This is a genomic window from Brevibacillus borstelensis (assembly GCF_003710865.1).
In the GTDB taxonomy this organism is placed as follows: domain Bacteria; phylum Bacillota; class Bacilli; order Brevibacillales; family Brevibacillaceae; genus Brevibacillus; species Brevibacillus borstelensis.
This window is the reverse complement of sequence record NZ_RHHO01000052.1, coordinates 1-57671: the sequence shown is the minus strand read 5'-3', so window position 1 is coordinate 57671 and position 57671 is coordinate 1. Positions and strand designations below refer to the sequence as shown.

General features: G+C 51.6%; 50 protein-coding genes and 1 riboswitch (1 of these 51 running past the window's edge). Of the genes, 27 read left to right on the top strand and 23 right to left on the bottom strand.

What is annotated here, in order from left to right:
- Positions 1-719, bottom strand: the 5' portion of a protein-coding gene (locus EDM54_RS22550) for an NADPH-dependent oxidoreductase (protein ID WP_122958818.1). It extends 43 nt beyond the left edge of the window; only the first 719 of its 762 coding nucleotides appear in the window; its start codon is at positions 717-719; its stop codon lies off the left edge, out of view.
- 159 nt (positions 720-878) lie between these two features.
- On the opposite strand from EDM54_RS22550, the gene EDM54_RS22545 reads away from it, so the two are divergent.
- From EDM54_RS22545 to EDM54_RS22525, 5 genes are all read left to right on the top strand, one after another.
- Positions 879-1406 carry a helix-turn-helix domain-containing protein gene (locus EDM54_RS22545; RefSeq protein WP_122958817.1) on the top strand — a complete coding sequence of 176 codons (528 nt, stop codon included), beginning with the start codon at positions 879-881 and terminating at the stop codon, positions 1404-1406.
- Positions 1403-1705 (top strand): VOC family protein, encoded by a 303-nt coding sequence (locus EDM54_RS22540; protein ID WP_081924337.1) that lies wholly within the window; start codon positions 1403-1405, stop codon positions 1703-1705. Before EDM54_RS22545 ends, EDM54_RS22540 begins: the two co-directional genes overlap by 4 nt.
- Before the next feature lie 620 nt (positions 1706-2325).
- A complete protein-coding gene (locus EDM54_RS22535; protein WP_122958816.1) occupies positions 2326-4434 on the top strand; it encodes a TerD family protein in 2109 nt (702 codons plus the stop codon).
- Between the two features lie 469 nt (positions 4435-4903).
- Positions 4904-6292, top strand: coding sequence for an amino acid permease (locus tag EDM54_RS22530; protein ID WP_031932453.1), 1389 nt, complete (start codon positions 4904-4906; stop codon positions 6290-6292).
- A 192-nt stretch (positions 6293-6484) separates the two neighbouring features.
- Positions 6485-6649 (top strand): helix-turn-helix transcriptional regulator, encoded by a 165-nt coding sequence (locus tag EDM54_RS22525; protein ID WP_228006836.1) that lies wholly within the window; start codon positions 6485-6487, stop codon positions 6647-6649.
- Positions 6650-6682: 33 nt separating this feature from the next.
- Here the strand turns inward: EDM54_RS22525 and EDM54_RS22520 are convergent, their stop codons facing one another.
- Genes EDM54_RS22520 through EDM54_RS22510 form a run of 3 tightly spaced genes read right to left on the bottom strand, consistent with a single transcriptional unit; the run spans position 6683 to position 9558 of the window.
- Complete coding sequence (locus EDM54_RS22520; RefSeq protein ID WP_003388779.1) at positions 6683-7288, bottom strand: response regulator transcription factor; 606 nt, start codon at positions 7286-7288, stop codon at positions 6683-6685.
- Positions 7285-8406, bottom strand: a complete 1122-nt coding sequence (locus tag EDM54_RS22515; protein WP_003388778.1) for a sensor histidine kinase — start codon at positions 8404-8406, stop codon at positions 7285-7287. The genes EDM54_RS22520 and EDM54_RS22515 overlap by 4 nt, the downstream gene beginning before the upstream one ends.
- Before the next feature lie 18 nt (positions 8407-8424).
- Positions 8425-9558, bottom strand: coding sequence for a DUF418 domain-containing protein (locus tag EDM54_RS22510; RefSeq protein ID WP_122958815.1), 1134 nt, complete (start codon positions 9556-9558; stop codon positions 8425-8427).
- Between the two features lie 471 nt (positions 9559-10029).
- On the opposite strand from EDM54_RS22510, the gene EDM54_RS26260 reads away from it, so the two are divergent.
- The 4 genes from EDM54_RS26260 to EDM54_RS22490 all read left to right on the top strand — a co-directional run bounded on the left by EDM54_RS26260 (position 10030) and on the right by EDM54_RS22490 (position 13171).
- Positions 10030-10308 carry a hypothetical protein gene (locus EDM54_RS26260; RefSeq protein ID WP_141334234.1) on the top strand — a complete coding sequence of 93 codons (279 nt, stop codon included), beginning with the start codon at positions 10030-10032 and terminating at the stop codon, positions 10306-10308.
- Positions 10309-10448: 140 nt separating this feature from the next.
- Positions 10449-10634, top strand: a riboswitch (Lysine riboswitch).
- 113 nt (positions 10635-10747) lie between these two features.
- Positions 10748-11584 (top strand): transporter substrate-binding domain-containing protein, encoded by an 837-nt coding sequence (locus EDM54_RS22500; protein WP_003388774.1) that lies wholly within the window; start codon positions 10748-10750, stop codon positions 11582-11584.
- A gap of 85 nt (positions 11585-11669) precedes the next feature.
- Positions 11670-12410, top strand: a complete 741-nt coding sequence (locus tag EDM54_RS22495) for an amino acid ABC transporter permease (RefSeq protein ID WP_003388773.1) — start codon at positions 11670-11672, stop codon at positions 12408-12410.
- 20 nt (positions 12411-12430) lie between these two features.
- Positions 12431-13171, top strand: a complete 741-nt coding sequence (locus EDM54_RS22490; RefSeq protein WP_003388772.1) for an amino acid ABC transporter ATP-binding protein — start codon at positions 12431-12433, stop codon at positions 13169-13171.
- A gap of 255 nt (positions 13172-13426) precedes the next feature.
- On the opposite strand, the gene EDM54_RS22485 is transcribed toward EDM54_RS22490, so the two are convergent.
- Entirely contained in the window at positions 13427-14422 is a 996-nt protein-coding gene (locus EDM54_RS22485) for a DUF4367 domain-containing protein (RefSeq protein ID WP_122958813.1), read from the bottom strand.
- Positions 14423-14603: 181 nt separating this feature from the next.
- On the opposite strand from EDM54_RS22485, the gene EDM54_RS22480 reads away from it, so the two are divergent.
- From EDM54_RS22480 to EDM54_RS27275, 4 genes are read left to right on the top strand one after another with little or no spacing between them, the layout of a single operon-like run.
- On the top strand, positions 14604-15161 hold the full coding sequence (locus EDM54_RS22480; protein ID WP_122958812.1) for an RNA polymerase sigma factor: 558 nt from the start codon (positions 14604-14606) through the stop codon (positions 15159-15161).
- Positions 15158-16807: a DUF4179 domain-containing protein gene (locus EDM54_RS22475; RefSeq protein ID WP_122958811.1), complete on the top strand. Its 1650-nt coding sequence runs from the start codon at positions 15158-15160 to the stop codon at positions 16805-16807. Before EDM54_RS22480 ends, EDM54_RS22475 begins: the two co-directional genes overlap by 4 nt.
- Before the next feature lie 48 nt (positions 16808-16855).
- Entirely contained in the window at positions 16856-17134 is a 279-nt protein-coding gene (locus EDM54_RS27280) for an NAD(P)H-binding protein (protein WP_307723562.1), read from the top strand.
- Positions 17131-17499 carry an NAD(P)H-binding protein gene (locus EDM54_RS27275; RefSeq protein WP_307723563.1) on the top strand — a complete coding sequence of 123 codons (369 nt, stop codon included), beginning with the start codon at positions 17131-17133 and terminating at the stop codon, positions 17497-17499. The genes EDM54_RS27280 and EDM54_RS27275 overlap by 4 nt, the downstream gene beginning before the upstream one ends.
- 162 nt (positions 17500-17661) lie before the next feature.
- Here EDM54_RS27275 and EDM54_RS22465 read toward each other — a convergent pair whose 3' ends face one another.
- The 4 genes from EDM54_RS22465 to EDM54_RS22450 form a co-directional block, all read right to left on the bottom strand.
- Positions 17662-18669 (bottom strand): FecCD family ABC transporter permease, encoded by a 1008-nt coding sequence (locus tag EDM54_RS22465; RefSeq protein WP_024983666.1) that lies wholly within the window; start codon positions 18667-18669, stop codon positions 17662-17664.
- Complete coding sequence (locus tag EDM54_RS22460; RefSeq protein WP_003388766.1) at positions 18666-19676, bottom strand: FecCD family ABC transporter permease; 1011 nt, start codon at positions 19674-19676, stop codon at positions 18666-18668. Before EDM54_RS22460 ends, EDM54_RS22465 begins: the two co-directional genes overlap by 4 nt.
- Positions 19677-19782: 106 nt before the next feature.
- On the bottom strand, positions 19783-20706 hold the full coding sequence (locus tag EDM54_RS22455; protein ID WP_122958810.1) for an iron-hydroxamate ABC transporter substrate-binding protein: 924 nt from the start codon (positions 20704-20706) through the stop codon (positions 19783-19785).
- 4 nt (positions 20707-20710) lie between these two features.
- Positions 20711-21502, bottom strand: coding sequence for an ABC transporter ATP-binding protein (locus EDM54_RS22450; RefSeq protein WP_003388764.1), 792 nt, complete (start codon positions 21500-21502; stop codon positions 20711-20713).
- 190 nt (positions 21503-21692) lie between these two features.
- On the opposite strand from EDM54_RS22450, the gene EDM54_RS22445 reads away from it, so the two are divergent.
- Positions 21693-22745 carry an NAD(P)/FAD-dependent oxidoreductase gene (locus tag EDM54_RS22445; protein ID WP_003388762.1) on the top strand — a complete coding sequence of 351 codons (1053 nt, stop codon included), beginning with the start codon at positions 21693-21695 and terminating at the stop codon, positions 22743-22745.
- A 200-nt stretch (positions 22746-22945) separates the two neighbouring features.
- Here the strand turns inward: EDM54_RS22445 and glpT are convergent, their stop codons facing one another.
- The 3 genes from glpT to EDM54_RS27270 all read right to left on the bottom strand — a co-directional run bounded on the left by glpT (position 22946) and on the right by EDM54_RS27270 (position 27461).
- On the bottom strand, positions 22946-24310 hold the full coding sequence (gene glpT / locus EDM54_RS22440; protein WP_003388760.1) for a glycerol-3-phosphate transporter: 1365 nt from the start codon (positions 24308-24310) through the stop codon (positions 22946-22948).
- 230 nt (positions 24311-24540) lie between these two features.
- Positions 24541-27153 carry an ATP-binding protein gene (locus tag EDM54_RS22435; RefSeq protein WP_307723564.1) on the bottom strand — a complete coding sequence of 871 codons (2613 nt, stop codon included), beginning with the start codon at positions 27151-27153 and terminating at the stop codon, positions 24541-24543.
- 113 nt (positions 27154-27266) lie between these two features.
- Positions 27267-27461, bottom strand: coding sequence for a hypothetical protein (locus EDM54_RS27270; RefSeq protein WP_307723565.1), 195 nt, complete (start codon positions 27459-27461; stop codon positions 27267-27269).
- Between the two features lie 396 nt (positions 27462-27857).
- Here EDM54_RS27270 and EDM54_RS27420 point away from each other — a divergent pair, with 396 nt between their 5' ends.
- Complete coding sequence (locus EDM54_RS27420) at positions 27858-28160, top strand: hypothetical protein (RefSeq protein WP_081924339.1); 303 nt, start codon at positions 27858-27860, stop codon at positions 28158-28160.
- Here EDM54_RS27420 and EDM54_RS22425 read toward each other — a convergent pair.
- Both EDM54_RS22425 and EDM54_RS22420 read right to left on the bottom strand, forming a co-directional pair.
- Complete coding sequence (locus EDM54_RS22425) at positions 28063-28749, bottom strand: CidB/LrgB family autolysis modulator (RefSeq protein ID WP_031932463.1); 687 nt, start codon at positions 28747-28749, stop codon at positions 28063-28065. The two genes, EDM54_RS27420 and EDM54_RS22425, sit on opposite strands and share 98 nt — an antisense overlap.
- Positions 28746-29120 carry a CidA/LrgA family protein gene (locus tag EDM54_RS22420; RefSeq protein ID WP_024983668.1) on the bottom strand — a complete coding sequence of 125 codons (375 nt, stop codon included), beginning with the start codon at positions 29118-29120 and terminating at the stop codon, positions 28746-28748. The genes EDM54_RS22425 and EDM54_RS22420 overlap by 4 nt, the downstream gene beginning before the upstream one ends.
- A gap of 109 nt (positions 29121-29229) precedes the next feature.
- Here EDM54_RS22420 and cidR point away from each other — a divergent pair, with 109 nt between their 5' ends.
- Entirely contained in the window at positions 29230-30150 is a 921-nt protein-coding gene (gene cidR, locus EDM54_RS22415) for a cidABC operon transcriptional activator CidR (protein ID WP_003388756.1), read from the top strand.
- 518 nt (positions 30151-30668) lie between these two features.
- Complete coding sequence (locus EDM54_RS22410) at positions 30669-33110, top strand: bifunctional diguanylate cyclase/phosphodiesterase (RefSeq protein ID WP_122958808.1); 2442 nt, start codon at positions 30669-30671, stop codon at positions 33108-33110.
- 147 nt (positions 33111-33257) lie between these two features.
- Here EDM54_RS22410 and lhgD read toward each other — a convergent pair whose 3' ends face one another.
- On the bottom strand, positions 33258-34454 hold the full coding sequence (lhgD, locus tag EDM54_RS22405; RefSeq protein WP_039070582.1) for an L-2-hydroxyglutarate dehydrogenase: 1197 nt from the start codon (positions 34452-34454) through the stop codon (positions 33258-33260).
- Between the two features lie 488 nt (positions 34455-34942).
- On the opposite strand from lhgD, the gene EDM54_RS22400 reads away from it, so the two are divergent.
- From EDM54_RS22400 to EDM54_RS22375, 6 genes are all read left to right on the top strand, one after another.
- Positions 34943-35593, top strand: a complete 651-nt coding sequence (locus EDM54_RS22400) for an MBL fold metallo-hydrolase (RefSeq protein WP_170208390.1) — start codon at positions 34943-34945, stop codon at positions 35591-35593.
- A gap of 20 nt (positions 35594-35613) precedes the next feature.
- Positions 35614-36483 (top strand): DUF6282 family protein, encoded by an 870-nt coding sequence (locus EDM54_RS22395; RefSeq protein ID WP_003388752.1) that lies wholly within the window; start codon positions 35614-35616, stop codon positions 36481-36483.
- A 26-nt stretch (positions 36484-36509) separates the two neighbouring features.
- The gene (locus EDM54_RS22390; RefSeq protein WP_003388751.1) at positions 36510-37769 is read left to right on the top strand and encodes an MFS transporter; all 1260 of its coding nucleotides are present in this window, start codon (positions 36510-36512) and stop codon (positions 37767-37769) included.
- Between the two features lie 259 nt (positions 37770-38028).
- Positions 38029-38718 carry a FadR/GntR family transcriptional regulator gene (locus EDM54_RS22385; RefSeq protein WP_003388750.1) on the top strand — a complete coding sequence of 230 codons (690 nt, stop codon included), beginning with the start codon at positions 38029-38031 and terminating at the stop codon, positions 38716-38718.
- Between the two features lie 38 nt (positions 38719-38756).
- Complete coding sequence (locus tag EDM54_RS22380; RefSeq protein WP_031932467.1) at positions 38757-40151, top strand: FAD-binding oxidoreductase; 1395 nt, start codon at positions 38757-38759, stop codon at positions 40149-40151.
- Entirely contained in the window at positions 40148-41452 is a 1305-nt protein-coding gene (locus EDM54_RS22375; protein WP_003388748.1) for a (Fe-S)-binding protein, read from the top strand. Before EDM54_RS22380 ends, EDM54_RS22375 begins: the two co-directional genes overlap by 4 nt.
- Positions 41453-41638: 186 nt before the next feature.
- On the opposite strand, the gene EDM54_RS22370 is transcribed toward EDM54_RS22375, so the two are convergent.
- The 8 genes from EDM54_RS22370 to EDM54_RS22325 form a co-directional block, all read right to left on the bottom strand.
- Positions 41639-42403 carry a ParB N-terminal domain-containing protein gene (locus EDM54_RS22370; RefSeq protein WP_122958806.1) on the bottom strand — a complete coding sequence of 255 codons (765 nt, stop codon included), beginning with the start codon at positions 42401-42403 and terminating at the stop codon, positions 41639-41641.
- 34 nt (positions 42404-42437) lie between these two features.
- Positions 42438-43679 (bottom strand): type III PLP-dependent enzyme, encoded by a 1242-nt coding sequence (locus tag EDM54_RS22365; protein WP_122958805.1) that lies wholly within the window; start codon positions 43677-43679, stop codon positions 42438-42440.
- A complete protein-coding gene (locus EDM54_RS26255; protein ID WP_170208391.1) occupies positions 43676-45514 on the bottom strand; it encodes an IucA/IucC family protein in 1839 nt (612 codons plus the stop codon). The genes EDM54_RS22365 and EDM54_RS26255 overlap by 4 nt, the downstream gene beginning before the upstream one ends.
- 61 nt (positions 45515-45575) lie before the next feature.
- Positions 45576-47432 carry an IucA/IucC family protein gene (locus EDM54_RS22345; RefSeq protein WP_122958803.1) on the bottom strand — a complete coding sequence of 619 codons (1857 nt, stop codon included), beginning with the start codon at positions 47430-47432 and terminating at the stop codon, positions 45576-45578.
- A gap of 61 nt (positions 47433-47493) precedes the next feature.
- Complete coding sequence (sbnB, locus tag EDM54_RS22340; protein ID WP_031932471.1) at positions 47494-48492, bottom strand: 2,3-diaminopropionate biosynthesis protein SbnB; 999 nt, start codon at positions 48490-48492, stop codon at positions 47494-47496.
- 93 nt (positions 48493-48585) lie between these two features.
- Entirely contained in the window at positions 48586-49560 is a 975-nt protein-coding gene (sbnA, locus tag EDM54_RS22335; RefSeq protein WP_003388741.1) for a 2,3-diaminopropionate biosynthesis protein SbnA, read from the bottom strand.
- A gap of 346 nt (positions 49561-49906) precedes the next feature.
- On the bottom strand, positions 49907-50920 hold the full coding sequence (locus tag EDM54_RS22330) for a FecCD family ABC transporter permease (RefSeq protein ID WP_003388740.1): 1014 nt from the start codon (positions 50918-50920) through the stop codon (positions 49907-49909).
- Entirely contained in the window at positions 50917-51879 is a 963-nt protein-coding gene (locus EDM54_RS22325; protein WP_081607767.1) for a FecCD family ABC transporter permease, read from the bottom strand. Before EDM54_RS22325 ends, EDM54_RS22330 begins: the two co-directional genes overlap by 4 nt.
- Positions 51880-52057: 178 nt before the next feature.
- Here EDM54_RS22325 and EDM54_RS22320 point away from each other — a divergent pair, with 178 nt between their 5' ends.
- The 4 genes from EDM54_RS22320 (at position 52058) to EDM54_RS22305 (ending at position 57156) form a co-directional block, all read left to right on the top strand.
- A complete protein-coding gene (locus EDM54_RS22320; protein WP_003388737.1) occupies positions 52058-53062 on the top strand; it encodes an ABC transporter substrate-binding protein in 1005 nt (334 codons plus the stop codon).
- 207 nt (positions 53063-53269) lie between these two features.
- Positions 53270-55591: a M56 family metallopeptidase gene (locus EDM54_RS22315; protein WP_170208392.1), complete on the top strand. Its 2322-nt coding sequence runs from the start codon at positions 53270-53272 to the stop codon at positions 55589-55591.
- A 97-nt stretch (positions 55592-55688) separates the two neighbouring features.
- Positions 55689-56078, top strand: a complete 390-nt coding sequence (locus EDM54_RS22310; protein ID WP_003388735.1) for a BlaI/MecI/CopY family transcriptional regulator — start codon at positions 55689-55691, stop codon at positions 56076-56078.
- A gap of 250 nt (positions 56079-56328) precedes the next feature.
- On the top strand, positions 56329-57156 hold the full coding sequence (locus EDM54_RS22305) for an undecaprenyl-diphosphate phosphatase (RefSeq protein WP_024983682.1): 828 nt from the start codon (positions 56329-56331) through the stop codon (positions 57154-57156).
- Positions 57157-57671 lie beyond the last annotated feature (515 nt).

The window sequence follows — 57671 nt, the reverse complement described above, 5'->3', positions numbered from 1 at the left end:
CCGCTGAGCGGCAATTGCAATTTGAGCAGGTCGATGTGACTTCGCGACCAGCCGGCGTCGCGGTTATTCTCGCTGCGGGTTTGGTAGTAGTGTCTCATGTCATGATCGTACGCTTCGATTCGTTCCTTCAAATCGCTTTCGGATGGGTACCTATTTTCGAAGTAAACGGCTTCTAGCGGAAGGCGGGGCTTAATTTCAGGCTGCTGGTCGGGTACGCCGACAGCGATGCCGAAGAGCGGGATGACATATTCCGGCAGTGCAAGCATCTGGTCAAGCCGCCGAATATCTTTGGAGACTGATCCTATAATAACGGCGCCAAGCCCTAAAGATTCTGCAGCCAGTACGGCGTTCTGAGCGGCGAGCGCTGTGTCGGTGACAGCGATTTGATAAAAAACAGAGCTTTCCAGCATCATTCGCATATCCTGCTTCTCTTGCTCGGTACCCATAACCGTGAGTCGTTTTAAATCCGCGCAGAAAATGAACAGGTGTCCGTTCTCCTCAATATACGGCGTCTTTGTGATTTCGCTTAACTCCCGCTTCAGGGCGGGATCGGTAAGCCCGATAATCGAGTAGGCTTGCATGAATCTGGATGACGAGGCCATCTGGGCGGCCCGAACGATAGTTTCGATCTGGGATGGTGTCAGCTTTTCGTTTTTGAATTTGCGGATAGAGCGATGACTCATAATAGCTGCCAGCACTTCATTAAAGGTTTTATTCATGGCAAGGCACTCCTTATTCACTTTTGTTTCCTGGAAACAATATAACAGAAGGGATTTCGGGTGTCAATATTGTTTCCGGGAAACATTATTTACGAATCTTGATTTAATTTGTTATACTGAGGACAATGCTACGGTGAAAAGGAAAGGAACAAAGGGAACATGAATCAGCCTCACGATGAACGGTTGCTCCGGGAAGTGTTTGAGGTATTTACACGATTTGCAAAAAAAATACAGGAAGAGGACGATGAGGAAAAGGCTTGGATGTTGGCGCAAACCTCGGATGAGCAAGTACAGGCCATATTGAGCGAGATGACGTTTATGATGCTTCATGTGTTGGATGGAATCGGCAAGCTCGGCCGGACGAATGGAAGCACGCTGTCTAGCCAATTCGGCATTCCTAAGGGAACCGTTTCTAAACTAACGAAACGTCTTAAGGTGCTCGGCTTGATCGCGTTCGAGACTATTCCGGGCAATAAAAAGGAACTGTATTTTACGCTTACACCGCAGGGAGAGACGATCTATAAGCTACATGAGCGGCTGGAAGAACGCATCCAGGCCGCTGCGGCCCACTTTATGGCCGGGTATACAAGGGAACAACTGGAGTTCATCAGGGATTTCATGAACAAGCTGACGTCCCACTCTTTTCTTCAGCTTGACGAAGAACAAGCACGAGAGTCAAATTCTTGACGCTGCTTGGCGGTCCGCAATTCAAATTCACAGAGGCTATATCTTTTATTGTCCATTGTGATCATCAAGAAGAATTGGATTACTTCTGGGACAAGCTCTCCGAGGGTGGAGACGAGAAGGCGCAGGTGTGCGGGTGGTTGAAACACAAGTTCGGAGTATCGTGGCAAATTGTCCTAAGCAATTTAACCGAAATGATATGCAGCCCCGATCCGGAAAGATCAGAAGGAGTGATGAAGGCATTACTTCAAACGAAAGCGAAAATCGATATGAGATCATTAGAGCAAGCATACGAGGGGTAATGTATATCCCGTGATGAAAAGGCCGTCCCGCAAGGATGGCCTTTTCAACTGGCCGTTACGAGGCATGGCTATGAAGCGCGCTCGCGGGAGAAAGATTATGATTCCGATTTCTGTCCATGAAACGCAGCAGTCGGTTGAAGACGATGGAGTCGGAATGGACGACGTTTTCTTGCAACGAATATTGGACAGAAAAGCAGATGGCAGGTCAGGGGTTGGATTGATATATACAGATCGGCGATGAAAACGGTCACTCCGGGACGGGGCTTCTGTTTAAAAGTGCGGTAGGTACAGGGGCAACGGTAACTTTTCGTGTCCACAGCAGGATGAATAACAAGTAGTTGGGATAATGGAGGTGTCGTAATACATTCACCCTGTTCGCACCTCCAGAAGTCTGCGATGATGAATCCATCAAGGGTTCGATGTCACCGGGCTTCGCGCTTTGACCTCGGCCTTTGGCCTTCAGGCTATTGCGATCCTTCCTTCTATGACAAAATTGGAAAAGTAGGGTCGCAGCTTTCCTGAAGGATCATCAGGAGAGGAGGCATCCGGGCTTTCATATCCACCTTATCCTTCATTCTCTAACACGGAGTACGGATATAAAATTGCCTGGAGTCTTTGCGATGATCAATACCATCTATTTGCGGCGAGCAAACAAACTGATTGTGAACACGGAAAACGCGGTGCAAGGGTCTCCCCGACTTTCGGAAGCTTATTTGGCTACGGCCATGAAAAATATCGAACATCTCGGGTTTACGTTCTCGCCTCAATTCATGTACACCGTTCGTAGCTTGTCCAAAGAGCAGTTCGAAGCGTTCTATCATCAATTGGTAGTCGATCTAAAGCTGCTGGTTGGCGCTCACGTGGAGTACAAGCCGATGTACCCGGGCTTCCCGATGCAAGTGATGGAGTATCACGATGCCGAGCTTTACCTGAATGCCATCTATCACTATCTGACTCTGGATTTGCCTGAGTACGAGACGGTGCACATACAGCCTTTATTGGATAAAGGAAACCTGAAAGTGATCGATCTTGGAACCAAAGCGGAGTTTCATGCCATGATCCGCCGGCTGATTCAAGCCAAGGTGTCGATCTCCGAGACAGACAGAGAAGACATCGATGCGGCGATCGGGTGGGCGGATTCGGCTGACTTGGATGAGATTCTCCCTTCGGAGATTCCGTTCAAGGAGAATGTCGGATTCGTGGTCGGTTCCCTATTAAAGCATGACAAGGCAGATATAAAGCTTATCGGGCGTTACATAAAGACCGCAACAGATGTCCTTCGTCTGGCTGTAGCCTGGTCACAAGGCGATGTCAGTCTCGCCGAGGCTGCGCGTTTCCGCAAATTCAAGCGCTCAGAGAGACGGCTGCTGCTTGGCTTGCTGGAACAATGCCACCCGATAACAGAGGATATGCTGAGATATAAACAGCGCTGGATTCGATTGGGCGAAATCCTGCATCCATCGGAATACAAGCATCAGTTTCCGCGATGTCAGGAAGCCTTCGATATTTTGCGCAATAACAAGTCATTTGCGACCTTCAACGCAAGCGTTGAACTGGCCTTCCAATCTCGTGATGTGTGGTCACTGATCGATCTATTGATGCAGCGTCCGGGCGAGTTTGCAAGAAGATTGGATCAGTTGCTAAGATCAACCGATGAGACGCAGTATGTAGTGCTGGCATTCGGCGAGGTCGCGAGCCAAGTATCGACGCCTGTGCTCTTGCAAGTGAAGTCTCATTTTGCACATCGCCATGAGCCTCACGATCTGCGAATCTTTTTCCCAAAAGGAATTGTGGCCAAAGCGTTTGCGATCCCCAATGCTCTCCCCGAGATAGATGCAGCGGTATGCCAAGACATCGTGCAGTTGTGCGATCAGGTGCTCATCCAGCGGTTTTCGGCGCTGGCTCCGCTCGGGAAGACGTATATCGATGAACGCTTGAAGTGGTACCATGTCCCGTTCTCCCAAAGATCGGCAAGCAAAGCCTTGCGTACGATTGTCCGGGGAAGCCGTTTGCCGATGCCAGAGGGGGATACGATTCGTTTCTTCAACTGGTGGAAGGAGGGCATGGTTGACGGCAAGCCTACGGATCGTGTAGATATTGATTTGTCCGCTGTCATGTATGATCGAAACTGGGAGTATGTCGAGCATATTTCCTATACCAATCTCCGATCCTCCAAGTATCGGGCCGTGCACAGCGGTGATATCGTGGCAGCTCCCCAGGGAGCGTGCGAGTTCATTGATCTGCATATTCCGTCCATTGTCGATTATGGCGGTCGTTATATTGTGGCTGCGCTTCATTCTTTTACCGATCAGCCTTATTGCGACTTGCCGGAGTGTTTCGTGGGCTGGATGATGAGAAAGAAACCGGGGTCTGGCGAGATCTTCGAGCCAGCGACGGTGGAAAATAAAATCGATGTCGCAGCCGATACGCAGATTGCGATCCCCGTCATTTTCGATCTGGTGGAACGCACAATCATCTGGGCCGACTTGGCGCTGACGAGAAATCCCGGCTACTACAACAACGTAGAGGGGAACCAAAAAGGGATGGTCTTGATGGGGAAAGCCATGACTGCATTGCGGAAGCCAGACCTGTACGATTTATTTACGCTCCATGCCCAGGCAAGAGGGGAGCAAGTGAATACTCCGGAGCTGGCAGATTCGATTTTTTCCGTGGAAAACGGAGTAACTCCGTTTGATATTGAGCAGATTATGGCTGGGTTTCTTGTTTGAGTGAGAGTTTTATGCCTATCTCGGGTTGAGAGGAGCAGCATTGTGCTGCTCTTTTTTTCATGGGGCTGTACAGTCTTAAAGGATAAACGTAAGCGTATGACTAGGCTGACTTTTGTTAGCTTCAATCAAAAAACGATTGATCAATAACATATTTTTTACTTTATATTTACACGAGACACATTGATTTACCAAATGTTTTTCCACCGAATATAATTGTGTTCACCAAAAAAACATATTACAATAAAAGTAATTCAGCAACGAACCCAAGGGGAATAGATGTTCCAGTTTTCTTACTATTGGGAATGCTGAGTAAAAAATGCGCAATCATGGAGTAGAACGGTTTCTTTCTATTACGTACAAACTATATGTACAAACACGGATACCCGCCTCTTCACTGCGGATCGGACCCAGGGTATCGAGAGCTTTCCCGAGAATTCAGCCAGAGGCAGCAGAAAGGAAGAGAACCGGAGTGGCAAACAAAGAATTGAACAGGGGCCTGCAAGCGCGTCACATCCAGATGATCGCTTTGGGCGGGACAATTGGTGTCGGTTTGTTTATGGGGTCGGCAAGCACGATCAAATGGACTGGTCCGTCCGTTATGCTTGCGTATGCAATTGTTGGGATTTTCATCTTTTTCATCATGCGTGCGATGGGAGAAATGCTGTATCTGGAGCCAAGCACAGGTTCGTTTGCGACCTTTGGCCACAAGTACATCCATCCCTTGGCCGGATATTTGACGGCTTGGAGCAACTGGTTCCAGTGGGTCATTGTCGGGATGTCGGAGATTATCGCGGTCGGGACGTATATGAAGTACTGGTTCCCGGATTTGCCCGCCTGGATACCGGGTTTGATCGCGATGGTGATTCTCGGTGCAGCGAACTTGTTCTCGGTGAAATCATTTGGCGAATTCGAGTTTTGGTTTGCGATGATCAAAATCGTCACCATCGTCTTGATGATCGTTGCCGGGTTTGGCTTGATTTTCTTTGGTATCGGCAACGGAGGAGACGCGATCGGATTATCGAACCTGTGGGAGCACGGTGGCTTCTTTACTGGCGGTTGGACAGGCTTTTTCTTTGCGCTCTCGTTGGTGATCGGGGCCTATCAGGGTGTCGAGCTCATCGGGATTACAGCAGGGGAAGCCAAGGACCCGCGCAAAACGTTGACGAGCGCGATTCAAACTATCATTTGGCGCATTTTGATCTTCTATATTGGCGCGATCTTTGTTATTGTAACCGTTTACCCGTGGGATCAATTGGACGCGATCGGCAGTCCGTTCGTGGCAACCTTTGCGAAAGTGGGGATTACGGCTGCGGCGGGGCTTATTAACTTCGTCGTCATTACGGCTGCGATGTCTGGCTGCAACAGCGGCATTTACAGTGCGGGACGCATGCTGTATACGCTCGGTGTAAACGGACAGGCTCCCAAAATATTTACGAAGCTGTCCGGCAACGGCGTGCCTTTGCTCGGAACGATCGGCGTTCTGGTCGGCTTGCTCGTAGGCGTTGTTCTGAGCTACATTGCGCCGGAAAATCTGTTTGTGTATGTGTACAGCGCAAGCGTGCTTCCCGGTATGGTTCCATGGTTTGTCATCCTGATCAGTCAAATCCGTTTCAGAAAAGCAAAAGGAGCGGAAATGGCCAACCATCCATTCAAAATGCCGTTTGCACCGGTGACAAACTACGCGACGATCGCATTTTTGATCATGGTACTGATCGGCATGTGGATTAACGATGAAACACGCGTCTCCCTGATTGCGGGTATTGTTTTCCTGGGTATTGTCGTGATCAGCTATTACGCTTTTGGCGTTGGCAAGGCCGCTCCATTGGCTGCGGACACGGATGATGAACACACGAACTGATAGAGTATCGGGCAAAAATAGAATAATCGCGATAATCGGGACATTGCTAAGCGATGTCCCGATTTTATTTTCTCAATCGAAGGCAGAAGCGGTGCTTTTGGCGAAAAAGTATTCTCAAAAGCTTTCCAAACAAGCGCGCAGGCCGCACAAAAACAAGGGAGGAAGCGTTGGCAACCAACGTGATACATAACAATGCGGGTAGATCGATTACTTTCCATGGTCCTGATCATCTCCAAAAAAGGGACGGTTACAGGCAAAGAGCTTGCAGAGCATTTTGAGGTATCGTTGCGAACCATTTACAGAGATATTTGTCCCATTTCAGCATGGAAAAAGAACTGCGGGAGTACTTGTTTCTGATCAACAAGGCGCTTAAGTTCTCGGTATAGGGATTTAAAGCCACCCTTTCTCATCGGCAATTTGCACGGCCTGCTGTCTCGATTCGGCTTCCAGCTTTTGTATCGCGGAAGATAAATAGTTTCGCACGGTTCCTTTTGTCAAGTACAGGGCCTTGCTGATGTCATCTGTCGTCATTCCTATTTTGGTCAGGCGCAGCATTTCGATTTCCCGTTCGCTTAACGGATTTTCCTCTTTCATAAAGAGTGTTGCCGCCAAATCCGTGCTGACCACGCGTTCTCCCTTCATCACTTTGCGGATGGATTCAATCAGAAAATCAATCGGTTCATCTTTTAGCAAGTAGCCATCCACCTGGGCATCGATCGCTTTCTTTAAATAGCCGGGACGGGCAAAGGTCGTGACAATCATGATTTTACAGGGCAGGTTGGCTCTTCTTATCAGCTCGGCCAACTCAAGACCGCTGATAAGAGGCATTTCGATGTCAAGCACGCACACATCAGGCTGGTGCTTTTGTATTGCCTCCCAGGCTTGCTTCCCATCCGAAGCTTCTGCCAGCACCTCAATATCGGTTTCAAATTTTAACAAAGAGGCGAAGGCGCCGCGAAGCATTTGTTGATCTTCTGCAATGACGACGCGAATCATAGCGCAGGGTCCTCCTTTCCTTGCCGACGGAGCGGAAGCTTCATGGAAACAACGGTTCCGCCCGTAGGCGAATCAGTTACGATGAAGGTTCCGTGAAGAGCTTGCATCCGCTCGTTCATCGACTGAATTCCATTTCCGCTTTTTTGGTTTACAAGCCCGACTCCGTCATCGGTAATCGTTACCCAATAATGATTGTCCATGGTTTCCAATTGTAGCGTACACCGCTTGGCCCGGCTGTGCTTGACGATATTCGTCATGGCTTCGCGGATAGAGAGAGCGACCATCGTCTCCTCCACACTGGATAACAGCGGAGGCTTCCCCTTTTCCACGACTTCAAATTCGATACCCGCTGTGTGCAGCAGCTCTCGGGAATGCTCTATTTCATTTGCCAGAGAGGTGAATTTCATATCAGAGACCAGTTCTCTGACTTGTTTCAAAGCGATTCTCGATGTGGCCAGGATATCCTTCAGCTCTTCCTTGGCCTGCGAGGGATCTTTGTCTATCCATTTTGTAGCCAGCTCGCTTTTCAATTTGATCATGGTCAGGGTTTGCCCCAGTGTATCATGCAGATCTCTCGCGATACGCTGCCTTTCCTCCTGTTGGATAAATTTTCCGAGCTGTTTATTTGCGGCATCCAACTCACCTTGCAGGGTCTTCGCTTTTTCTTTGATATAAATCACAATCGGAAAAAACATTTGAATAATCATAAACGGGAGAAGGATCGAATTCTCATCGAGAAGGTTGCCCGTTCTCTTCCAGAAAACAGCCATAAACATGAGGGCGATGGCTGCAATCCCTACACCAATATGCCATTTGGACTTTGATCTTCCCAGAAGATCAGCAAAGATGAACCCATAAAACAGGAGATTCGGACCGACATACATACCGAGCAGAGCAAGCGTAACAAAGCCGGTGAGAACGGCCGCCAAAAGGTATAGATTCCGATACCAAAGCCCCATGTAAAATGAAACGAGGAATGCCAGCAGAAGAATGAAGCTTCCCGAGAGACCAAGCGTTGAATTCGAACGTAGAACATAATAAAACAAAAACACAACCGATATGACATCTAAGAGCAGATAGTTTTTGATTTGTTCTCTCGGGTAGAGCTTCCTTATCATTGATAGCCTCCAGAGCGGTTATCTCGTATCGAAAATCCCTATTGCACGTCTACGGAGCGTTTCCATAGGTCCAAACCTGAAACCTTGAAGCCATGCCGTTGCAAACAGTATTTGGAATACGGATATTCCGATCCAAACTACGATAATTGTCACGGAATCCAGCTTTCCGCCAAGAGCAAAACCCCAACCGTAGAAAAGAATGGAACAAATGATATTTTGCATGACATAGCAGCTTAAAGACATTTTTCCGGCATTTTCAAGAAGGCCCCAAAGCCAATTCAACTTCGTATATTGTATCATTCTTCCAATAATCGCCAAATACCCTACGGAAAGAAGGGGCGCGAATAAATAGCGAACAGGGAGATCAAAAACGCCTCCAGGGATAAAAATCAACAGGTTTAAAGGCAAGCCGATAAACATTCCCAGTATGAAAAGCTTGTCGCGCTGTTTTTTGCCGTTCTCATCTTGAGAAAAGACCCCCGCACGCATAAAGCGAACACCAAGCAAAAATAAAAAGACATTCATGGGAATCGTGAAGATCGCTTCCAATCTAAGCGGGACGAAATGAGACAGGCGATAATGGACTTGCTGCAGCCAAGAGCCGTCTCTATAAAGAGCGATGACTTCGTCAGAACCGCGCAGTGTCATATTGGCATCAATCAGACTAATCACCAGGATCCCCAGGATGGCAGTTGCATGCAGGCTTCCAAGCACTTTCATCGTTATGGATATCAAGCGGTCGCCGCCTTTGACGATGTAGGCGACGATCATTGCAGTTATGCCATAGCTCATTAAGATGTCATACTCCATGACCAGGGTAAAATGCAGCAAGCCTTCCAGGAATAAAAGCGAGGATACCCAAATATAGATTCCAGGCCAAGCGTTCCCTTTGCGAATGGCTTGCTGATATTTTAGCTCAAGTCCTACTCCAAACATGATTGTCAACAATCCCAGCAGCTTCCCGTTGACGAGAAATAACACGATCATCCTGATGAGATCGTCTTTTGCCCACCACCCAGAATAATCATATGTCGTAAGGTAGGTAAGATCCCCCAAATGGGCGAAAATCCATATGTTTGTCCCTAACGTCCCGAGGATTGCAAAGCCTCGCAGAATATCAAGAAGACGGATTCTTTCTTTGCGTTGTTCCATATCCCTCACCCTTTTGCGTATGAATTTCATGTAGTCTTAGTGTAGCCATGAAAAGAGCGAGGGAACATTCACACCTGTAAAGAGATGTTTATGACTCGTGTCATAAAGTTTGTAACAAGCAATCAAATCAAGCCGTTTGCTGGTCGGCCTCAGCTGGTGGAATTGGCTCAAGGCTGTTTTCCAAGGGACAGGAAGAGGATGGGAGTCCCCGCTATGGTAAGTAACAAATGATAAAATACGGGTGATGCTATGTTTATAAGGAGATTGGTACCGTTCGTCGTCTGTTTCCTGCTGGCTGCTTGTGCGAGCTCTACTGTAAGCATTGATAAAATAAAAAAACTGAGCTTTCAAGTATTCTTACCGGAGTCTCTGCCGGATGGTTATACTGAACAAAAAACGCTCTTGGATCTAAATGAAGGGTCTCTCTTAATCTCGTACGTAAACAGCGATACGTACATTGAACTTCTGCAAATGAAGAAATCAACATACGACTACCATCCGATGATCGAGTGGTACGCAAATAAAGGCAACAGTCAGAAATCCGATGATCGGTTTGAGATAGTCGGCAATTATGTGGTCGATATGGATAATTCGTTAAACAAACAAGGTGTGTGGGAAGCAGTATTTCTGCCGAAACAAGACTTGGACAGTCAGACGAAATACAACGAGCTTCGCTATTATCATCTGCAGTCAAACAGCAACGAAGAAGAGTGGAAAACATTCATGGAGAGCCTCGCCCCCATACATTGATGAGAGGAATAAGTCTTTTTGCGCATACAGGAACGCAAAAAATAGTCTGCCAGCATCATTTGGAGAAAAGACCCAGGTTGACAGAATTAACATAACATTGTAAACTCAAAAACATAATTGAATATGGACCTCACTTAAAACAGTGAGGTAGAGGTTGCGATATTTAACAGTCCTTGGCGGAGTTCGAGAAAGCGTTGATGCCAGGGAGAAGGAAATGTCGCCGAAGCTTGCAATATTTCTCGGTATTGCATTGCTGGGTCTGCAGTTAAGAGCTGCAGGACTGTCTCAATAAATGACCCGATTTATTGAGTTGTGCTATCTCATCTGGGAAAAGAGAGGTATTTGGGCAACTATGTTTGTAGTGCGACCTGAGTCTATCTCAGGTCGCTTTTTGCATTTTTTCAGCCAAAAACCCAGAAGCCAAAGGAGAAAATGAACCATGAAAAAACAGTCATCATTCATAGCTATGTTTCTATCCGCTGTACTTTTGCTCGCAGGATGTGGGACAGGCGGAGGCAGCTCGCAGTCTGCCTCAACCGATGAGGGAACATTCAAGGTAGGGATGGAAGCGGGATACGCTCCGTTCAACTGGACCCAAATGGACGATTCCAACGGTGCTGTGAAAATCGACGGCAATGCGGAGTACGCAGGCGGATACGATGTAGAAATTGCGAAAAAGATTGCGGATGGCCTGGGCAAAAAATTGGTCATCGTGAAAACGGAGTGGGATGGCCTTGTTCCTGCATTAACCTCCGGCAAAATCGATGCGATCATTGCAGGGATGTCTCCAACTGCAGAGCGCAAACAAACGATCGATTTCTCGGACAACTACTATAAATCCAATTTGGTCATGGTCGTGAAAAAAGGCGGAAAATACGAGAACGCTACTTCCATCCAGGATTTCAAAGGGGCAAAAGTGACTGCCCAATTGAATACATTCCACTATTCCGTGATCAATCAAATCGAGGGCGTCGTTCAGGAGCCTGCGATGGACAACTTCCCGGCGATGCGCGTAGCGCTTGAATCCGGAATGATTGACGGTTACGTCTCTGAGCGTCCGGAAGCCGTCAGTGCCTCCACGGCCAACCCGAACTTTGCCATGGTCGAGTTTACGGATGGATTTACGACCTCGGAAGATGATACGGCCATCGCTGTCGGCGTGAAAAAAGACAGTGAATGGACGAAAAAAATCAATGAGATTTTATCCGGCATTTCGGAGGAAGAGCGTACCAGGATCATGGATACAGCCATCAAAAATCAACCAGCAGCACAATAATCGCTTGCGAACCGGCTGCATCTCCATGCAGTCGGTTTTATGCGCATAGGGCAGGGGAGCTTCCCTGCATGAACGGAGGAGAACGATGAGCTTCGAGTGGATTGTAAAAATCATTTCCGAAAACTGGCCCATGTTCCTTCGCGGAGCGGGAATGACCCTATTCATCGCTTTGCTCGGAACGATTTTGGGAGCCATCATTGGCCTATTGATCGGGCTTATCCGGACGATCCCCGTTCCGGAGCGGGGAGCCAAAAGGGCGATTTTGAAAGCAGTCAATGCCATTCTAGCTACGTATATCGAATTTTTCCGGGGAACACCGATGATTGTGCAGGCGATGGTCATCTACTACGGTTCCGCCTTGGCGTTCGGGGTTGATATGGACCGGATTCTGGCCGCCGTTTTCGTCGTGTCGATTAATACGGGAGCGTACATGGCCGAGATTGTTCGCGGCGGGATTATTTCGATTGACAAGGGACAGTTTGAAGCAGCCCATGCGATTGGGATGAATCACGTTCAAACGATGATGAATGTCGTGCTGCCGCAAGTGATTCGCAATATCCTGCCGGCAACGGGGAACCAGTTTGTCATCAATATCAAGGATACTTCCGTACTCAATGTCATTTCGGTCACCGAATTGTATTTCACGACCAAATCGATTGCCGGGAATAACTTCAGATATTTCGAGTCCTTTTTTGTTGCGTGTGTGATGTATTTCATCATGACCCTGATCGTCACGAAAATTTTGCGCTATTTCGAAAGAAAGCTGGAAGGCCCGGACAATTACGCCGTAATGGCGAATCCCGTGCAGGCAGAAGGCAAGAAATAATCGAGGAAGGAGGCGAGCATATGGAGACCATCATAGAAATTAAACACGTCAACAAATACTTTGGCAGTCACGAGGTATTAAAGGACATCGATTTTTCGGTCAAAAAAGGAGAAGTCGTTACGATTATCGGTTCCTCCGGATCGGGCAAATCAACGCTGCTTCGATGCATCAATCTATTGGAAAAGCCGAGCGGCGGGGAAATTATGTATAAGGGTGAAAACATTTTAGACGAGAAGCACGACATTTTCACCTACCGCCGAAAGCTGGGCATGGTATTCCAGCAGTTTAACCTGTTCAATAATCACAATGTGCTGAGCAATTGCGTGGTCGGGCAAGTAAAGGTGTTAAAGCGATCCAAGGATGAAGCTGAAAAAGTCGCGATGAAGTATCTCAAAATTGTCGGGATGGACAAGTATGTGAACGCCAGGCCGAATCAATTGTCGGGCGGGCAAAAGCAGCGCGTGGCCATTGCGCGGGCTCTTTCCATGGAGCCGGATGTGATGCTGTTCGATGAACCGACATCGGCGCTTGACCCGGAAATGGTGGGCGAGGTGCTGAAGGTGATGAAGCAGCTTGCCGAATCCGGTCTGACGATGTTGATCGTCACGCATGAAATGGAGTTCGCAAAGGAAGTCTCCGATCGCGTGGTCTTTATGGACAAGGGAGTCATCGCAGAGGAAGGAAGTCCCGAGCAAATTTTCAACCATCCGACTCAAGAGCGAACGAGAGAATTCTTGAAGCGGACGTTGCGCAGCTCCTGAGTGTCCGATACGTTTCGGAATGTTGATACGTTCCAGAGTGTCTGATACGTTGCTGAGCGGTGAGCGTCTCCTGCACGCGCATCATTATAAAAAGAACGCAGTGAAGGCAGTTTTTACGCCAAAAGCCAGGTTCCTCCGGTGAGGGAGCCTGGCTTCTCGTATTTGTTATCACATTTGGCAAGTTCATGTAAAGAAAACACTTATCGCGCCCGTTCTCCGGGGACATTGATTACGCACAAGACCAGGAGGGCAAGTTTACAGCGACTCGGCCATCTTCTTTAGCTCATCAATGGGGGCGTTCGCTTTCAGGCTATACACAACGCCGTCTTTTTCCCATACCAATACCGGGAGCTGTTTTAATTCAGGATGCATAAAGCTTGTCAGGGGTGCCGTTCCGACGAAGGCAGTTCCTTGGCCAAGTTGAACAGGCTTCATGTCTGCGGTATCCTCTTTCGAGAGAGTTCTCTTTTCGTGCACCAGAGAGAAGTAGCTTCCTGTGATCCCTGCTGCCCCGTCGTAAATCGTGATGGTCGAGCTGCCTTTGTAGATGTTGGCGCTAATTTTGACGTTCTCTTTTTTCACGTTGCCGGGTAGATAGGCCGGCAATTTGACAGCCGCGCCAAACAATTCCGAGGCTTTGGCGGTATCAAGCTCATGTACCAGTACTTGCTCCTCGTCCGAATCCTCAATGACGTTTACTTTGTTGCCTTTTTCCACAGACTCGGCAATTTTGACCAATTCCTCGGGCGAAAGCCTGCTGGTCAAACGATAAAGAATGCCGTTTTCCTCTTCCCAGATCAACACATGTACATCGCCGTGCGCTTCCTTTTGCACTCCCTGGTAGGCTGGCCCCTTCTTGGTTGCAATCCTGGTCAAGCCTTTGCTTTCTGCGGCGATATCGCCTTTCCACATTTCCAGGAAGAACGGCAATTCTGTTTGACTGAAAAAAGAACCTGCGACATGTTTGGTTTTCTCCGAGAAACGCAGAGTAACGGATGTCCTGTCTCCCGGAATGTAGCTGGGAAAGTGCAGCTCGAATCCGGCTTGCCTGGAAATGACGGTAGCCTTGTCTTCCGCTTTGGAAGAGGCAGGTTGTTTCGGCAACTGCGTTTGGTTTAGGGATGGTGCTGAAGATGGCGGGAGCGGTGATTTTGCATCACTCGCCGCACTTGCCGGAGAAATCGACACGATCAACATCGCTCCAAGTGCATACGCAGAAATTTGTTTTTTGAGATTCGTTTTCTTTTTCATTTCAGAAGCCTCCTGTTTTTTACATGATTTGGCATACACTCCTCATTACTGAATTGCGCTTGTGAATCTTACAGTAAAAATGATTGATTGGCTCATTCGACGATTTGTGGAAAAAAGGTGTAAGTTTTTGTTTGGTTTTTCAGTATTGGTTGGGTAGGGAGCGTGAAAAGGAGGAACATCGATGGATGAAGATCGGAACTGGGTCCTTCAGGTGTTGGACGGCAACAAACAGGCGTATGCGCATCTCATTACCAAATATAAAGACAGAATATACAACGTCCTGTACCGCATGGTTCACTCAAGAGAAGAGGCAAAAGACCTGACGCAGGAATGCTTTATAAAAGCGTTTCAAAAGCTCGCCAGCTATGATCTGAACAGAAAGTTTTACCCGTGGCTCTGTCGGATCGCGATCAACCATTGCATTGATATGCAGAAAAGTCAAAGGCTTCAGACTGTAGATTTTCATGAAATCGATCAGCTTTCGATGACGAATGAACAAACGCCGGAAAGCGCCTATATTCAAAAGGAGTTTGCTTCCGAAATGCGGGAAATGCTAGACGCGTTGCCAGAGAGCTATCAGCTTGTCTTGCTTCTCCGCTATAGCAATGACCTTTCTTACCAGGAAATCAGCGACATCCTTGGCATCCCCGTCAGTACAATCCAGGTAAAGCTGCATCGCGCCAAACAAAAATTACGAGCGAATACCATGCGCTGCTCGCCAAAGGGGTGGTCCGTATGAAATGTGAGGAATGCCAAGCGCTTCTGCCCACCTATGCAGACCGGGAAACAGACGCGGCCGATACTCTGCGGGTGGAGGCTCACTTGCGCCATTGCAGGAAATGCCAGGCTGTCTATGCGAGGGTGAGTAAAGAGGTTGAATTGATCCGGGACGGATGGATGATGGAGATGCTCCCTGACGATTTTGCAAACGAGGTGATGCAGCAAATCCAAGACGAAGGAATAGAAGTAGAAAAATCTGATCCAGTGCTGAAGAAGGGCGGGGGGCCAGCCAAAAGGAGAGGACTGCTAGTCTCATCTGTTGTCGCGGCGGCTGTGCTGGTTATGGCGATCGGTACCCAGGTTTCTCCTGCGTTTGCTGCTTTTCTGTCTTCCTTTTTCCAGACCATCACAGGCGAGGCAGGCTTGAGACAAGCGGCAAAACAAGGCTTCTCCACCGAGCTGAATCAAGCGGTGTCGGACAACGGAATAACGCTGCGGGTAAAGGAAGTCATAGCCGATCCCACCAGGATTGTGCTGTCGTATGTCCTGGAGGATGCGCAAGGACGGATACTCCCGGACCAGTTTTTTCCTGCCTATGGAGCAAACAACGTATATGTTGTGGACGCAAATGACAAGGTAATCCGGCGAAGCCCGCTGTTTCGTAGGACAGATAAGTATGCAGACCTGGTGTTTCCTCTCGAAAATCCCCCTGAGCAGGTCACAGTCCATCTGGAGATTAAGGGCATCGGTTCCAAGGAGCTGCATAAGACCCATCTGAATATGGAGATTCCTGTTGATTTGCGCAAAGGTATTGCTGCAACCAAAAAGCTGAAGGTTGAAGAGCAGTACACAAGCCCAAAGGGAATGACCGTCAAGTTGGGACAAATCACATATGCGCCAAGTGCGACCGCATTGGAAGTAGAGACGGAGTGGACCTTGGAAGCAAGGGAGAAAATAGTGCGGCAAGTGGAAGAGTTGAAAGCAAAGGGCGCAAGGGAAGAGGTGGCCACTCGACTGCTCTCATCCCATCACCCGGAATTTACGATCCGTGATAAAGAAGGCAACATACTCGCAGATTCCCGCCAAAACAGCAATTATCAATTCGAGTCGGGGTTGATTTATACACTTCCCGGCTCAAACGAGCAGCAAGCGGGCAGCAACAAAATGACCTATTACTTCGCACCGTTTGAAGAACCGGCAGAAGACGTGTTTTTCCATTTGGAAGACGTCTTCATTACCGAAAGGGCAGATTTCTCGCTGGTTGTTCCTCTTCATGGCGAAGGCTTACGGGGAGGGGAATACGAAGGGAATCACTACGAGGTACTAGACGTTCGGGAAGAAAAAGCAACGGACTCTGCCTTCTCTACCTACAGGATTACGGTTGATTCTATCCAGAAATCTATTGGCAACGATCCTCCAGAATGGCTGGTCACGGATAAAGAGGGAAACGTGTATAAAGCGGAGTTTGATGTAGAGAAAACAAGAAGCTATTCGGATCAGAAGGGAAGTCATACGGTGACGACCCTGATCGTCAAAGAAGTGCCCAAAGAGGCAAAAGAAGTAACGCTATCGCTTGTCCTTGTAGAAAGGCAGCTTCCCGGTGGAGAGTGGAAGATAAAGCTGCCTGATAAAAATGCACATTTTCTTTGGCAGATCAGGCAATAATCGGTATAGCCAAAAGTAATCCGCATACGCCCAAAGGGGGAATCCAATATGAATGTGTTAGTGGTAGGTTCGCACGGAAAAATAGGAAAGCAGGTCGTGTCTTTGCTTGGCCAAAAAGGCTTCCATCCCGTAGCGATGATTCGCGATAAAAATCAAACAGAAGAAATGGAAGCGTTGGGTGGCGAAGTGGTCGTCGCCGATCTAGAAGAAGATTTCAGCCATGCACTGGAAAATGTCGATGCTATTGTCTTTACAGCCGGTTCGGGAGGGCATACGGGCAGCGATAAAACGGAGCTCGTCGATCGCCTGGGAGCAATCAAAAAATGATTGAAGCGGCGGAGCGGAAAGGCATTACCCGATTCATCATGGTAAGCTCGATGAACGCCGATACGCCCGAAAAGGGGCCGGAATCGATGAGACATTACTATCAGGCAAAAGGAGACGCCGATGAAAAGCTGGCATCAACCAGGCTCAACTATACAATCATCCGGCCTGGCAGGCTGCTGGACGTTCCGGGAACGGGGAAAATCCAAGCGGCCGAGCGGATAACGGGAGATCGAACGGTCGGCATCCCCCGTGCTGATGTGGCCCAAGCAATAGTTGCAGTCATCAATGCGGAAAACACATACCGTAAAACCTTTGAACTTCTGTCGGGAGAAACACCTGTTGAAGAGGCTGTTGGTTCCATGTAAAGCGCGTGGCGGGAGTAGGGGAGTATGTGCGGGCTGTTTGCTTGCCTGGGCAAGGAAAACGAACGGGGTACAGGTTGGGCAGGAAAAGGCTCATCCGCCATTTTTCAGGTAAGGGGGATGAGCCTTTGGTGGCAACAAAACGGTTGACTGAACGGTTTTGCGTCATTTTCTCAGCAACAGGTAAATAAAGTACGGCGCTCCGATCAGAGCAACCATGATCCCTGCCGGAATGCCTTCGGGGTCCACGAGATTGTGCCCGATGGTATCTGCGAATAACAGCAGCCATCCGCCGATCAGAATCGCGATGGGGAGCGACAGCTGGTGTCTCGGGCCGATGAGAGCCTTCGCGATGTGGGGGGCCATCAGTCCGATAAACGCGATCCCTCCCGTAATTGAAACAGCCGCAGCAGCCAGCGCGACAGCCGTCACCAGCAACACGAGACGTTCTTTTTCAATCTCCAGCCCGACGCCGATCACCACAGGCTCGTTTAACGAAAGGAGATTCAATCGCTGGCTTTTGTAGAACGCAAACGGAACCAGGATCACCAGCCACGGGAGAATGGCCCAAATGAAAGGCCAGTCCGAGCCCCAAATATTCCCCGCCAGCCATTTGGCGATAAAATCCACCTTCTCGCGTTCGGCAGATGAGATGAGCACGATCATGACGCCTGACAATGCCATCGAAAAGCCAACCCCGGTCAGCACGAGCCGCACGGACTGCAGACCGGATTTTTTGCTGTAGGAAAACAGGTAGATCAGGCAGGCCGTGACGATAGCCCCGGCAAACGCGACCAGCGGAAGCAAATAGACAAAAGCGCCGGCCTTCACCGGGAAAAACAAAAAGAAAACGGCCAGGGCGACGCCTGCTCCCGAGTTGATGCCGATGACTCCGGGATCGGCCAGGTCATTTCGGGCGATGCCCTGCAAAATGGAGCCCGACAACGCGAGCGCCATCCCCGCAAGCAGGGTGACGATCATGCGGGGCAAACGGATGGAAAACAACACGAATTCCTCTTTGAACGTGCCTTGGCCGAGAAGCGTCGGGATCAGCCGGTCATAAGACAGGGAGGAGTACCCGATACCCATGGCGATGGCAAAGGTCGCGATAATCAGAGCGAGCAGAACAGCCAGCACGACGCGCTGTTTTCGGAGCAAAGCGGGATGAATCATGAGAATGCTTTCCCTCCCTTGCGCACGACGAACAGGAAAAACGGAAGCCCCATCATCGCAACGATAGCCGCCACTGGCGTTTCATACGGGGCGTTCATGGTCCGTCCGAGCATATCGGCAAACAGCATGAATGAGCCCCCGGCTATCGCCGACATCGGAATGATAAAGCGGTAATCCGTTCCTACAATGGCCCGGACGATATGGGGAACCATCAGTCCGATGAAGGTCATGTTTCCGACCAGGGCCACAGATGCGCCTGTAAGCAGAATGATGACAACAAACAGAACCGTCTTGATCTGCATCGTCTTTTGACCCAATCCGACGGCCACTTCTTCGCTCAGGCTGAGAATCGTCAGCTGCCGGGAAAGGAAAACCGCAAGAAGAATGCCGAGTACAATAAACGGAACAATGATTTCGAGCTGGCTCCACGACGTGCCGATCAATCCGCCAGCGGTCCACATGGAAACGTCTTTGGAAATTTTAAAGTAAATGCCGACGCCTTCCGCGACTGCGTACAGGAACGCGGACACGGCAGCACCGGCCAGGACGATGCGCAGTGGAGAAAAGCCGCCTTTTTTCATCGCACCCATCCCGAAAACCAGTATCGCTCCGATCGCTGCGCCAATAAAGCAGGCGATCATCAGATGAAAGGAATTGGCGGACGGGAGCAGGGCAATCGCGACGGCCAGAGCCGCGTTGGCGCCAGCCGTCAAACCGAGCAGACCCGGGTCAGCGAGCGGGTTTTTCGTCATCCCTTGCATGATGGCACCGGCCACCGCCAGTGCAGAGCCGACGAAAATGGCGCCAATCTCGCGCGGAAGACGAATTTCCCGAATCATCGAGAGCGTATCGCCAGTCGCATCGGAAGCAATGGCCAGCCATACGTCGCCGATAGTCGTGTCAGCGGCCCCGAATACCATGGCGATCACAAACATGGCGGCAAATGAAAGCAAGCCCGCGATCAATTTGTATCCAAATGGGATCGAGCGTTGGTTTTCTTTCGTCATCTGTCTACCATCTTTTCTTTGTTTGGATTAAAGGGGGCCTGACAGGAGACAGGCGATCAGGGAAAACCCCCTTGATAGGAACCTTCAGCACGATAAGCAGGATCAATCAGCGGCCAAGAAAGCTTTTTGTAAAGAACTCCAGTTGATACTCCAGTGTTAGAGGATCGTTAAAATAAAACTCCATCATAGGCGCTTCAAAAACGCGATTGTTTTTAACCGCCGGAATGTTTTTATACGTTTCGGTCTCCTGGAATGAATTATCTGTATCCTTGTTCTTGCTGAGAATCAGGTAATCGCCGACGAACTCGGGGAGAACTTCCAATGAAACCGCGTAGTAGCCGCTTTTGAGAGCTGTTTCCTTGATCTTTTCGGGCATGTTCAGCTTGATTTCCTGATAAAGAATCTCTGTGCCGCGGCCCCAGTTGTTGCCGTATACATATAGCTGCTTGTCGAATTTTTCAAGCACGGAAACGGTTTTGTCCTCACCGATTTTCGCTCTGATCTCGGCTCCGACCTTTTGGGTCCGCTGCTTGAAGTCATCGATCCACGCTTGCGCCTCTTTTTCCTTGTTCAACAGCTTGCCGATCTCCAGGAACTGCGTCAGGTAATCCACCTTTCCGTACGTGTAGATAACCGTAGGCGCGATTTTGTTCAGTTTGTCCACGTTATTGACGTTTGACAGGCCAATGATCAGATCGGGCTGCAGCTCAATAATTTTTTCCAGCGTCTCATCGGACACTTCTTGAGCGTCTTTCAGTTTTTCCGCAAAACGAGGGTTTTTTAACGACCATGAATCGGTGCCTACGACGTTCACCCCAAGAGACAGCACGTGTCCGGTGAAGTTGGACAGCACGATCACCCGCTGGGGGTGGGCAGGCACCTGAACAGGCCCGTTTTCCGACTGGTAGGTAATCGTTTCCGAAGCGGTTTCCGCGGGGGATGCGGCTCCCTTTTGCTCAGTCGGCTGCCCGCTGCAGGCACTGACGATGAGGGAGAGCAGCAGAAAGAAGGGGAACAAAAACTTTTTCATCGCGTTAATCTCCTTTGATCAGGTTGTAGGTGACGCAAACCGGTTTGTTCGTACGCGGGTCGCGCCCGATTTCCGCATCGATGCGAAACACTTTTTTAAGGACCTCGGGTGTCATCACTTCTTCGCAATCTCCCGCCTTCACGACTTCCCCGTCCTTCAAGGCGATGATGAAGTCGGCAAAGCGGGCGGCCTGGTTCAAATCATGCAGTACCATCACAATCGTGCGCTCCTGTTCAGCATTCAGTCTCTGCAGCAGCTCCAGAACCTCCAGCTGGTGGGCCATATCCAGATAGGTTGTCGGCTCATCGAGAAAAATAATTTCCGTTTCCTGTGCGAGGGCCATGGCGATCCACACCCTTTGGCGCTGGCCGCCTGACAAGGCGTCGACAGGACGGAACTTGAACTCTTTTGTTCCAGTCACCTCGAGTGCCCAGTCAATAACTTCATAATCTCTTTTGCTCAAGCGCCCAAAGCCTTTTTGATAGGGAAAGCGGCCATAGGAGACCAGTTCGCCGACCGTAAGTCCGCTGGCGCTCTCCGGCGTTTGCGGAAGAATGGCCATTTTTTTCGCCAACAGCTTGGTGTTTTCTTTGGCGATGCTTTCTCCGTCCAGAATGACTGCGCCGGACTGATGTGAAATAATGCGCGTGATTGCTTTTAGCAGCGTAGATTTTCCACAGCCGTTTGAACCGATGATGGTGGTGATTTTTTTGTCGGGAATCTGAACGCTGAGGTTTTTCACAATCAAGCGCTCTCCGTAGCCAATGCTTACATTATCCGTATACAGCCGAACCATGTGTCACACCCCGTTTACAGGAATATGGAAATAGGTGATAATGATTATCAGTATCGCTTTCAAAAATAATATAGTATCCGTCTTTTTTGTTGTCAATAGCTGCACTGTATTGTAAAAACAAAGAAATGCGTGTATACTTCGTTGATAATGATAATCAATTGCATGTTATTGGTCAAGGAGTGAATCGGACATGGAGCGTCAGGAACTATTCGATGTGACAGTGATAGGCGGGGGACCGGCAGGGCTTTACTCCACTTTTTACAGCGGGCTGCGGGAGATGAAAACAAAGCTGATCGAATACCAGCCGCATTTGGGCGGCAAAATTCACGTCTATCCGGAAAAAATGATTTGGGACGTGGGAGGGCTGACTCCGATAACCGGAGAGAAATTGATCGAGCAGTTGGTCAAGCAAGGATTGACGTTTCATCCGGAGGTTGTGTTGAACGAGAAAATAGAGTCAATCACCCGAGACGAGGAAGGGATTTTTGTCCTGCATGCGGCCTCTGGCCGAAAGCACTACTCAAAAACAGTGATCGTCGCTGTCGGAAGCGGGATATTGACTCCGCAAAAGCTGGAGATCGAAGGTGCCGAGAGATTTGAGGTAGCCAACTTGCACTACACGGTAAAGTCTTTGAAGTATTTCCGGGATAAGACCGTCATCATTTCCGGCGGAGGGAATTCTGCGATCGATTGGGCCAACGAATTGGAGCCGATCGCGAAAAAAGTGTACCTGACGTACCGAAAGGACGCGCTAAAGGGCCATGAAGCGCAGGTCACGCAGCTTTTGAACAGCTCTGCTGTCTGCTTTTTTCATACGTCGATTACGAAGCTGGTCGCATCGGCGAATCACGAAGAAATCGAGAGTGTTGAGCTGACGAACCATGAAACGGGAGAGGTTTCGTATTTGCCCGTCGATGAAGTCATTATCAATCACGGCTATGAACGAGATTCGGGCCTATTGAAAAACAGCACACTGAACATCGACTTGGTCGATGACTTCTATGTCTCCGGCAATGCCAACTCCGAATCCTCGGTAGCCGGACTTTACGCTGCCGGAGATATTTTGCACTACGACGGGAAGCTGCACTTGATCGCGGGGGCTTTCCAGGATGCTGCGAACGCTGTAAACAAAGCAAAGCAATTTGTCCAGCCGGATGCCGGCAAAAGCGCAATGGTCTCCTCCCACAATGAGGTGTTTAAACAGCGCAATCGTGAATTGGTGAGACAAATGATGAGATCGTAAAACGAAAACATACGCAGCCTGGCTGTACGTACGTCCGCACATAAAAAAGGCTTCATCCCTGAGAAGCGTCTGTTTCTCTTTGCCATCGCGTCAAGGGCGCTCATTTGTCCCTGCGCCCTTGACTATGCTGGCTTTGAGCTTTGAAAAGACGTCTTGCTTCAAGGAGTGAAGCCTTTTATTTATTGGTTATTGCTTGTTTTTTACTGATTTTTTACAACCTCTTGTCCGCGTACATTCCATGTAAGCGCAAATACGAGAGCTGCCAAAGCGCACGAAACCGTGAGCAAAATAAACCCTGCATCCCAGCCGGACGCGTCAACGATGACACCCATCAAGGCGTTGGCTGTAACCGTACCGCCCAGGTAACCAAACAGACCCGTAAGGCCGGCAGCGGTTCCGGCAGCTTTTTTCGGAACAAAATCAAGCGCTTGCAAACCGATCAACATGACTGGACCGTAAATCAGGAAACCGATTGCAATCAAGCAGATCATATCGATTACGGAATGTCCAGGCGGGTTGAACCAGTAAACAAGAACAGCGATCAATACGCCCAGCATGAAGACAAACCCTGCAGGTCCCCGGCGTCCTTTAAACAGCTTGTCGGAGATCCAGCCGCACAAGAGCGTTCCCGGGATGCCTGCCCACTCGTACAGGAAGTAGGCGACGCTGGACTTGCTCATGTCAAAACCTTTTTCCTCGCTCAAGTAGGTCGGTGCCCAGTCCAGAACGCCGTAACGTACGAAGTAGACAAAAATGTTGGCAATCGCGATTGCCCAGACCCATTTATTATTCAGTACATATTTGAACAGGATTTCCTTTGTAGACAATTCCGTTTCAAACGTTTTCTTTTCTTTGGTCGGATAGTCATTGCGATATTCTTCGATCGGCGGCAGACCTACCGACTGCGGAGTATCGCGCACCAGCGCATACGTGACAAAAGCCATGACAACTGCTACGAGAGCAGGCAGGATAAACACGCCTTCATACCCGGAGGAGGAGCCTCCCGAAAGCCCGGCGAACAGGGCCACACCCGCAACAGCAATCGGCGCCATCAACCCTCCGCCGACGTTGTGGGCTACGTTCCAGATGGCGGTCTTGTTTCCGCGTTCGCTAATGCTGAACCAGTGGACAAGGACACGCCCGGATGGAGGCCATCCCATACCCTGGAACCAACCGTTCAGGAACAGCATGACAAACATGATCGTCACAGAAGAAGTGAAGAAAGGGACGAATCCCATCAGTAAACTGATGATGGCAGAAAGAATCAAACCGGCTGGCAGGAACATTCGCGGGTTGCTTCGGTCCGATATGATAGCCATGACAAATTTGCTGATCCCGTAGGCGATCGAAATGGCTGACAGGGCGAAGCCAAGCTCGGATTTTGAAAACCCTTCCTCGGTCAGATACGGCATGGCAAGCGAGAAGTTTTTGCGAAGAAGATAATACGCTGCATAACCGATGAAGATTCCCAGAAAAACTTTCAGCCTGTACTTTTTATACTCAGAATCAATTTTCTCGTCAGGCAGTCTTTCGATAGGTGGCGCAGGCCGAAATAGTGATAGCATTTTTTCTCCTCCTCTAAAAAAATTTAACAAAGATAAACCATGCACAGCAAAAAACTCATACTTTAAAAGCCCTTTCATAACTGAAAGTGCCAAAAAGTATGAGTCTCCGAATCTCCATCATAGTTAACTTGTCATTACGTGTATTTTATTATTCGTTGTAAACGTTGTCAATGAGGTGTTGCGTGTTTTCGCCTCGTCTCTGCATTGGAAAACCATGGGGGTTTTTCTCCCTACAACCCATGGCTGAGAGGAATCTCTTTTCTCATTCTTTTCTCATTCCGGATCACCTTCATTGGCGATTGCGATCCGGAATGACGAAAGACACAGAGGTGCCTTCGCCTGCCTTGCTTTGAATAGAGAGTCCTTGTCCATACAATTGGGTTCTTCGTGTTGGAAAGTCCGATGCCGCCTTTGGAATTTTGGACCGGGTCCAAAATGTGGCGGATTTTTTCTTGCTCCATCCCGACGCCGTCATCTCTTACCTCAATGAGCGTAGAATCTGTTTGGCGAACAATCCGGATCAGTACGTTCCCGCCCTTGGCCCGTCTCAGGACACCATGTCTGACCGCATTTTCGACCAGTGGCTGAATCGAAAGGGGAGGAAGAAGCAAATCCAGGTGGGGATCAACTTCCCACTGGACGGACAGCCTTTCTTCAAACCGCTCTTTCTCGATGTAGAGATAGGCATGCACCAGCTCCAGTTCATGAGAAAGCGCCACTAGCTTTCCTGTGCTGAGGAAGTCAAAGCTGATCCGCAAGTAGGACGTAAAGGCCTCTCCGAGTTTGCGCATCCGCTCTATATCCAGGTCGCTCAGCGCCATGATCGAATTCAGCGTATTGAACAGGAAATGCGGGTGGATCTGGGCCTGCAAATAGGCAGCCTCCATCCGCAGCCGTTCATTGACGGACTGCTTTAATGCGATAAGAGACCAGATCCGGTATTTGAGCTCCAGAGCGTCGACCGGCTTGGTGACGTAATCATTGGCCCCAGACATAAATCCGGTATAGATGTCTTCCGGCTCGCTGCGGGCCGTCAGCAGCAAAACGGGGAGCTCGGCGGCAGTGAAGCGCTCCCGTACCTTTTGTGTCAATTCATAGCCGGACATTTGCGGCATCATGACATCCGTGACCAGCAAATCCCACTGCTGCGTAGACAGGATTTCCAGCGCTTCGCGAGCCGAAGTAGCCGACCTGACGTGGTACGCCTCTGCTGAGAGGATGCCAGCGAGCACCTTCAAATTGACGGGATCGTCATCGACAATGAGTATGTTTGCTTTTTCCTCCCCGAAAGACGGCAAGGCAAGCGGCTCGGAAGTTCGTTCGTTGGGCGCAGCTTCCGTAGAAAAACGGGAGACTGCGGTTTCCTCAAAAGCTTCTGTCCGGGGAGGAGGAGAGCTTTTCACAGCGGGCAAACTTTGCGAGTCGGCCAAAGGGAGCGAGAAGCTGAACACGGAGCCTTTGCCGATCTCCGAGCGAACCGTGAATTCACCCTCGCGGAGCTCCACCAGCTGTTTGCAAATGCTGAGGCCGAGCCCGATTCCGCGGCTATCGCCTTTTCCGCGGGCTCCCTGCTCGTAAGGCAGAAAAACCCGTGCCTGCGTTTCTTCGTCCATACCCGCACCCGTGTCGGACACGTGAATAACGGCACGCCCATTCAGAACCCTGGCTGAAACGGAAATGGTCCCTTCTTCGGTAAATTTGAGCGCGTTATGCAGCAAATTGAACAAGATCTGAACGAGTCGCTTTTCATCCGCCAAAACGGGGGGCATCGACTCGTCAATGTCCATTTTTAGCTGAACGGGCTTGCCTTCCGCCATAAATCTCAGCATCCCGAACACGCCGGAGACAACAGATTGAACAGGCAACGGCTCCTTTTGCAGCAAGATGCGGTTTTCCTTAATCCGTACGATGTCGAGCAGATCGTCCAGCAGATGGGACATTCGACGGCTGACTGTGATCAGCAGCTCCAAATCCTCCAGGGCTTCGTTGTCCATCGCGTGCTTCTGCTTGGTTGCGATGTTCCGTGCGATATTCATGATTCCGTGCAGCGGTGTCCTCAGCTCATGCGATGTGTTGGCCAAAAACTGATCCTTCATTTTGTCCGCTCTGGTCAGCTGTTCGTTCAGCTTGATGTTTTCCTCGGAGTTGCGAAAGTACTTTTTAAACCAGTAAGCGGAGAATCCGACAATGGCTGCGAACACATCGATGGGATAGTAGACGCTGGTTATTTCCATATAAAAATTAAACGCACCCCACACAGCGCTCGATATGATGCTGGTGGCGGTGAGCTGCAGAAAAATAGCATCCTGCTGGTTTTGGATGATCATTTTCGCGATGATAAAGATAAACCAGATCAATGGAAACAAATAAAGAACGGTGAACACTTTGGCTTCGAACGTATAGTAAATGAGCGCTGGAGACCCAGCCAGCACAACAGTTGAATACAGGACGAGAATAGCGGTATACGTCCGAAACAGTTTGGCGAAACCTGCGTGACCGGAAAATATTCTGGCCAGCAGCAGGATGAAAAAGGACATCCACATATAGGAAAGAAGTCTGGCTTTCAGCACCCCGGCATAATCCAGCGGCAGCAACTGGTCGTGATCCGAAACAACCGAAATAGAGGATGCTACCAGCAGAAAGAAGAAAACCAGGAACGCCTTTTGCCGTCTTGGATTGAACAGGAACAGGATGCAGGCGTACATGCTATGCAGGATCAAGACGATGAACGTAACAAGCTGAAAGCCGATGGAATACCAGCGTTCGGTATCCAGTGCCGCCTGTGATCCAAAGCGGATGGATTTGGCGATACCTCCTTCAATTGGGTTGTCAAAATTAGCCACACGAATAAGCAGCTCGATTTCTTTTTCTCCTTCTGACGTGTAGGAAGCTGTATAGGAGACATTCCTTGGCCAATACCCCTCCGCCTTCTCCGCAGGCTGGCCTATGGCAGCTCCTATCTTACCGTTGATTTCAACGGCGGATGAGCCTCGAGATCGCGAAACCAAAAGGCATAAGGCTGATCCAAAGGCTTATCGATCAGGATGCGGAGCCGGTAAGTCCCGTAACCAAACGACGATTCCGAACCTGCCGGGAAAGCGCTTCGCCAATCTCCGGGAACCTGGATAAAATGCGGTCGCTTCGTTGACATCCGTGCTATATCTTCATGCGAGACAAGTTCCCCGGGGTAAAACTCCCATTCCCCATTCAGCGCGATGGTGGGAGATTCCTCGAAAGGCCAGCCGCGCATGTCAAGCACGCCTTGTACTGCATCGGGATGCTCTGCGGTACGAAACACTTCGGACCAGAGCGACCGCAGGCTTAGGAGGACAGAGATAAAAAAGAGAGTTGTCAAAACGTATTTGAATATGGGTTTTTTGAGAATTTGCATCATGTGCCAATAGATTCGCTTTACTTCACATGTTTCCCTTTTTCCAAATGCTTACCAGGGGGCTTGAGGAAAGGAGCAGGCACATGACTACCGTGCTTTGCCTCTTGGTTTGTTAAACGGGATTGGCGCTATATTCCTGAAGCCGTTTTTGTTACAATGGGGGCTATAAACCAAGGGAGAATGGAAAACATGTCGACATTGCCGAATTGCCCGAAATGCAGCTCTTCGTACACCTACGAGGATGGGGTTTTTTTGATTCGGTTTTGGAGCGATGCAGTTGAAATCGGAATTTGTGAAGAAGATCTAAAGGTCTGCACGAAAAACAAGAAAGCCGCTTCGACATCGAAGCGGCTTTTGTCGTTCAAAATACGCCGGCCAAAACGGGCACGAGCCACGGGGCCACGCCCAGCGTCATCAGCGCTGCTAAAATCATCGACAAGCTGGAAATCGTGCCAGTGATCGGGCTAAACTCGAACGCCTTGGACGTACCGGCTCCATGGGCCGCTGTGCCGAGAAGCACGCCGCGGGCAATGTCGTTTTCGATCCGCAGCCAGCGGATGACCATCGGTCCGATAACAGACCCGAGAAGGCCCGTCATGATCACAAATACCGCAGTGATCGCCGGAACTCCGCCGATGCTCGCCGATACGCCCATCGCGATGGGGGTGGTGACGGAGCGCGGAATGAGACTGTCGACAATTTGCATGTTGAGATGGAGCAGCCGGGCGATGAACAGCGAAGAAACAATCGCTGCAACCGAACCGGACAGCACGCTGACGATGATCTCGGCCGCATGTTTTTTCAGAATGTGAAAATATTTGTACAGCGGGACGGCAAAAGCGATCGTAGCCGGCTCAAGCATGTCGCTCAGCCATTTCGCCCCCGCCTGATAAGAGTCATAGGGTGTATCTGTCCATACTAGTAACGCGACGATCAATAGCGGTGCCGTCAGCAGTGGAGACAGGTAAACCTTTGGCTTGAGGCGGTAGCACCGCTTTGCGCCCCAGTACAGGATGATGGTGAGGATGAGACTCAGAAAAGCAATCATGGCAGCGGAGTCCTCTCCTTTTTCTCGCCAATTTTTTTCGCGACCAGTCCTGCGCTGGCCATGACGATGACGGTGCTGACGACAATCACCAACGTGACGTAGACGCCGTCACTGAGCAAGACGCTTTTGTATTTCATGATGCCCACAGCGGAGGGAATGAAGAAGAGCAAAAGCTCCGCCAGCAGCCATTGGGCGCCTGCTTCGATCCAGTCCAGGCGAATCCATTTTGCTTGCAGAAGGATGAAGACAATCAAAATGCCCAAAATGCTGGCCGGAATTTTCAGTTGAAAGAAATCGACCAGCTTGTGCAGGAGCAGGGAAAATGCGCAAAGCAGAATCACTTGTCCCGCGCTTTTCAGCAGGGTTGCCACATCGCTCCCTCCTTTCTGTGAAAAGTTTACATGATCTGTTTGCATAGGTAAAATGAATAGATAGAATGACTGGCATTCATTTTATCTATGCATAATGAGGAGACCGTACATGGATATTCGCCATTTGCAATATTTTTTAAAGGTGGCTCAATACAAGAGCTTTACGAAAGCAGCGCGGGCACTGTATATCACACAGCCGACCATCAGCAAAATGGTCAAAAACCTGGAGGAGGATCTGGGGGTTGTGCTGTTTCACCGCCTGGGCAAGCAGTTGGAATTGACGGATGCCGGGGAAATCCTGTTCGTTCAGGCGCAGGATATTGTGCATTCCTTCCAAAACCTGTCAGCCGAACTCGGGGACTTGATGAACCTGAAAAAGGGGCACATTCGCATCGGATTGCCGCCGATGATCGGGTCGAGCTTTTTCCCCAATGTGCTGGGGAAGTTCCGGGAGCACTATCCCGCTATCACGATTCAGCTCGTGGAAGACGGGGCAAAGAAAGTGGAAGCGGATGTGGAAACCGGCGTGTTGGATATAGGGGTCGTGCTGTCGCCGACAAATGAGGAGCTGTTTCATTCCTTTTCGCTTGTAAAGGAGAAGCTGATGCTGCTCGTCCATCCCTCTCATCGGTTGGCCGACAGAAAAGCGGTGTCGTTATCCGAACTGGCTGAAGAGGATTTCGTTTTCTTTCGCGAGGATTTTGCCCTCCATGACCGGATTACGGCAGAGTGCGTACAAGCGGGATTTCAACCGAAGGTCATCTATGAAAGCTCCCAGTGGGATTTTATCAGCGAGATGGTGGCGGCCAATTTCGGCATTGCTTTGCTCCCCGAACCGATCTGTCGCGAGCTTGATGAGGAGCGGATTCGGGTTTTGCCTCTCGATCAGCCCGTGATCCCCTGGCACCTGGTCATCATTTGGCGCAAGGATCGGTACCTTTCGTTTGCCGCACGGGAATGGATCCGGTTTACCCAGAATCTTTTCGAGGAGTGGAGGGGCAAAAACAAACACCCGCGCGAGCATGGCTGATCGGGCTTTTCCATGGGAACAGGTCTGGCGGGAAACCGTTCCGGGGGCTCAGAAGCGCCATGCAGCGCCGGTACGTTTGCCGGGAGAGGAAACGTCCGAAAGCAGCGAAAAAGATGGGAACATACACGAACCTCGTCTGTAAAGCAGTCGGGGTCTTTTTCATTCTGCTGTGACTTTCATAAAAGTTTCAGAACGGTGTTGTATGATAAGTCCGCAACCAGTCATCAGTGAAAAAAACGTCTTTTTCAGAAAAGCGTTTTGAACGGGAAAAGGAGTTGGTAAAATAAATGGGAACCTGTCCATTTTCAAGCCTTATACATGTCTTTGGAGGAAAGAAAAGGTCTGCTAGCCATTTCAAATGGCTGAAGAGATTGGAATGGCAACCGACCAAGTGGTTGCCTCCGCAGGTATGTTACAAAGGGCGGCGGCAAGCGTCTAATTGTGTGAGTCCGATCCGTATACTCGAGAGTGGTTTTCTGCCTGATGGTCAGCTGAACAAAGAAAGCAGGTGAGAAGTTATGGATCATCAGATACATGGGACGTACGACACGTTTTTGGTTATCCTCTCCTATTTAATTGCGGTCACAGCCTCGTATTCCGCGCTTGATCTGGCCGGAAGGGTGAATGTAAGCCGCGGGAAGCATAGATTGCTTTGGCTGGTTTTTGGCGCCATGTCGATGGGGCTGGGCATCTGGTCCATGCATTTTGTCGGGATGCTAGCCCTTGCCCTGCCCGTCAAAGTGCTCTACGACCTTTCGCTTGTCATCCTATCTGTTCTCTTCGCCATTTTTGTCTCAGGCATTGCCCTTTTGACCGTATCGAGAAACAAGCTGGAGGTCAAGGAGCTTGCCATCGCCGGCGTATTGATGGCCGGCGGCATATCCGGGATGCACTACACCGGGATGGCAGCGATGATGATCGGCATTACCTATGACAAGGGGCTCGTTATCCTTTCTGTTGTCATTGCCGCTACGGCCTCGTTTGCGGCCTTGTGGCTCCTGTTTTATTTCCGCAAGGACCAATCCCGATTTGCCTACTTGTACAAGCTCGGCAGCTCGCTCATTATGGGGGCGGCGATTGCGGGGATGCACTATACGGGCATGGTTGCGGCCCATTTCCATGCGAGCGAGCACCAGTATGGTGTCGAGGTGCAAATCGAAACGGAAACGCTTGCCTACATCATTGTCCTTGCTACCTTCCTGCTATTGGGCATTACACTGGCAGGCGTATTTATCAACAAACGGCTGTCGCAAAAGGACCTGGTCATCCAGGAAAATGAAAGCTGGTATCGTTCGCTATATAAAAATAACGAATACGGCATTATTTCTCTGGATAAGGCCGGGACCATCATTAATATGAACCCTGCTGTCCCCAAAATGATCGGCATTCAGGCAGAAGATTACCTCAACAAGCACTTTTCTGCGATCGGGTTGGACATGAGCGCCAAAGATAAGACGAAAACAGACGCAGTGGATGAGCAATCATCCAGGCTGCTGCCCAAAGACTTTGAGACCTCTTTTGTTCAACCGAACGGTAATTTGGTCGAGCTGAGCGTAATGAATATCCCTGTGGAGATAGATGGCAAAATAGTCGGAAATCATATTTTCATAAAGGATATAACGGAAGAAAGCAAAGCCAAAAAGAAAATCAAACATTTGGCTTATCACGATGAATTGACGGGCTTGCCCAATCGGAGGAAGCTCAATGAGCGCTTGGATCAGTCCATTGAGCAAAGCAATCGGGACTCATCCACCTTTGCCGTGATGGTTCTGGATATTGACCGTTTTAAAATGATCAACGATTCACTCGGACATACGTATGGAGATATCTTTTTGCAGGGCGTAAGCGACAGAATCGTCAAGAGCGCCGAGGGGTTCGAAGCAACGATTGCCCGCATGGGGGGAGATGAGTTTACCATCCTCTGCAATACCGGCCCGGAAGGCGAGGAAGCGGCAGAGCTGGCGGAACGGATCATCGAAGCGCTGAAGAAGCCCTTCCATTTGAAAGACAACGACTTCTACATATCTGCAAGCATCGGAACCGCACTGTTTCCGGTTCATGGCAGGGATGCCGTCGAGCTTCTGAAAAAAGCGGATACGGCGATGTACAAGGTGAAAAAGCAGGGCAAGAACGGACATCAATTTTACTCGCCGGATCTCGACGTTCAACTGCTGGAGAATATCGGCCTGGAGAGCGATCTTCGAAAAGCGATTGAACGCAACGAGCTGGTCGTGTACTACCAGCCGCAATTCCATGCCCAAAGCAACCGAATGATCGGAGTGGAGGCGCTGGTCAGATGGAATCATCCCACCAGAGGGATGCTGTCTCCCGGCGTATTTATTCCAATCGCAGAGGAGACCGGCTTGATTTACGAAATCGGTACATGGGTTCTGAGCGAAGCATGCCGGCAAATGAAAAAATGGCATGATGAAGGCGGTCCTTTGATACCTGTCTCCGTCAATCTCTCCTCTCATCAATTCCATCAGCCGAACCTGGTCGAGTACATCGTCAAAATCCTCGAGGAAACAAAGCTGGAGCCCCAATACCTGGAGCTGGAAATTACCGAGAGCATGATGATGGACCCGGCCGTATCGATCAGCATTCTGGAGGAGCTGAACAAGATCGGGACGAGGATCAGTCTGGACGACTTTGGAACGGGCTACAGCTCGCTTAGCTATTTGAAAAAGTTCCCGATCCACAAATTGAAAATCGACCGTTCCTTCATCACCGATATATCCGAAAACCACAACGACAAAGCAATCGTCGCGACGATCATTTCCATGGCACAGCATCTGAAGCTGGATGTGATCGCGGAAGGAATCGAAACCAAGGATCAGCTCGACATTCTCACGGAAAATGACTGCCACGAAATTCAAGGGTATTATTTCAGCAGCCCATTGTCTGCCAGTGAGGTGGAAAAAACGTTTTTTGTCCCCAACCGTTTGCCCAGCTATCAATAGTGGACAAGCTGGCAATCAGCCAGGATCGATGTTCGCATAGGCCTGCCAAAAAGAAATCCCGTCTCATCAGCAAAGTGAGACGGGATTTTTCTGTATGGTGACTGGACTCGCTTTCTGTGATCTGAAAGCCCGGTCAGAGGCATGCGGTTAAATCTGTGCCGGCTCCGGAATTCTCTCCCCGATGTTGCGCCCAATCGCAATCGAGGCTGTCGCCGCAGGTGAGGGCGCATTCAAAATATGGGTGGAGCGCTGATTGGTGACGATCAGGAAGTCATCGACCAATTTCCCGTCCTTTGTAAGCGCTTGGGCCCTGACGCCATTCTCGGACTCGACCAGATCCTCGGCGCGAACTTCCGGTATCAAGCGCTGAAGGCTCTGGACGAACACCTTTTTGCTGAATGAGCGGACCATTTCCTTCCAGCCCTCGCCCAGGTTCTTGTAGGCAATTTTCCAAAAGGCGGGATAGGTCAGGACTTCGGTTATATCCTTGAGATCAAAGTCTGTCTTGCGGTAGCCTTCCCGTTTAAAGCTCAGCACCGCATTCGGCCCGGCGTGCACGTGGCCATCCATCATCCGGGTGAAGTGGACGCCGAGGAAGGGAAAGTTCGGATTCGGAACCGGATAGATCAAATTTTTCACCAGATAGTGCTTTTCCGGTTTCAATTCGTAGTATTCGCCGCGGAAAGGGACGATTTTCATATCGGTTTTCAATCCTTGAAGCGCTGCGATGCGGTCGCAATGGAGGCCGGCGCAATTGATCAGATAGCGGGCGTGGATCGTCTTGTTGGTGCATTCGATCTCGACTCCGGAGCTGCTTTCCTTTATATTTTCGACTTTTGTCCCCAGAAGAATATCGCCGCCTTTTTCCTGGATGACCTTGGCAAGTGACTCGGCGACGCGCTTGTAATTGACGATTCCGGCTTCCTTGACCCGGATGGCTTTGAGGCCATATGCATGGGGCTCGATCTCTGCAAGCTGATCCGCATCAATGATGGATACGTCGAGCTGGTTTTCAAGACCGCGTTTATATAGATTCTCAAGCAGGGGCAGCTCATGCTGGTCGGTTGCCACAATCACTTTTCCGCACATATCGTAAGGAATTTCGTGCTGGTTGCAAAATGAGCGCAGCAAGTCGCCGCCTTCCCTGGAAAGCTTTGCTTTCAGGCTGCCCGGCTTGTAATAAATGCCGGAATGGATTACTCCGCTATTATGGCCGGTTTGGTGAAAAGCAAGGGTGCGTTCCTTTTCGACGACGGCAATTTTGGCTTGTGGGTACTTTTCGACAAGCGCATAACCGGTAGAGAGACCTACGATACCGCCCCCGATAATGACATAGTCATACATGATATCACCTTTCTCCGCTAAGCATTCCTGAATATCTCTGCAATGTACAAGCATGAATGAGAAGTTGTATTACAATTATAATACACATGTAATACAAATCAACCTAAATGAGTTCAAAAGAAATAAATTATTTGGAATATAGACAAACTTATAATCGTGTTGTATTCTTTATATCACCATATATAACGTATCAAATCGGGTTTTGTACAAAAGGGAGTGATGAAAAAAGCTTGTATTTTTGTAGTACAAGTTGTTATAACAACTTATCGGTCATTCTGGCAAAAACAGAATGTTGAGAAACAAATGCTTGCGCAATCGGGTTGAGCATGCGGACAAGAGACTCCCTTTGAATCCAAACCCGTGAGCAGGGCGTATACAGCAAACAAAATGCGACGCAGAAAAGGCAGGAAACCAACATGGAAATTACCGTCTTGTATCAAGGCTTTCCGGGAAGATCAAGCCGTGGTTTTCTTGGATGGAGCAGTTGCGTGTTGATTCGCCGAGAAGGAAAAGCGCCGATTTTGTATGACACCGTGGGCTTTCATGAGCGATATTCGCTGCTGGCCAAACTGAAGGAGCTGGGGGTTGGCCCCGAAGATGTCGGTACGGTCCTGTTAAGTCACTTTCATTTTGATCACGCTGTCAACTATCCGCTGTTTCCGAACGCTACGTTTTACCTGCACGAAGAGGAAGTCAAACATATAGAAGAGAACGGGACAAAGGACCTCGCCGTCCCTCGCGAGATGTTTCCGGCTTTGCGCGATTCCGGGAAGCTGTCGCTACTGTCCGGAGAGTCCGGCGTCGTCGAAGGACTTCCGTGGCTGCTTACACCGGGGCATACGCCGGGCTTGTTTTCCATTCTGACTGAATACCAGGGGAGAAAGTGGGCGTTGGTGTCAGACGCGGTGAAAAACATCCTGGAGCTGACCAGTGGCGACGCAGTGATGACATGGGATGACGCCAAAAGCAAAGAGAGTATCCGGGCGATCGCCCAGTGGGCAGATGTTGTCGTCCCCGGCCATGATCGATTGCTGGAGATCGAGAGAACCGGCCAGGGAATCGTCGTCAACCCGTTGCATGAAAGCGCTGTACAAATTATCGTACCTTGGAAGGACGAGACATTCTCGCTCAAAATCTGAAATGACAGAAGGTGGTTGAAATGAACGATCTAAAAGGTGCCATTGATATACACGTCCACTCCAGTCCCAGCATTTTTCCCCGTTCGGTAAATGATCTGGAGCTGGCGGAGCAAGCCAAGCAAGCGGGGATGCGGGCAATCGTCCTCAAGGCGCACGAAGAATCGACCGTTTCCAGAGCGAAGCTGGTCAGCAAAGTGGTGGAAGGAATCGAGGTCTACGGCTCGCTGGTGCTCAATGAGTACGTCGGCGGTCTCAATCCTTACGCCGTAGACATGGCGATTCAGCAGGGGGCAAAGCTGATCTGGATGCCTACCGGCTCAGCCAAGCATCATCTGGATCATTACGGCGGAAAGAGCGACTACAAGGAACAAAAATCGACCATTCGCCTCCTGCCCCAGAAAGGGATCACGATCCTTTCGGAGGACGGCGAGCTGCTGCCCGTCGTCTATGACATCATCGATTTGATCAAGGGCACCGGAGCCGTATTGGCAACGGGTCATCTCTCTCCGCTGGAAACCCGGAAGCTCGTGGAAGTCGCGACGAAGCGCGGGGTGGAAAAGGTGCTTGTCGCCCATCCTGATTTGAAAATCAACAAAATGGATCTTTCGCTGCAAATCGAACTCGTCAAAATGGGCGCGTATGTCGAGAAGTCGATGCTGACGCTGATGCCGCTGTGGAAGTCGATCGAGCCGGACGAGCTGGTGCGGGGCATCCGCCAGATCGGCATTGAAAAGTGCATTTTGCAAACCGATTTCGGGCAGGCCAACCATCCGGTGCCGACGGAAGGGTACAACCAGTTTATTCAAATCTTATTGGAACAGGGCATGACAGAGAAAGAGGTTGAGCAAATGGCTTGTTTCAACCCGGCGGAATTAATCGGGCTTACGTAAGACAAGAGAAAAGGGGTTGAAAAAGTATGGCGCAAGCACAGTTGTCAAACAAGCCATGGTATAAAGAGGTTACGCAAAACCAATGGCGGGCGTTAATCGCTGCCGGGTCCGGATGGGCTCTGGATGCGATGGATGTAATGCTGTACTCCATGGTTCTGGTGCAAGTGATGCAGGAGTTGCAGATGGACAAGACGGCCGGCGGATTTTTGGCAACGCTTACCCTGCTCAGTTCTGCCTTCGGCGGACTATTGTTCGGGATGGTTGCTGACCGGTATGGCCGCACGAAATCATTGATGATCAGTATTATCGTGTACTCATTGTTTACATTCCTCTGTGGATTCTCGCAAACGGTTACACAATTGGCCGTATTCCGTTTGCTGCTCGGGCTCGGAATGGGTGGAGAGTGGGTTGCGGGCGCAGCCCTGATTACGGAAACCTGGGACGCAAAGCATCGCGGAAAAGCGATGGGTCTCGTACAAAGTGCTTGGGCAATTGGTTACGCGCTGGCTGCGATTGTGGCCGGTCTGGTCATTCCGCTGTGGGGCTGGCGCGGAGTGTTTTTCTTCGGAATTGTTCCGGCTTTGGTCGCCATTTGGATCCGCAAAGGCACAAAAGAGCCTGAGATCTGGGAAAAAATGAAGCAGGAGGCCACCACGCAGAAAAAGAAAAGCAAGCCTAAGCTGGTTGAGCTGTTTTCCGGGAAGGTACTCCGTTGGACCATACTCGGTGCGGCATTGAGCGTTTGCGCGCAATTTGGCTACTGGGGCCTGTTCACCTGGATTCCGTCCTACCTCGGCACTCCAGTCGATCAAGGCGGGGCCGGTCTGGATATTATGAAATCGACGACCTGGATTGTCATCATGCAGGCAGGTGCCTGGTTGGGTTACGTCTCCTTCGGCTTTTTGGCGGACAAGATCGGACGGAAAAAGACCTTTATCCTGTTCTTCGCGCTGGCGGCGCTGCTTGTTCCGTTTTACGGCATGTCCAGCGACGCGACCAGACTGCTGATCCTCGGTCCGTTTGTCGCCTTCTTTGGATCGGGCTACTTCAGCGGCTTTGGAGCGGTTCTGGCCGAGCTGTTCCCGACTGAGATTCGCGCGACCGGACAAGGGTTCTGTTACAACTTTGGACGCGGAATCGCTGCAACTGCACCGACTGTAGTCGGATTTATGGCAACCGGCATGGGGCTCGGTGCGGCATTCGGGTTCCTGGCCATCTCGTTTGCGCTGGCGGCAATCCTCGTACTGCTGTTCTTGCCGGAAACGATGGGCAAGCAATTAAATTAGCATACAGTTGCACATAGACAATCGATTGTCGACAAGAAAAGTTCATTGTGGATGAGGAGTCCATCATGAACTTTTCTTTTTCCTTGTTATTTGTATTACAATTATTGCGAGAGTGAACAAGTGCTCTCCTTTTCCTGTCCTTCTTTTGCTCAGTTTGTCTGCAAAACAATGGTAAAGAGTCGACCGGAATTGACTTTGCCATCTGAATAATTTACAATTTGTATTACAAATAAACCAAAATGAGAATCGGAGATGTACGATGTCCAAAGAAAAACTGTCGCAAATCATTTCACGTGAGTTGTTAAAGTTGATCGAGGCGGGCAAATATCCCCCAGGTTCGAAATTGCCGACGGAAATGGAGCTGGCTGCCCAGTTTGGCGTAAGCCGAATCCCGATCCGGGAAGCGCTCAGCGTATTGCGGGCAGCCGGTGTCATCAACTCTCGCCAGGGGGGCGGGAGCTTTGTCGAAGAGCGCAACGGTTCCAGCATATTCAGCAACATCCAGATTGAAAATGACGATGCCGAGCTGATCAGACACCTTTTTGAGATGAGGAAGATTCTTGAGCCTGAGGCCGCCTATCTGGCTGCCCTGAGGCGAACGCCTGAACAACTGGAACGAATGAGAGAGGCGCTCCAGTGGCTGGAGGCAGAATTGGCCGACGACAGCAAGATTGGCATGGAAGCGGATATGGAGTTCCACCGGTCGATGTTTTTGGCCACGCATAACCCGGTCATGATCCAGGCGATGGAAAACCTGTCTTCTCTCTACGAGCGTGCCCTGCAGATCACTCTTCAGTCCAACCTGGGCTTGAAACAGAAGCGCAAAGCGGTCTATCAGGAGCACCTGAACATCCTGTCGGCCATTGAGATGGAGGAACCGGAACTGGCGAAAATCCAATGCGCCATTCACCTCAAAAATGCGGAGAAAAAGCTGGACCTGTTCTCTTAGTCCAACAACAAGAGGAGAAAAATGAGACGATGACGGACATGCAAATCAAACAAATTGTTGACATTGTCAAAACAGGCAGAGTGCTTACCGATGAAAGCGACCGGTTCAGCTACTCCTTTGACGCCTCGTTTGGAACCTTTCTTCCCGATGCAGTCATTCAGACGAAGAGCGTCGAGGAAGTAGCCGAGCTGGTGAAATTCGCCAACCGCGAGAAAATCCCTGTTTATCCGCGCGGCCAATCGACCAGTTTGAGCGGCGGTCCTCTCCCGGTCAAGGGAGGCATGGTCATCGATTTATCGGTCATGAACGATTTGCTCGAAATCGACGAAGAAGATTTGGTCGCGGTCGTCTCTCCGGGTGTACTGACTGCCGACATACACAAAGCGGCGGAGGCAAAGGGACTCATGTATCCGCCTGACCCGAGCAGCTCCCATGTGTCTACCATCGGCGGAAATCTGGCGGAGAACTCAGGCGGACCGCGCGGCTTGAAGTACGGCGTGACAAAAGATTACGTCATCGGCCTGGAAGTCATCACCCCGGAGGGCGAGATCATCCGCACGGGCGGGAGAACGGTCAAAAACGTGACCGGTTACGACCTGACCAAGCTGATCGTCGGCTCGGAAGGCACGCTTGGCATTATTACAAAAGCAATCCTGCGGCTGATCCCGAAGCCTCCCGCTTCGGAAACAGTGATGGCGGTCTTTGACAGCCTCGTTGACGCGGGGAGAGCAATTTCCCAGATCCTCACCTCAGGCATCCTGCCGTCCAAAATGGAGCTGATGGATCAGGCCTCCATGGTGGCAGTGGAAAACTACCAGCCGTCAGGATTGCCGACAGATGCGGAGGCACTGATCCTGATCGAGCTGGACGGCCACCCGATGGCGGTACGAGATGAAGCCGAGCAGGTCTCGCAGGTATGCAAGCAAATCGGCGCGAGGGAAGTGCGCGTACCGCGAACAAAGGCGGAAAAGGAAGATGTCTGGAAGGCGAGAAAGCTGGTTTCTCCGGCCATCGTCAGAGTGAAGCCGACGAAGATTTCCGAGGATGCCACTGTGCCGCGCAGCAAAATTCCCGAGATGTGCCGACGCCTGCAGGAGATCAAGGAGAAGTACAATATCCATCTCGTTGTATTCGGCCACGTGGGCGACGGAAATCTCCACCCGAACATCATCGCGGACAAAGCGGACAAGGAAGAAATGGCCCGCGTGGAAAAGGCCGTTGCGGAAATTTTCGAAGCCGCTGTGCAGCTAGGGGGCACGCTGTCCGGAGAGCATGGCATCGGAACGATGAAGGCGCCGTTTATGGAAATGGAATTGGGAGCCGCGGGCCTGGATATGATGAAGCGCATCAAGCAAGCCTGGGATCCTCATAACATTATGAATCCCGGCAAGATTTTTCCGGAGCCCGGACAAAAGTTGGTGTTGAGCGAATGAGTGAGAATCTTGCAGCATTGCGTGCGGAACTGAATTACGACAAAACCAGCAAATGCGTGCAGTGCGGCTACTGTCTGCCCGCCTGTCCCACTTATTTGACAATGGGCAAGGAAACGCATTCCCCGCGCGGCCGGATCAACCTGGTCAAGATGGCCGGCGAGGGGAAAATCAAGGATCTTTCGGTACTGGAGGAGCCGCTGGATCTGTGCCTCGGCTGCCGGGCCTGCGAAACGGTCTGTCCGACAGGTGTGGAATACGGCGCGATCCTGGAATCGGCTCGTGCAGCCGTGACGCGGCGCAAGAAGTTTTCCGTACCGGTAAAAGCGCTCAGAAACACGCTGTTCAAAAAGGTTTTCCCCAGCCGCAGGGCGATGAAGCTGATCGGCAACGCCATGTGGCTGTATGAAAAAACAGGTGTCCAAAAGCTCGCGAGAAAAAGCGGGCTGATGGAGAAGCTGCCTGCTCATCTGGGTGAATTTGAAAAAATCATGCCGGCTCCGGTATCGCCGGGCGAGCGCTCCAGCTTGCCTGCGGTAACGAGAGCCAAGGGTGAAAAGAAATACACGGTCGCCTTCTTTGTCGGCTGCGTCATGGACGCCATGTTCAGAAGGATCAATCATCTGTCCGTCCAGCTTCTGGCCGAGGTCGGCTGCGATGTGATCGTAGTCGAGAAGCAGACGTGCTGCGGCGCGCTGCATGCCCACACGGGGGAATTGGACGAAAGCAGAAAGCTGGCGAAGCAAAATATTGTCGCTTTTGAACAGGCGGAAGTCGATTTCATCGTGAACAACGCCGGCGGCTGCGGCGCGATGATGGTGGAATACGACCACCTGCTCGCGGGCGAACCGGAATGGGCTGAGCGGGCCCGCCAATTTGCCGGGAAAACGAAAGACATTTCCCAGGTGCTCGCCCTGTGCGGCGGGATCAAGGGACAGGAGAGACCGGCAGAGAGAGTCACGTACCAGCGTTCTTGTCATATGACAAACGTCCAAAAAGTGACCGAAGACCCGCTGGGGCTGATCAAAGGCCTGCCAAACGTGGAGCTGGTCGAGATGAAAGAGGCCAATATGTGCTGCGGTTCGGCGGGGATCTACAACATCGTGCAGTACGATGCCTCGATGGAAATCCTCGACTACAAAATGAAGCACGTCAAAGATACGCAGACCACCACGATTGTCACGACAAACCCGGGCTGCCTTTTGCAAATGAAGCTCGGCATCGAGCGGGAAAACTTGAACGACCGGATGCGGGCCGTCCACCTGGTGGAATATTTGGCCGAAAGGTGCGGCATCAACTTATAGGTACAAGCATGTGATACATGCAAGCATGAACTGTTCGGCCGGTACTAGCATAAACTACCCGGAAAAGCGCTGCCCGGTACAAGCACCAACTGTTCGGGACAGACAGAAAAAAGCGGATCATCAAGGACGTCAAGCGCCTGATGATCCGTTTCTATTTTGTCGTCTGTGGCTGTAGCGGCATGTTATTTATATTTCACATAAATAAACTTGTTCAGTATATAAACGCAGAGAGCGACGCCAAACATGCCGCAGCCTCTCCCACTCCGAAACGTCGGAATCTCTGTGCAGCAGGTGAAGAGGGATTTTCAGGTTCAGCAAGCGACCGTTGATCTGGAAGCGGGTGACCCCTGCCGGGAGCACGCGCCCTGCTTCCATCACGCGTTCCAGCTCCGCGTACGAGAGCGGCTTGAATCTGATCAATAGCATCCCGCTGTCCGGCAGAAGGCAGGTTCCGGCAGGGACCCGTTTGACCGCTCCGCGGGCGTTGTATGCGGAAACGACCTTGTGCCAAGCCTCCAGAAAGTCGTGGCGAACTCCGCAATCCAGGGCCCGCACATTGCCGTGCTCATCCACGATCTCCAGCCAGCCTTGTCGCTGTGCAGCAGCTCCGCTCCCCGCCGTCCAGTGGAGGGAAGGGTCCTCAAAAAGCTGCTGTACCCCCGCGTCTGCAGGAACGAGATGATGCCACGCCTCGATGGAGAAATCGTCCTGCCTCGCTACCTGTACAGGCACCTTGCAATACCCCAGCAGCCGAAGAGCGCCGATGCGGTGGGCTCCATCCAGCACCAGATAGCGGCCGTCTCTCATTTCCGTCGCCAGGATCGGATGGCGCAAAAACCCATCCTCCCGCATCGACTGGCTGACACGTTCAAGCCTCGACGGTTCATGCTCTTCGTGTAGCGACATTTGGTCCAGCTCGATCAATTGCAGTGACAGCAAAACCTCTGACATGAGTGCCTCCTTTTTACCTTGCCACTCGGGATGGCTATGTGAGAACAGATGTGTTTGTCAAATACATGTGCTCGGGATGAGGGTGGCTGAGGAAATCGTGGTGTGAAATCGCCCACCCGTACGCCCCGGCGTACAAAAAGAGAACCACGTCACCGATACGGATGCGGTCGATGGGCACATCCCTGGCAAATGCGTCTTTCGGCGTGCAAAGCTGGCCGACGATGGTCACATCGCTGTCCTTGATTTCCTTCCGCTCGAACGGATAGTTCCAGATGTCCAGCGGCACGACGGCGAATGGATGGTTGTGCTGCCAGGACACCGGCAGACGGAAATGGTGCGTCCCTCCCCTGACGATGACAAAATGCTTGCCGTGGTTTTTCTTGATGTCGATCACTTCCGCGGCATAGTAGCCGCAGGCTGCTGTCAAAAACCTCCCGCATTCAAACAGAATCGAGGTCCCCTCTTTGTTCCGCTCGCTGATGAGACGGGAAAGGCCGTCGGCAAACTCGCTCCATCCAAACTGGCTGCCGATGTCAGCGTAATTGATCCCGATCCCGCCCCCGACGTTGATCGTAGAGATGTTGATATCGTATTGCCCGGACCAGCCATCCACCTTGTCAAAATAATAGGCGAGCAGCGCCAGATGGCTGCGCCAGTCGAGCTGGTTGGACAGCGAGTGCAGATGGAAGCCCTCCAGCGAAATGTGCGGGCAGGACAACGCCAGATGGATCGCTTCTCCGACGAGCGATTCGTCGATGCCAAACTGCGTCGGCGTCCCTGCCATGGCGAGAGTCGCTTGCGGGAAGGGTCCGCTCAGATTGATGCGGAGGAGGATGGGGACGGTCCTGTTCATGGCTGCGGCAATGTGTTCGACTCTTTTCAGCTCGTGCATGCTCTCCACATGCAAGAGCGTGACCCGCTGCTCAATCGCTCCTCTGATTTCCTCATCCGTCTTCCCTGGCCCGCCGAAGATGACAGGGGTCCGTTCACTTGCGGCCCGCGCCTTCATCACTTCGCCGAGGGAAGCCACCTCAAAGCCGTGCACACGCCCGCTGAGCGTTTTCAGAATCTCCGGGTCGGAGTTGGCCTTCATCGCGTAAAACAGCCGGCAGGAAGGAGGAAGTGCGCGTGTCACTTCCTCGGCATGCCGGGAAAGTCCCTCCAGATCGTACAAATAGGCACATATCGGCTGGTCTTGGGTGCGCTTTTTTTCCTCGATGATCCGAGCCAGTTGATTTAACTGGTTCAGGGGACCTGGTGGATACGGCAGATTCATACCATCAGCTCCTTCAAGGCGCTGTGCAGCGGATTGGGAACCGCATGCTCCCGGTACAGGGTTTCTCCGCATAAACGGCGGATCGTCAATTGCCCGACCAGCACGTTCTCCTGGAACAGATCGAGCTTGGCGAACAGTTCGCGAAGCTGAGGGAATTGCTTTTGGTAAGCAAGAATAATCTCGGCAGCCATCGCCCAAAAGGTGTGCTCGGAAAAACCATACTGGTCCTCCAGGAACATGGCAAACTCCGACAGGTTGATATGGAAAAACGCATCGTGCAAAAAGTCGGTGACCTCGGAAGCCTGCTCGGTGGCCATGGACGAAATCACATTGGAATGGAAGGCAGGCGGAGCCTTCAGATGGGGCTGGGACGCTTTATCGGCCAATTCCCCTGTGTAGTAGCGGATGCCTCCGGGAAAATCGCGCAGAGCGACCCGCGTGGGCATTCCGTTGCGGTGGAGCAGCACCATGTTTTGGGCATGCGATTCCAGGGCGATGCCGTGGGCATACATGAAATGCACGAGCGGGAGAATGGAGGCTTCCAGCACGCGCTTCAGCCATGCAGGCAAGCCGTATGTCTGGACCCATGCATTAATGAAAGGAATGCCGTCCGCACCGATGTGGCACAGCGCCGTAAAGGGAACGGCGCTTTCGTCCGAGTCCAGATAAAGGGACACATTTTCCCGCCAAATCGCGCCCAATGAACCGTACATCTCCCTTTGAACGGCTTCGGGCAGATCCGGATCGGAAAAGTGGACGCCCAGCACCTCCTGCAGCAAGACCACACGGTGTTCGTCCCGCAAGTAAGGATCGCTTTTGCGGATCGACTCCAGCCAATCGGAGACAATCGCGGCGTTTTCCACATGATGATGGCCGAGAATGCGGCTTGCCGACGTATTCTGGATGCCCAGCGAAACCTTGACGTACGCCTTCCCGGGAGACGTCCGGTTGGTCAGTGTGCGGATGGACTGCTGGGGGCTGTAAGCATCGGTACCCTCCCCCAAAAGAAGAAGCTGTCCGCTGCCGATCTGCTCGAAAAAGGCGTCCGCAACTTTCCTCTCCCACTGCCACGGGTGAACAGGCACGAGCGCGTACTCCTTTGGATCGTATCCCCGGCTTCGGATTTGCTCGGCGAACGTGCGGTACAAAGCTTCTCCCAGCTCGCTTCTCAGAAATTCCTCAACATCCAGTCCCGCCGAGGAGGAGACGACGGCGCGCTGCTTGTGCACGGCTACCCAGAAGAGCTTGAACAACGGCTTGAAGTCGGGGCCATAGGCCGCATTGTCCGCCGGGCTGAAGCCGATCCTTGACTTGTAGCAAGGGTGGTACGGATGGCCGTCCAGAATGTCTCCTTCCAGCTCGGCATAGCTGTGGGCCGGGGAAGCGGGCGGACGCTTCGTCTGCAGAAACTTGGCGTGCGTGTCATGAAGCAGCGTTTGGCGGATTTCCTTGAGAAAGCCTTCCAACTGCTTCGGCTCCTCTTTGGCGGTCGGGCCGATTTCTTCGAGAAAGGTTGCCAGGCAAACGGCTTCCGTCTCGTTGCCGTCTACCCTTCTCATGATGGGTGCGGCCGTCAAACGGACCCTCGCGTAGCTCAGCTTCCTTTGGCCGCGGCAAAGATATTGCACCGGTTTTCCTGTCCGGGTGCGGCCCTCCAGCACGAATCCCCTCTCGCCGTCAGGAAGCGCCAGCGATTTTTCCTCGACCAGCTCTTCGTAGATCAGGGATTCCACGATCTGCCGGAAAATCCGTCTGCGTACCTTGGCGTATTCGGGACTGCGCAAGGCGGCCTCCCAATCCTGCATCGGGAGAGCGGGATCAAAAGATTTGCTCATAACGTTCTCCATGGTTTCACCCCTTCGTGGTAAAGGCAGTTCGTGTACGGTTTGTCGCTCTTCAGCAGCGTATCGGATTGGGAATGTCGACATAGAGCGGCGATTCGCCTCTCCGCTGAAAGATGCTGACCAGATTGGCTTTTGCCGGCAAGGTTTGGTCATGCAGCAAAGCATCGATGCAGTCTGCCATTCGCTTGGACAAGAGGCGCTGGCGCTGCTCCAGCAGGGTATTTCTGACTATGCTCCAGAACGCGGACTCGTCCTGCCCGCCGTATTTGGCAAGGGTACGGACGACATAGCCGAGGTGGTTGACAAAAAAGTAGTATTGCAAACGGAGCCACGCCTGCTCCCGCGTATAGAGAACCGGGCTGTCCGCATCTACCAGTCCGCCGACCCAGCCCTTGCCAATGGCGACTTGCCGGTCTACGCTGATGCCCTCCAGATCGCGCACGTACAGCTTGACGGGCCAGCCGTTCTCCAGCTTGACCAGCGAATTTTGGGCGTGTGCTTCCAGACTCACTCCCATTTCCGCAAAAAGCGAGAGGATTGGCAGCATGCTGATCGCAAGGTACTGCCGGAACCAATCGCCCAGATCGGGCAAACGGCTCTCTTCGTGGTCCCGCATGGCACGGAATAAAGCGGGTTCGGTCTCGCCGGGCGGCGTTTCCATCAAGGAGCCGACGACGAAGGCAGGACTTTCCTTGCCCATCAGCTCGGGCGGATTTTCCCGAAAGACAACGGCGCATTCCTGCATGAACAGGTCGTTTTCCTGAGGGGGAACATCCGGCAGGGAGATGCTCCGATACCCGTATTCCATCAATACCTGCAAGCGCTCGGTATAAAAGGCTTCCTGTTCGTGCCGGACGATTTTCGCCGCATCCATCGTCCGCTTGATTTGCTCCTGCGTGTTTACTCTGACAAAGTTCGTGATGCGCACATGGAGCGGCAGCTTGTATTGGCAGCAGTGTCCAGGCTCCCAGACGGTCCTCACCGACGAAGTGGGATATGTGCGCTCTCCCAGCGGCCCCAGATCGGTGATTTTTCCCGCAAGAAAAAGGCTCCGGAATGGCTCGCGCGAGGAAAGGTAGTGTGCCTGCCACGGGTGGCAAGGAAGCAGCTTGTAATGTTCTCTTCCCCTCTCCGCTTTTGATGCCGCCGCTTTCCGAACACCTTGCGGGATGCAAGCTTCCTGGCTGTCCCCTTCAGGGGCTTGAATCCACTCCTCCACGATCAGCTCAGGGGAAACAGCCAAATAGTGCAGCTGAAATGACGCCCCCAGCTCCGGTGCGAACCTGCGCAGCTCCCCTTTGGCGAATCCTTCCGAGCTCTTCGGGGTCGGGTGAAACGGATGGCCGCGAAAGAGCGATTGTTCCGACGGAAGAAAGCCGTGGGACGGATGCCGAGTCTTTTGCTGGAGCAGGAAATGCCGAAGGTAGCTTTCTGTTTTTTGCACGCTGTTTTGGATGTTCAGAAGCAGTTCGCCTTTCTTTTGGAGGCGAATGTCTTCGTTCTTTTCCAGGCAGGAAAGCTCATCGAGGATAAAATGAATCAGCTGCCAGCCTTCCACCTTTTGATAGGAAGACCCCGTTGTTTGATAGAAAGAGGTGCCATACGCGTGTTGCCCCCCTCTGGACCAAAAGCTCATCTCCCCTGCGAGTGAAACGCCGGTGTTGGGCAAGTCAAGGCGAAACATCGCCCCGTCCGTGAGCGGAATGGATAGCTGTTTTTGATCAGGCTGGACTCTCGGGTCAAAAATGCCGTTTTCGCGAAGATAGGCGTTCAAAATCCGCTCGATTGCCGCATGTTCGGCCAGCCGCGCCTCCAGTGGCTTGTGCGGCTCCAGCGGCTCCAATGGCTCCGGTGCCTCCATTGCCTCCAGCGGCCGCTTTTGGTGAACGGTACCCTCTGCATGTTTCATTGCCGGATCCCCTGCCTTTCGTTTTCAAAAATTCCGAAAAGGTTGCTCGGAAAGCAAAGCGTCAATACAAGGAAAGCGGAAGGCCGACCCCGAGCTCCACTGCCCTCTGATACATTTTTTGGGCGCAGGCGATGTCCTCGACAGCCATGCCCATCGGGTTGAGGATAATGATTTCTTCGTCTGTCTCCCGGCCGCATTTTTCGCCGATGACGATTTCGCCCAGCTCCGCATGCAGCCGCTCGCGCGAGAATTTTCCTTCCAACACGAGCTGGTTGATCACTTTTTTCTCCCGGTTGCACTGCTCCCAGTCGTCGACAACCACCTTGTCGGCGCGGATAAACACTTCTTTATGCAAGTCCATAATCGAGACATTGCTGACAAAGGCCCCTTTTTGCAGCCATTCAAACGGAATGTAGGGCTGGTCCGCGACGGTGCACGTCACGACGACTTCTCCCTGGCGAATCGCTTGCTCGGCTGATCGGTCCACGGCAAAAGCGACAGCCGGGAAGGCTTCAGCCATATCCTGGGCGAGCTGCCGGGCCGCCTTTTCGTGCAGGTCGAACAAATGGACGGATTGAATCTGGGGGAATTGTTCCAGCAGGGATTGGAGCTGCCGTCTGGCGATGAGTCCGCAGCCGATGCACGATACGGTGGCAAACCCTTGCTTGGCCAAGTGGCGGGCAGCCACGACCGTGACCGCCGCCGTTCTCATGCTGCTGATCATGCCCGCCTCCATCACCGCGATCGGGTAGCGTGAGACAGGATCGTTCAAAATAATCAGACCGCTCGCTCTCTCCAGCCCTCTTTTTTCCGGATTGTCATGCTTGCTGCCGATCCATTTGATGCCGGAGACGGAATCCTCCCCGCCGACATGCGCAGGCATGGCAATAATCCGGTCGGCGATATGGCCGTCTTTTTCGTCTGTCCGCAGGTACGGCTTCAACGGCTGGACGTATTGGCCGCGGGCGTGCTTGGCGAGCACCTCGGCGATGGCTTCGACATAGAGGGCGGACGTGTTCCCGCCCAGTGAAGCGATGGCCTCCCTGTTGAGATAAAGCAGGGAGGGAGCATGGGAAGCAGCATGGTTCGTGAGCGCGTTTTGCTGATTGGTTGCGTGGATCACGGGACACACCTCTTTCGTTTTGCGTAGTGTTTAAAGCGAAGGCAAACCGGATGCCCAATCGTCATCGTAAACCGTGTCGAGGTAACGGTCCCCTCTGTCCGGCAGGATGACGGCGATGCGATAGGAGGGAGGAAAGGAGGGAAGCAGCTTCCGAACAGCGGCGATGACCGAACCGGAAGAACCTCCGGCGAAGATCCCCTCGTGGAACAGCAGGTCCCTGCAGCCCTGCACGGATTCGCGATCGCTCACGTGCACGACCTCGTCAATTTCGTCCGGGTTCAACAGCTCGGGGACGCGGCTGGAGCCGATGCCCGGCAGTTCCCGGGGAGCGGAGGGTGAACCGAAGATGACCGAGCCGACTGCATCCACTGCCACGATTTTGATGCTCGGAAAAGCTTCCCGCAGGCGACGGGCGTTGCCCATGATGCTGCCTGTCGTGCTCACGGCGGCAAACAGGCAATCTACCGGCCCGTCCAGTTGTTCCACGATCTCGCTGCCGGTCCCGTGATAATGGGCCTTCCAGTTCAGCTCGTTGGCGTACTGGTTGATCCAGAAGCTGTCGGGGAGTATGGTCAACAGCTCCTTTACTCTGCGGATACGGGTCTGCAAATATCCGCCCTGGTCGTCAGGCTGATCCACCATGTCAATATTTGCGCCGAGCTGGTGCAGGATTTGGAGATTTGCCTTCGTAATTTTCGGATCGACGACGCATGTAAACGATAAGCCGTAGACTCTGGCAACCATTGCAAGCGCGACGCCGAGGTTGCCGGATGTGCTCTCGATGATGTGGGTGCCGGGACGAATCGTCCCATCCCGCAGCCCCTGTTCGACGATGTAGCGGGCGGGACGGTCCTTCATGCTGCCGCCCGGGTTCATAAACTCAAGCTTCGCCAGCACGCTCAGCCCTGGACGCGCAAAAAGCCGTTTGAGCTGAACGAGAGGAGTGTGTCCGACGCAATCGACGATGGAGGATGCGATAGTGGGTCGTGTTCCTGCAAAAGGCATACGGTTGCCCTCCCTCAAATAAAAATGATAATCATTATCATTGTCGTTCAAAAAAATGAGGATTTGCCTGATAGGAAGATCCCTTTGCGTTTATATCCATGCTTGATTTTGCTACATTCAGAAAAGGCGCCCTACTTTGCCCAGCAAAAAACGGGGTGCGAAAACGAACGCCGTGACCAGGCTGTACCGGCCAAAGTCTGTCTGGTTGACGGCTTTTCGTGTTTTTGCGAAAACAGTTTCACTTCACCCTCACCGATCAGAAAATCACCTCCTTTCCCGTCCAATTCTCCCGTGGGCAACCCCATTTTAGATGATATTGATAATCATTGTCAATAATGTCTTTTCCTTACATTTTTCCTGATTTTTTATTTTCCGTCAGAAGCAGATAAATAAAATATGGGGCCCCGATCATCGCTGTAATCAATCCGCAGGGAAGCTCTACCGGAGCAGCGATCGTCCGGCCTACAAAATCGGAAGCAAGAACAAGGAGCCCGCCGGTCAGTGCAGAGGCCGGAAGCAGCGTCGTATGGGAGGGACCGAACAACCGTCTGGCGATATGGGGAGCCATCAAGCCGACAAAATACACGGTTCCGGCGGTCGCCACGGAAGCTGCTGCCAAAGCGACGCTGACCAGAATCAGCCCGCCCCGCACCCACTCGATTTTGCTGCCGAGCCCTTTGGAGACGTCGTCGCCGAGCTGCAGCAGGTTCAGTTGGCGGGAAAGCAGAAACGCCAGCGGGAGAAACAGGATCATCCAGGGAAGGAGGGCATAGAAGTGCTCCCAGCCTCTGCCGTAGACGCTTCCCGTCATCCAGATCAGGGCCTGCGTCACGAGCATGATCTTTCCCGACATCATGATGATCGTAATAAAGGCTTGCGCGATTGCGGAGACGCCCACTCCGACCAAAATGATCCGGTACATCGAGCTCCCCTCCTTCCAGCCGAGCCAGTAGGTGAGAATCGCCGCGAGCAGCGCTCCTGCAAAGGCGGCAGGCGGCAAAAAGCCGAGCGGAACCGCCGGCAGGGCGACGATGACGAGAACAGCGGCGAGAGATGCCCCTGCATTCAGTCCGATGACGCCGGGAGAAGCGAGAGGATTGGAGGTAATCCCTTGCAAAATCGCTCCCGAAACAGCCAGTCCCGCCCCTACCAGAAAAGCAATCAAAGCACGCGGAAGACGCAGCGTATTGACGATAAACGAATGTTCCCCGCTCCCCAGTCCGAACAGCGTCTGAACCACTTCCCACAAAGACAGCTCGTATTCGCCCGCCCCTATATTGGCCATAAAAAAAGCGATGGCAAGCAGGATGAGCAGGGCAAAAAGCGTTGTCGGGCGCCTATTCATCATTTCCCCTCTCATAGCTTGTGCACCCTCCTCCGCGCCAGGTAGATAAAGAATGGAGCCCCGATGATAGCTGTCATCACGCCGACAGGCAGCTCCTGGTTGTCCAAAATGAAGCGCGCCGCCACGTCAGCAAGCAGCAGCAACGCAGCTCCCGCTACCGCCGAGTAGGAAAAAATCCAGCGGTGGTCTTTGCCGACGATGGACCTGACCAGATGCGGAACAGCGAGCCCGACAAATCCGATGGGACCGGCCACCGCCACGCTGCTGCCAGAGAGCAGCACCACAGAAATGAAGGCGAGCGTTCGCACCATTTTCGTTGGCTGTCCCAGGCTTTTGGCTACATCGTCTCCGAGCTGCAGCGTATCGACTTCCCTGCTCAGGAAAAAGGCAAGCAACAGCCCGGCTGTCATAAAGGGAAGCACCTGAACGAGAAGCGCAAGATCCCGCCCTACGACCGACCCTGCCAGCCAAAAGCGCATTTCGTCAAGGGAGCGCTCGTGAAAGATCAGGATCGATTGGGTGGACGCGGACAAGAGGGTCGTGACAGAGACGCCGGCCAGCGTCAGCTTCAGAGGAGTCATGCCGCCGCGCCCGGCAGAACCGAGCAGAAAGACGAGGATGGACACCGCCCCCGCCCCGAGAAAGGCTGCCCATGCATAAAGGGTGAGATTATGCCCGCCGACGAGAAACAGGGACAGGACAACCAACAGCGCGGCTCCGTGATTGATGCCCAGCAGATCGGGAGCAGCCAATGGGTTTCGGGTCAGAGCCTGTGTCATAGCCCCCGCTACGGCGAGGCACGCTCCTACCGCCGCGGCAATCAACGCCCGGGGAAGACGGGTGGTAGAAATGATCAGATGTTCCCTGGACCCGTCAAATTCCAGGAATGCTTCGACAACCGTCAGCATACTGATGTCCACAATCCCAAATGAAATGCTGATCCCGATGAAGAGAAGGACTGCAACAAGTCCCATGATCAGCCCGGCAAGCAGCCGGAGATGTTTCCGCGATTTGCCCACAACGTTCACTCGCAATCCGGATGTGATTTACACAAATATCCTTGACAACCTTATTTATCAAGTATATGATTCGTAATTGTGAGAATAGTTATCATTCTCATGAAAAATATACAAAGCAAGGGGGAATCTGTCAATGTATTCCATGTCAAGACATGCCCTTTTCTTTTTTCTACTGATACTGTCGCTCTCTCTTTTCCTGGTTGGATGCGGCAATTCGGCTGCGCCATCCGCTCAGGGAGCACCGGCGTCCAACGCTGCGAACTCCAGTACCTCGCCCCAGGAGAATGCGCCAAGCCAGGAAGGTACGCAAGCGCATGCCGTAAAGGACGCGATGGGAGAAGTAAAGGTGCCGGCCGAACCCAAGCGCATCGTCGTTCTGGACAATGGCGCTCTGGATAATCTTCTGGCACTCGGCGTAACACCTGTTGGCGCTGCCACAGTGTCTCTCGACAAACCGTTTTTCTCGTATCTGGGCGACAAAACGAGCGGAATCGAAAAGGTGGGGACGATCGACCAGCCGAATCTGGAGGCCATCGCGGCATTAAAGCCGGATTTGATTCTGGGAACCAAAGACCAGCACGAAGCGATTCATTCCAAGCTGATGGAAATGGCCCCCACTGTTTTTGTTGAGACGATGGGGCTGGATTGGAAGGGAAACCTGAAGCTGCATGCCGAGGCTGTGGGGAAAGCGCAGGAAGCGGAAAAGCTGATAGCCGATTATGAAAAGCGGGTGGCTGACTTTCAAGCAAAGATGGGCGATAAGATCGGGAAAACAGAAGTTTCCGTGTTGCGGATGAATGCGGACCACGTTCGCATTTACCTGTCGGAATCGTACAGCGGGAAATTTATCGAGGAGCTTGGATTTCCCCGCCCGAAGGCCCAGTCGGAGAAAGACTTTGCCAAGAAAGCAACCGAGGAGCAAATCGCCGATATGGACGGAGACGTCATTTTCTGGTTCAGCCGCGACCAGGAAAACATCATGACAACCAAACTGAAGGGAAATCCCCTTTGGGCGACATTAAAGGCAGTTCAGGCCGGGAATGTGTATGAGGTATCGACTGACCCGTGGCTGAGCGGGATGGGGATTTTGTCGCGAAACCTGATGCTGGATGAAGTGATCAAGCATCTGGACAAGTAGAGTGGGCATTAATAATGGAGCCAGTGTGTTTCGGGGTTCGACCGGAGCATGCTGGCCTTTATTTTTTCTGAGAACGTCCACGGGCAAAAAATAAAATTCCACAGAAACCAGCTATTGACAGTTTGTATTTACAAATGTAATATCAAAGGCAGTCAGTTTCTTTTACAAATGTAAATGGTAAACCCAAATTGCCGGAGAGGGGAAAACATGGATATTTTGATTCGCGCTTTTCTTTGGTTCCTGGATGCTACCGCAGCGGCGAGCGTCGTCCTGCTGCTGGTGCTGGCTGTGCAAAGACTGCTGCGCCGCAGGCTGAGTCCCCGTCTTGTGCATGCTTTGTGGCTGCTGGTGCTGTTAAGGCTGCTAGTCCCTGTTTTTCCGGACAGTCCGGTGAGCATTTTCCACCTCTTGCAGCTGGGCAAGGCAAGCAAACAGGCCGTCGTGTTGGAATCGCTGGCTGAGAACCGGCTGCCTTCGGAGATGGTTGAAAATCTCCACTATGCTGCATTTCCAAAGACTCAGATGCATCCGCCGCTTATGGAAGGCTCGCAGCAGCCAGCGAACGTCCCTGCCCGTCAAGCAGATGAAGGGACGGAACAAGCGGGCTTATCCTATTCACTCGCTTTGCGACTAGCCGCTGTCGCGTGGCTGGCCGGAGCGGCGGCCCTGATTCTGTATGTGGCCGCATTTTCAGTGAAAATGGGTCGCCAGCGCAGACGGCTGGAGCTGCTGACAGATCCCCAAATCGTGTCAATCATAGAGGATTGCCGACTGCGCCTGGGGATCAGGGAACCTGTTCCTGTCTATACCGGACGACAGGGGAAAAGCCCGTACCTCTCCGGACTTTTCCGCCCGTGGATCTATTTGCCTCAGGAAATGGCCAGGGAGCTGAGCGCTTCCCAGCTTGCCCACATCCTTTTGCACGAGCTGGCCCATCACAAGAGAAAAGACATCATGTGGAATGCGATAGGGAGCTTGGCGCTGGCGATCCATTGGATGAATCCGCTGGTGTGGATTGGCATGAAGCGGATGAAAGCAGACAGGGAGCTAGCCTGCGACGCCTGCGTTCTGGAGGTGCTCGGCGAAGCGGAGGCGGTGCCATATGGGATGACGATCATCGAATGCCTGAAGCGCTTTTCGCCCGCTGGCCGCCAGTCTGAGCTGCTGTATTTTTTCGGACCCAATCAACAAATGGAAATGAAGAGGAGGATTCACATGATCAAGTCGTTTAAAAAGGGATCGTATAAACTGTCTGTCGCTGCCGTTTTATGCGTAGGGGTGCTGGGGGCAGCCACATTGACCAACGCCAGCAGTCCGGTGCCTTCGACTGGCCCGGTGCCCGCCAGCGCTCCTCAAACTCCCGGGAGCCAGTCCGCAAGCACGGAGACGGTTGAGAAGGAACGAATTCTGTTCGATTATGATTTTCAGCGGCCGTATGCCAGTCTGGAAAAGGTCGTCAAGATTTCCGGCTTCAAATTTAAGGTTCCGGCAGCCTTGCCTGACGGGTACCGTTTTACAGTCATCCACTTTGCCCCGAAGGAAAAAGCAGGCACAAGCTTGGCGTCATTGCGCTTTGCCAAAACTGTCGAGGGCATCAACCACGACAGCTTTCGGTTAAAGGCACAGCCTGCCGAGGCTGATCTGGAAGCCGTGACCGACGATTTCGATCAAAACGACTTTACAACGATAACGATTATGGATGGCGATAAAAAGACCGAAGAAAAATTGGAGAAGAAGAAAGAGACCTTCAACGTTAACGGGCAGAAAATCGTAAAATTCACCATACAGCACGGGGACGAAAAGGACTTTCAGCGGCATTATTTTTGGCAGGACCAAGGCGTCCAGTATGAGATCACAAATTCCGGATCAAACTTCAAGTTCAAGGATGACGAGATTATCAGCATCATCGGCTCGATGAAATATCCTGATGAGGAGCTGTACAAGCGATTTATCAGCGAAGAACAGTTGAACGAAGGCATTTACGACACAGGAGATGTAAAGCGGCTGCCTGAAGCGATTGGCTTTGTGCCCAAGTTTCCCTTTGAGCTCCCGGGAGCGATTCAAGCCGACCGTGCCTGGATTGGCGACAAGATGAACTTCAGTTTTCCAGAAAATGAGGCAGACAAAAAGAACAGGGATCTCACCATTTTCTATAAACCGAAGGATGAGACCAAGGCGGGAGTCAAAAGGGTAAAGCTTCAGCAAATCAAAAACAACAGCATGTACGAAACGATGAAGAAGAACGGTACCGTCGCTTTTGAGCGGATCGACGGCGAAAAAAATGAAGTGAAGCTGCAGCCGGTCAGCATAGCGGGAAAAGAGCTGCTCAAGACGGTCAGCCATAAAACAGACGGACCATTGAGCAGCGCGAGGGAGGCGGAGCTGGTCGTCTACTTCTGGAAAGAAGACGATGTATGCTTGAAGGTCACCTTTTGGAATGACGGCCCAGCCGATGACAGTCCCGAGCGGAACAGGATTTTGCAATTCCTGATGAATGAAAAGCCCATCGATTTGGTCAATTTCAAATAACATTGACAGCTTGCGTTTACGCCTGTACGATTATGACTCACAATTTCTTTTGTTTACGAGTGTAAATGGGAATTATAAAGGGAAGCAGGGTGACCATATGGCCAATACGCCGAAAATATCGGAATCCGAGTGGGAAATCATGAAGATAATCTGGAAGGACAACCCGATAACGGCCGACCAAATTACTCTGCAGCTGCCGAAAGAGATCGAGTGGAGCGATCAGACAGTCCGCACATTTATAAATCGACTATTGAAGAAAAAAGCCATCGGGTTCGAGAAAGAAGGAAGAAGCTACAAATACTACCCTTTGGTATCGGAAAAAGAATGTATTCGAGCCGAAAGCCAGTCTTTTCTCAAAAGAGTGTTCGGCGGAGCAGCTCATCTCATGGTCAGCAACTTTCTGGAAGATGCCCATCTATCCGAAAAGGAGATTGAGCAGCTGCAGAAAATTTTGCTGGAGAAGCAGGATTCCAACAAAAGGACATAACCTTTTCCATCGCAGCCTCGCTATTTTCTTGTACACAAGCAAACCAGAAAGAAGCTGTACCGCACAAAGACAGCTTCTTTTTTGCAATTCGTTTTGATAGGAAATTTGCTATCTTTTCTCCTATAATCCTTGGATTCACAGCCGCAATCGTGTACCTTAATAAAGGAGTTATTCATCGAGGCAACGATTATGTCCCCAGATACAGAGCAGTAGGGTCTAATAGTTTTCATCTAGTAGGAGTGTGAATCCATTGAGCTTATGGGAAGCGTTTGTCGCCCTGATCCTCGGACTGGTTGAGGGACTCACCGAGTTTGCGCCGGTCTCTTCTACCGGCCACATGATTATCGTCGACGATTTCTTGTTCCAGACCAAAGAACTGTATTCCCCGGAAGTCGCCAATACGTTTAAAATCGTGATCCAATTGGGGTCGATCCTCGCAGTCGTCGTTCTGATGTGGGACCGCTTCATGAACCTGCTCGGGCTCAAAAAGATGCCGGGCCAGTCCACCTCCGGACCGCGCCTGAATCTTTTGACCGTGCTGATCGGTCTCATTCCAGCCGGGATTTTTGGCGTTCTCTTTGACGATTACATCGATGAATACCTGTTCTCGACAAAGACGGTCGTCATCGGCCTCGTCATCGGTGCGCTGCTGATGATTGCGGCGGACTGGTTCCGTCCGGGCCGACCGAAAGTAGTGACAGTCGACCAAATCACCTATAAACAGGCGCTGATGGTCGGACTGATCCAATGCTTGTCGCTGTGGCCGGGCTTTTCTCGCTCCGGGTCCACGATCTCTGGCGGTGTCCTTCTCGGGATGAGCCACCGGGCGGCTGCCGATTTTACGTTTATCATGGCAGTGCCGATCATGGCGGGAGCAAGCTTCCTGTCGCTTTTGAAAAGATGGGAATACATCACCTTCGATGCCGTTCCTTTTTTCATCGTCGGGTTTATCAGCGCGTTTGTCTTTGCGCTTATTTCGATCCGCTTCTTCCTGAAGCTGATCAACCGCGTCAAGCTGGTTCCGTTTGCGATTTACCGCTTGGTGCTCGCGGCTGTGATTTACTTTGTGTTCCTGTAAGACGGCTTGATTTAACAGCCATGTACAGATTGACACGTCTCCTTGCCGAATGGAGACGTGTTTTTTTATGTGAAGCGTGCCCAGCAAGCCGTTAATTGCTAGTTGGTGAAAGTCCAACCGAGGCAGGAGCCAAGTCACCTCGTAGCTGACAGGCAACTGGTGGAGAAATCCTAAGGTTGAAGCCCTGTGACAAAGTAACTCGAAAGAGTGCGAGCAAATCAGCAGGCCGTAACATAAAGTGAATCCTGCAGCCTCGTTAAGAAAGACCACCGAGAGGTGGACAAAGGGAAGCCGAGCTTGTTTCATATGGGCGAAGGCCAAGGACGGTGTGGAGAACTTGGAATACAGCACCTATGAATCCCTCGGGGTATGGGGAGCGGTATGTTGAGAAAGTAGTTAACGGAACTGGGGAGACCCTACTCTGCACGCCCCGTCAGGAGCGTAAAACGGAAACCTATAACCGTAAGGGAAGTGGTGGATGGCAGAGAGGGAGTCGGAGGGGTTCATAGTACCGA

Coding starts and splice junctions, on each gene's coding strand:
- EDM54_RS22545 (WP_122958817.1), top strand. CDS start 879: ATGAATCAGCCTCACGATGAACGGTTGCTCCGGGAAGTGTTTGAGGTA.
- EDM54_RS22535 (WP_122958816.1), top strand. CDS start 2,326: ATGATCAATACCATCTATTTGCGGCGAGCAAACAAACTGATTGTGAAC.
- EDM54_RS22525 (WP_228006836.1), top strand. CDS start 6,485: ATGCGGGTAGATCGATTACTTTCCATGGTCCTGATCATCTCCAAAAAA.
- EDM54_RS22520 (WP_003388779.1), bottom strand. CDS start 7,288: ATGATTCGCGTCGTCATTGCAGAAGATCAACAAATGCTTCGCGGCGCC.
- EDM54_RS22515 (WP_003388778.1), bottom strand. CDS start 8,406: ATGATAAGGAAGCTCTACCCGAGAGAACAAATCAAAAACTATCTGCTC.
- EDM54_RS22510 (WP_122958815.1), bottom strand. CDS start 9,558: ATGGAACAACGCAAAGAAAGAATCCGTCTTCTTGATATTCTGCGAGGC.
- EDM54_RS26260 (WP_141334234.1), top strand. CDS start 10,030: ATGAAGAAATCAACATACGACTACCATCCGATGATCGAGTGGTACGCA.
- EDM54_RS22500 (WP_003388774.1), top strand. CDS start 10,748: ATGAAAAAACAGTCATCATTCATAGCTATGTTTCTATCCGCTGTACTT.
- EDM54_RS22495 (WP_003388773.1), top strand. CDS start 11,670: ATGAGCTTCGAGTGGATTGTAAAAATCATTTCCGAAAACTGGCCCATG.
- EDM54_RS22490 (WP_003388772.1), top strand. CDS start 12,431: ATGGAGACCATCATAGAAATTAAACACGTCAACAAATACTTTGGCAGT.
- EDM54_RS22485 (WP_122958813.1), bottom strand. CDS start 14,422: ATGAAAAAGAAAACGAATCTCAAAAAACAAATTTCTGCGTATGCACTT.
- EDM54_RS22480 (WP_122958812.1), top strand. CDS start 14,604: ATGGATGAAGATCGGAACTGGGTCCTTCAGGTGTTGGACGGCAACAAA.
- EDM54_RS22475 (WP_122958811.1), top strand. CDS start 15,158: ATGAAATGTGAGGAATGCCAAGCGCTTCTGCCCACCTATGCAGACCGG.
- EDM54_RS27280 (WP_307723562.1), top strand. CDS start 16,856: ATGAATGTGTTAGTGGTAGGTTCGCACGGAAAAATAGGAAAGCAGGTC.
- EDM54_RS27275 (WP_307723563.1), top strand. CDS start 17,131: ATGATTGAAGCGGCGGAGCGGAAAGGCATTACCCGATTCATCATGGTA.
- EDM54_RS22465 (WP_024983666.1), bottom strand. CDS start 18,669: ATGATTCATCCCGCTTTGCTCCGAAAACAGCGCGTCGTGCTGGCTGTT.
- EDM54_RS22460 (WP_003388766.1), bottom strand. CDS start 19,676: ATGACGAAAGAAAACCAACGCTCGATCCCATTTGGATACAAATTGATC.
- EDM54_RS22455 (WP_122958810.1), bottom strand. CDS start 20,706: ATGAAAAAGTTTTTGTTCCCCTTCTTTCTGCTGCTCTCCCTCATCGTC.
- EDM54_RS22450 (WP_003388764.1), bottom strand. CDS start 21,502: ATGGTTCGGCTGTATACGGATAATGTAAGCATTGGCTACGGAGAGCGC.
- EDM54_RS22445 (WP_003388762.1), top strand. CDS start 21,693: ATGGAGCGTCAGGAACTATTCGATGTGACAGTGATAGGCGGGGGACCG.
- glpT (WP_003388760.1), bottom strand. CDS start 24,310: ATGCTATCACTATTTCGGCCTGCGCCACCTATCGAAAGACTGCCTGAC.
- EDM54_RS27270 (WP_307723565.1), bottom strand. CDS start 27,461: ATGTCAACGAAGCGACCGCATTTTATCCAGGTTCCCGGAGATTGGCGA.
- EDM54_RS27420 (WP_081924339.1), top strand. CDS start 27,858: ATGGGGGCTATAAACCAAGGGAGAATGGAAAACATGTCGACATTGCCG.
- EDM54_RS22425 (WP_031932463.1), bottom strand. CDS start 28,749: ATGATTGCTTTTCTGAGTCTCATCCTCACCATCATCCTGTACTGGGGC.
- cidR (WP_003388756.1), top strand. CDS start 29,230: ATGGATATTCGCCATTTGCAATATTTTTTAAAGGTGGCTCAATACAAG.
- EDM54_RS22410 (WP_122958808.1), top strand. CDS start 30,669: ATGGATCATCAGATACATGGGACGTACGACACGTTTTTGGTTATCCTC.
- lhgD (WP_039070582.1), bottom strand. CDS start 34,454: ATGTATGACTATGTCATTATCGGGGGCGGTATCGTAGGTCTCTCTACC.
- EDM54_RS22395 (WP_003388752.1), top strand. CDS start 35,614: ATGAACGATCTAAAAGGTGCCATTGATATACACGTCCACTCCAGTCCC.
- EDM54_RS22390 (WP_003388751.1), top strand. CDS start 36,510: ATGGCGCAAGCACAGTTGTCAAACAAGCCATGGTATAAAGAGGTTACG.
- EDM54_RS22385 (WP_003388750.1), top strand. CDS start 38,029: ATGTCCAAAGAAAAACTGTCGCAAATCATTTCACGTGAGTTGTTAAAG.
- EDM54_RS22380 (WP_031932467.1), top strand. CDS start 38,757: ATGCAAATCAAACAAATTGTTGACATTGTCAAAACAGGCAGAGTGCTT.
- EDM54_RS22375 (WP_003388748.1), top strand. CDS start 40,148: ATGAGTGAGAATCTTGCAGCATTGCGTGCGGAACTGAATTACGACAAA.
- EDM54_RS22370 (WP_122958806.1), bottom strand. CDS start 42,403: ATGTCAGAGGTTTTGCTGTCACTGCAATTGATCGAGCTGGACCAAATG.
- EDM54_RS22365 (WP_122958805.1), bottom strand. CDS start 43,679: ATGAATCTGCCGTATCCACCAGGTCCCCTGAACCAGTTAAATCAACTG.
- EDM54_RS26255 (WP_170208391.1), bottom strand. CDS start 45,514: ATGAGCAAATCTTTTGATCCCGCTCTCCCGATGCAGGATTGGGAGGCC.
- EDM54_RS22345 (WP_122958803.1), bottom strand. CDS start 47,432: ATGAAACATGCAGAGGGTACCGTTCACCAAAAGCGGCCGCTGGAGGCA.
- sbnA (WP_003388741.1), bottom strand. CDS start 49,560: ATGCCTTTTGCAGGAACACGACCCACTATCGCATCCTCCATCGTCGAT.
- EDM54_RS22330 (WP_003388740.1), bottom strand. CDS start 50,920: ATGAGAGGGGAAATGATGAATAGGCGCCCGACAACGCTTTTTGCCCTG.
- EDM54_RS22325 (WP_081607767.1), bottom strand. CDS start 51,879: ATGGGACTTGTTGCAGTCCTTCTCTTCATCGGGATCAGCATTTCATTT.
- EDM54_RS22320 (WP_003388737.1), top strand. CDS start 52,058: ATGTATTCCATGTCAAGACATGCCCTTTTCTTTTTTCTACTGATACTG.
- EDM54_RS22315 (WP_170208392.1), top strand. CDS start 53,270: ATGGATATTTTGATTCGCGCTTTTCTTTGGTTCCTGGATGCTACCGCA.
- EDM54_RS22310 (WP_003388735.1), top strand. CDS start 55,689: ATGGCCAATACGCCGAAAATATCGGAATCCGAGTGGGAAATCATGAAG.